Here is a 57,671-nt window from a genome sequence, read left to right as displayed (position 1 = left end):
TGCGGCCATCGCCTTGAACGATGTTGAAAATGCCCGCTGGAATGCCGGCGCGGATGGCAAGTTCAGCGAGCCGCAGCACCGAGAACGGTGTCATTTCGGAGGGTTTCAGCACCACGGCGTTGCCTGCTGCGAGTGCTGGTGCGATCTTCCACGATGCCATGACCAGCGGAAAATTCCACGGAGCGATAGCGCCGATCACGCCGTACGGTTCGGCGATCGTCATGCCGAGGTGATCGTGATCCGTGGCCGCCACATCGCCGCCAATCTTGTCGGCGAACTCCGCGTAGAAGCGAATGCCTTCGGCGGTAAACGGCACGTCCCAGTGAGTGGCATCGCGGATCGGGCGGGTTGAACCGAGCGCTTCGAGGGGGCCTAGCGTGTCGACATTGGCGGCGATCAGGTCAGCGAAACGGCGCATGATGCGGGCACGATCGCGTGGCGGCATGGTTCGCCAGCCGCTGGTGCGAAATGCCTGCCATGCGTTCTCGACAGCACGGTCAACCATCTCCGCGTCCGCGAGCGGCACCGAGGCATACACCATGCCATCCGATGGCCGTGCGACGTCGATGCGGCGTGCGCCTTCATCCACGTAGTCGCCGCCAATAAAATGGCCGCTGCGTACGATGACGGCGGCGGGATCGAAGCTATCCATATGAAGATCCTTTGAGTAGCACTTTGACTAGCGGTCTTGGTAGCGGCCGCGAATGCTGCGTGGCTTTATGAAATCGTAGGGCTAGGTGCGCAGCATTTATCGTCGACAAAAACATTGGCTCGGCAGATCACACGCGTTATGAGGGTGCGGACATGCCGTTTTGCATTGAAGTTCGTGCGGCGCGGCTCCGGGGTCCTTTCATGAAAAGATCGTCCTAGTCACGTTGTTTGTGGGATGCGAGAGTGGTGGCGTGAGACCTGAGCTTGATTTGAGCCTGGATAAGAGAAGTCTGATGAGGGGTTGCTGAGCGGCTGAAGTGAAGGCCATCGAGGGAGGTCGGCGTGTCCGAGCGATTCAATGAACGAGATAGCGAACCAGTTACCTATAGATCTTTTACCGGCGACGATATTGCCGCGGCGCATGCGTTGACTGTTGAATTGAAGTGGCCGCATCGGGCGGATGACTGGCGTTTCGTGGTGCAGGCGGGCGCGGGGTTTGTCGCGGAGGTGTCGGAGGGGGTGATTGGCACGGTGTTGTACTGGACTTACGGGGCTGAGCGCGCGTCGTTGGGGATGGTGATTGTGTCGCCGGCCTGGCAGGGCCGAGGGATCGGTAAGCGGTTGATGGAACTGGTGCTTGAGCAACTGGGTGGGCGCGTTACGTTTTTGCACGCGACGGTGGCTGGCCAGCCGTTGTATGAGAAGTTAGGTTTCCGTGCGGTGGGGTCGCTTGACCAGCATCAGGGAGCGGCGTTCCAGCCGCCTTTGGTGTCATTACCGCCGGGTGAGCGGTTGCGGCCGCTTGGGGCTAACGATGCGCCTCGGTTGATCGAACTGGCTTCGCGGGCGTGCGGGCTGGATCGGAGTGAGGTGTTGCCGGCGTTGCTTGGGACTGCGGATGGGATTGCACTGGATCACGACGGCGAGTTGCTTGGATTTGCCTTGTTCAGGCGTTTCGGGCGAGGTTTTGCGATTGGGCCGGTGGTAGCGCCGGATGCGCCTGATTCGAGCCGGGCGAAGGCATTGATCAGTCATTGGCTGGCGTTGAACGAGGGGATGTTTGTTCGTATCGATACCCCGGGGGATAGTGGGTTGACGGAGTGGTTGGACGGGTTGGGTTTGCCACGGGTTGATACGGTGGTCAAAATGGTTTTGAATGGGCCGGACGACGGTTTGGTCGGGGCGTTTCCTCCCGCGGATGCTGACTTTAAACAGTTTGGGATTATTAATCAGGCTTTAATGTAAGTGGCCGATGGGGGTTGTTCGCACTTGGGGTTAGTGGGGTGGGGTGTTGGTTCTGGGGTTAGCGGTCGGGTTCAATGCCAGGGGTGGTTCTTGCGTTAGCGGTCGGGTTCAATGCCGAGGGTGGTTCTTGCGTTAGCGGTCGGGTTCAATGCCGGGTTGCTGCTTTCCAGGTCTTCGCGGGTTTAGTGTTGGATGTTTTCTTTATCACTATTAGCCACTGCGCGTGGCAGCGCGTCATTTCTTTGTCCAAAGCGACAAAGAAACGAAGCAAAGAAAACGCTTTTAACAGCACTACCCTAAGTGTCCACAGCGTGCAGTTTTCATTCATGGGTGCCCCAAAAGCACGGTGCTCGCCAGAACTTAGGATGTGTGAACCCCTCCTTCTCGCGAATACTGACACGAACACGCTTCGCCCCGTACGCTCTCGGGCAAGCACCCGTGTTCCATGAACCAGCACAGCCCCATGCGCTTTTTAGGCTCCCATTTTGTTCATGTGTTAGCCCCCGGTTTGTGCAGCAATACTCGTGGAAATAGCCTTAATTCGTGGGTTCTGACAGGTCGATCGTGTGGTCTGCGTAGCAATTTCGTAGATCGCGCGACGGCCGGATGCAGGTTAAATTTTCCAGTTTGGCTGCTATATTTTTGTTAGGCGTTTGTTTAGCACGCGCGTTATTTCGGCCACCTGTGGCCTTACACATTTCGGTGATTCAATTTCTGAGTGGGTTGCCGGCATGTTTCGGGATCCGAATCTATTTGGTGGATGGTTTACGCGGATAGCGCGGGGTGTACCTTGGGCAGGTTCAGTCACTGGTGGCGAAGCGTGGGGTATCCGTGTTCGGAGAAAGAGGGGTTCACACATCCTCCGCTCTGGCGAGCACCGTGCTTTTGGGGCACCCATGAATAAAAACTGCACGCTGTGGACACTTAGGGTAGAGAGGTGAAAGCGCTTTCTTTGCTTCGTTTCTTTGTCGCTTTGGACAAAGAAATGACGCGCCGCCACGCGCAGTGGCTAATAGAGCGAAAAAGATCAGCCAGAACGGAACCCGCGAAAACCTGAAAAGCAGCAACCCGGCAATGACTCAGACCGTTAGCGCAAGAACCACCAACCCGGCATAGACCCGAACCCCAACCCCTAACACCCCCCCGTCCACCGGCGCGAGCAAAATGACATTTCTCTATAAGGCCAGTTCCGACCGCGGAACCCAATGGGCAAAACTCTTCGCCCAAAAAGCACCAGAAATCCCGTTCCGCATATGGCCAGACACCGGCGATCCCGCGAAGGTCCGCTACCTTGCCGCCTGGCAACCACCCGAAGACCCCGCCCGCACGCTACCGAACCTCGAAGTCATATTCTCAATCGGTGCCGGCGTCGATCAATTCGACCTCTCCGGCGTGCCCGAACACATCCCCGTAGTCCGCATGATCGAACCCGGCATCGTCGAAGGAATGGTCGAATACGTCACCCAAGCCGTGCTCACCATCCACCGCGACCTCCTCGACTACCAACTCCAGCAGCAACAAAAAACATGGGACCCGCTGCCCGTACGCGCCGCGTCAACCCGGCGCATCGGCGTACTCGGCCTCGGCGTATTAGGCACCGCCGTGCTGGAACGGCTGAAACTATTCGGCTTCCCCTGCGCCGGCTGGAGCCGCTCAGCCCGGGATATCGAAGGCGTCGAATGCCATGCCGGCGCAAATACGCTCGACACCTTCCTCGCGCGCACCGATATCCTGATCTGCCTGCTCCCCCTCACCGTCGCCACCCGCGGCATGCTCAACACCGCCCTATTCAACAAGCTGCCACGCGGTGCATCGTTGATTCAAACCGGCCGCGGCCCACATCTAAATCAGGATGACCTGCTCGCCGCACTTGCCAGCGGCCAGCTACAAAACGCCATCCTCGATGTCACCGATCCCGAGCCGCTACCGCAAACACATCCGCTATGGACGCACCCGCGCGTTCGGATCACGCCGCATATCGCCAGCGAAACGCGGCCGGACAGCGCCGTGGAAGTCGTGCTCGACAATCTGCGACGCCATCAGGAAGGCCTGCCGATGATCGGACAAATCGATCGCAGCCGCGGTTACTGAATCTGGCCGCTCGCCCGGGCAAATCATCGTTTTTACGCGCCCGTGGCAGAAAATGCTGCGGACGCGCTGCAAAACGCGGCATCCGCGTTATTTCACGAATTGTTTAGGACGTCGGACTCCTGTGCATCTTCTCTAGTATGGAACGGTCATCAGCCCCTTTCCGCGACGAGAAAAATTCCCATGTCGAACCAATCGCTCATCGAAGCCGACCGTAAGCACCTGATTCATCCGGTCATCAACTATCGCGCCCACGAAGCCCGCGGCGTCACCGTACTCGAATCCGCCAGCGGCGCATTCCTGCGCGATGCCGACGGCATCGAACTCCTCGACGCGTTTTCCGGACTCTGGTGCGTCAACGTAGGCTACGGCCAACAAAGCATCGTGAAAGTAGCGGCCGAACAAATGGCCCGCCTCCCCTACGCCACCAGCTATTTCCACTTCGGCAACGCACCCGCGATCGAACTGGCCGAGAAACTGGTCGAACTTTCACCAGCCTCGCTGCAACACGTGTATTTCACGCTAGGCGGTTCCGACGCAGTCGACTCCGCCGTGCGCTTCATCACGCATTACTTCAACGCAACCGGCCGGCCGTCGAAGAAACACATCATCGCGCTCGAACGCGGATACCACGGGTCATCGGCGGTCGGCGCGGGATTGACCGCGCTGCCGGCGTTCCATCGCAACTTCGACTTGCCGCTGCCGAACCAGCATCACATCCCGTCGCCGTACGCGTATCGCAACAATTTCGCCGATGATGCCGCGCTGATCGCCGCGTCCGTCGCGGCACTGGAAACGAAGGTCGCCGAACTCGGGACGGAGAACGTCGCCGCGTTCTTCTGCGAGCCCATCCAGGGCTCGGGCGGCGTGATCGTGCCGCCGTTCGGCTGGCTGAAGGCCATGAGCGACGCGTGCCGCAAGCTCGACATCCTGTTCGTCGCCGATGAAGTCATCACCGGCTTCGGCCGCACCGGCCCGCTGTTCGCCTGCCAGGCCGAAGACGTCCAACCGGACCTGATGACGGTCGCCAAGGGCCTGACGGCCGGTTACGCGCCGATGGGCGCCGTGCTTATGTCGGACGCTGTGTACCAGGGCATTGCAAACGGCGACGCCGCCGCGATCGTCGGCCATGGTCATACGTATTCGGCGCACCCGGTCAGCGCGGCTATCGGCATCGAAGTGCTGCGTCTTTATCACGAGGGCGGCCTGCTTGAGAACGGCGTTCGCCATGCCGAGCGTTTCGCGCGCGGCCTCAACGCGCTATTGGCGCATCCGCTGGTCGGCGATTCACGTCATCGCGGATTGCTGGGCGCGCTCGAACTCGTCTCCGATAAAGCAACCCGCCAAGGCTTCGATCCCGCGCTCAAATTGTCCGACCGGATCACGGCCGCCGCGTACCGGAACCGTCTGGTATTCCGTGCGTTCGGCGACAACATCCTGGGTTTTGCGCCCGCATTGAGCTACACGGAAGCCGAGTTCGACCTGATGTTCGAGCGCCTCGAGAAGACGCTTGACGAGGTGCTCGCCGAACCCGAAGTCCGCGCCGCGCTCAAGCTTACGGCGGCGTCAGGCAGCGCCGTACCGGGAGCCGAAAGCGGCGCCCAGGGCAAGGTGAAAACCCACGTAGCTGCGTGATAAGATCGAATCACATTTTTGAGACGATCCCCCGCAACTGGAGCGACATTCTGACGATGAGCAGCGAAGGCAAGCTTGACCGCATAGATCTGCGCATCCTTTCGCAGTTGCAGAAGAAAGGCCGCATTACGAATGTCGAGCTGGCCGACGCGGTCGGGCTCTCGCCGAGCCCGTGCCTGATCCGCGTGAAGCGGCTGGAGAAGGCGGGGTATATCGTCGGATATGGCGCGCAGATCCAGCTTGAGAAGCTCGGCGACGTGCAGATTGTCTTTACCGAAGTCACGCTGGCCGATCATCGGCGCGAGGACTTTATCAAGTTCGTCGCGGCGATCAAGGATGTGGATGAGATCGTGGAGTGCCATCTGGCGAGCGGCGGATACGACTACCTGCTCAAGTTCGTGACGCGCAGCGTGAGTCACTATCAGAGCATTATTGAAGGCTTGCTTGAACGCGATATTGGCATTGAGAAGTACTTCAGCTTCATCATCATCAAGTCGCCGTTCGTGAAGAATCACTACCCGCTTGAGAGTCTGTTTTCACAGAATCACAGTTAGGGAATTCAGGGCGCCGGCAAGTTCCATTGTGCGAACTCGTCGGCGAGAAAGTCCACGCATACCCGCACTTTCGCGGACGACGCCAGCCGCGCCGGGTAGACCGCCCAGACGTTGGCGGGCTGTGTGACATCGGGCAGCACTTGCACTAGCTTCTTGCTCTCAAGCAACGGGCGGACGTCCCATAGCGAGCGCAGCACGATCCCGCGCCCGGCCAGCGCCCATTGCACCGCGACCTCGCCGTGATTTGTCGACAACGGCCCGGTCACCTTGATCGAAGCCGGTTCGCCACGCACATGCAAGCGCCACAAACCGAACGGATGATCGCGTTCCTTGATCGCGAGGCACGCGTGGCTTGCGAGATCGGCCAGTTGCTTTGGCGCGCCATGACGTTCCACGTAAGCCGGCGAAGCGCACAACAGGCGATGATTCGACGCCAGCCGCTTCGCGATCAGATGCGCTGCGATATCGTCGCCGATGCGGATATCCAGATCGAAGCCCTCCCCTGCGACATCCACCAGCCGGTCGAACAGGTCGAGGCGCACGCTCAATTGCGGATGTTGGTCGGAGAGACGTGCGAGGGCGGGCGCCACGATATGCCGTCCGAAGCCGAAGCTGCTGGAAATGCGCAGTGTGCCGCGTGGAATGCGGCGTGTGGTGGATACGTCTTCGACGAGATGATCGACGTCGTCGAGGATTTTTTCGGCCCAGGCGTAGACCCGTTCGCCTGCCTCGGTGATGGCGACGCGGCGAGTGGAGCGATGCAGGAGGCGTGTGCCGAGTTCGTTTTCGAGGACGCTTACGCGTTTGCTGACATAAGCCGCCGAGACCGACAGGACATCGGCTGCGGCGCTGAAGCTGGATTTGCGGGCGACGGTGCAGAAAACGCGGAGATCATCGAGATTTGGGGAAGACGGGATATTCATTATTCACGCTTCGTGCACAGTGGCTTAACCAAAACGCTGATTTTAAGCCTTGCAGAGCGGAATAAAATAATGAAGACAGCCCCTGCGCTATGGGTTAGTGACGTGGTTCATCGACCTTACAAATTCGGTGTGTGGTTTACGCGGATAGCGCGGGGTGGTCCTTGGGCAGGTTCAATGACTGGTGGCGAAGCGTGTGGGTATCAGTGTTCGGAGAAGGAGGGTTTCAAACATTCTAAGCTCTTGCGAGCACCGTGCTTTTGGGGCACCCATGAATAGAAACTGCACGCTGTGGACACTTAGGGTAGAGCTGTTAAAAGCGTTTTCTTTGCTTCGTTTCTTTGTCGCTAAGGACCAAGAAATGACGCGCCGCCACGCGCAGTGGCTAATAGAGCGAAAAAGATCAGCTAGAAGGGAACCCGCGAAAACCTGAAAAGCAGCAACCCGGCAATGAACCAGACCGCTAGCCCCAAAAACCCAGAGTGCGAACGAAACTCAACAGGACCTTGAACATGACGAAAACCTACAAAATCGCAATCATCCCTGGCGATGGTATCGGCACAGAAGTGATGCCTGAAGCCATCCGCGTCCTCGACGCTGCCACGAAGCGCTTCGGCATATCCATCGAATACAAGCACATAGAATGGGCCAGCTGCGACTACTACCAGAAGCACGGCCAGATGATGCCTGACGATTGGAAAGCGCAACTACAGGATTGCGCCGCCATCCTCTTCGGCGCAGTCGGCTGGCCCGACACTGTCCCCGATCACATTTCCCTGTGGGGTTCGCTCCTTAAATTCCGCCGCGAGTTCGACCAATACATCAACCTGCGCCCGGCCCGTTTATTCGAAGGCGTGCCGTCGCCGCTCGCGAACCGCAAGGCCGGCGACATCGACTTCTGGATCGTGCGTGAAAACACCGAAGGTGAATATTCATCGGTGGGCGGCGTGATGTTCGAGGGCACCGACCGTGAGTTCGTGCTACAGGAATCCGTCTTCACGCGCCACGGCAGCGAACGCGTGTTGAAATTCGCATTCGATCTCGCCCAGCGTCGCGAGAAGAAAAAGATCACTGTCGCCACGAAGAGCAATGGCATTGCGATCAGCATGCCGTGGTGGGACCAGCGCGCCGCCGAAGTCGCAGCGCTCTATCCGGACGTAAAGTGGGACAAGCAGCACATCGACATCCTGTGCGCCCGCTTCGTCCTGAATCCGGACCGTTTCGACGTGGTCGTGGCCACCAACCTGTTCGGCGACATCCTCTCCGATCTCGGCCCGGCGTGCACCGGCACCATCGGCCTCGCGCCGTCAGGCAACCTGAATCCCGAGCGCAAATTCCCGTCGCTGTTTGAACCCGTGCATGGATCGGCGCCGGACATCGCGGGCAAGAATATCGCCAACCCGGTTGCCATGATCTGGTCGGCGGCCATGATGCTTGAGTTCCTTGGTGACTTCAAAGGCCCGGAAAAAGACGCGCACGATGCGATCCTTGCGGCGATAGAAGCGACGCTCAAGGAAGGTCCGCATACGGGCGATCTCGGTGGCAAGGCGAACACGACGGAAGTCGGTCAGGCAATTGCTGCGCGCCTGGCTTGAAGTAGTGCGTTTAAATTGATTAGCATGAGTTAGTTGGCTTAAATCAGGAGCATGGACTTATGACACGCCAGTTCGAACTGAAGGAGTTGATCCGCCCGGATAATTTCATCGATGGCCAATGGCGCGCGGCGGCTGACGGCGCGCGCTTCGCCGTCACGGATCCCGCCACCGGCACGGTCATCACGCAAGTTGCCGACAGCAGTCCTGCCGACGCGCGCGCCGCCACCGACGCCGCCGCGCGCGCAGCGCCCGCGTGGCGCGACTTGCTACCCAAGGAACGCGCGGCGATCCTGCATCAATGGCACGCGCTGATCGTGGCGAATCAGGATGCACTCGGCGCGCTGATATCGCTTGAGCAGGGCAAGCCGCTGGCCGAAGGCCGGGGTGAAGTAGGCTATGGCGCGTCTTACGTTGCATGGTTCGCCGATGAAGCCACGCGCATTTACGGCGACATCATTCCGCAGCAGCAACGCGGCAAGCGCATGACGGCAGTCAAGGAACCGATAGGCATTGTCGCGGCCATTACACCGTGGAATTTTCCGCTCGCGATGATCGCGCGCAAGATCGCGCCGGCGCTCGCGGCCGGCTGCACGGTGGTTGCAAAGCCGGCTGAAGACACGCCGCTGACGGCATCGGCATTGGTGTTCTTGGCACACGAAGCCGGTGTGCCGGCGGGCGTGCTGAACCTCATCACGGCGTCGCGGGATCATGCGGTGGCGACCGTCGCGGACTGGCTTGAAGACGCGCGCGTTCGCAAGATCACGTTCACGGGATCGACGCCGGTAGGCAAGTACCTGGCGCGTGAATCGGCGGGGACGCTCAAGAAGTTATCGCTGGAACTGGGTGGCAATGCGCCGTTCATTGTCTTCGATGACGCCGACCTCGACGCCGCCGTCACCGGCCTTCTCGCCTCCAAATTCCGCAACGGCGGACAGACTTGCGTATGCCCGAACCGCGTGTACGTACAAGCGGGCGTCTACGATAAATTCGCGGACATGCTGAGCCGCCGCGTTGCCGAGCTGAAGGTTGCACCGGCCACCGACCCCGACGCGCAGATCGGTCCAATGATCAATATCCGCGCACTGGACAAGATCGCGCGTCACGTAGACGACGCCCTCGCGCATGGTGCGCGCGTGCTTGCCGGCGGCAAACGCCTGCCCGAACTCGGCCCGAATTATTACGCCCCGACCGTGCTCGCCGATGCCACCCACGAGATGCTCCTGTGCGGCGAAGAGACCTTCGGCCCGGTCGTTCCGCTGTTCCGTTTCGACGATGAAGCCGAAGCCATCGAAGCCGCTAACAACACGCCGTTCGGTCTCGCTTCGTATTTTTATAGCCAGGACTTGCGCCGTATCGACCGTGTGTCGCGCGCGCTGGAGGCGGGAATCGTGGGTATCAACGAAGGCGCGTTGTCCAGCGAAGCGGCGCCCTTTGGCGGCGTAAAAGAATCGGGCTATGGCCGCGAAGGATCGAAGTATGGCCTCGACGACTACCTCTCCATCAAGTACCTGTGCCAAGGAAATCTAGCATGAGCACGCCCACTGAAAATTATCCGATCGAGGTCACGTTCCCCGATATCTCCGTGCATGCGAAGTCCGAGTCGGGCATTCCGTACGTGCACACGTTCGACTCTGGCGTACCGGGACCGCACGTGATGATCAACGCGCTGACGCACGGCAACGAGGTGTGCGGCGCGATTGTGGTCGATGCGCTGCTGCGCCTTAAATTGCGGCCACGGCGCGGCCGCCTGACGCTTTCGTTCGCGAACGTAGAGGCGTATGCGAGCTTCGATCCTTCGAAGCCCGATGCCGCCCGTTTCGTCGATCAGGACTTCAACCGCGTGTGGACCAGCAAGGTACTAGACGACACATCGCATACATCCAGCGAGCTCGAACGGGCGCGTGAGATGCGTCCGGTCATCGACACCGTGGACGCCCTGCTCGACCTCCATTCAATGCACGAACGCAGCAAGCCGCTGATCGTTGCGGGTCCGCTGGACAAGGGCATTGAGTTGTCGCTGCAAATTGGCACGCCGGCCACGGTGATCTGCGATGAGGGTCATCCCGAAGGCCGCCGCATGCGCGACTACGAGGGTTTCGGCGATGCCGGCAGTCCGAAGAACGCGTTGCTGATCGAATGTGGACAGCACTGGGAACGCAGCGCGGTTACCGTCGCCCGCGATACCACCGCACGGTTCCTGCTGCTCTCCGGCGTGGTCGAGAGTGAAGACTTGCCCAGCGACTGGCTGAGCCCACTACCTTCGGTCATGCATGTGGTGCGCGTCACGCAACCAGTCGTGGCGCAGAGCATGGATTTCCGCTTTGCCGCGCCCTACACGGGTCTGGAAATTTTCCCGGAGGCAGGCAGTTTGATCGGCTGGTCGAATGGTGAACCGATCCATACGCCTTACGACGACTGCATGCTGGTGATGCCTTCATTGCGGCAGTTGCGACCCGGCGTAACCGTCGTGCGCCTTGGGAAAATCGAGCGAACCGTAGAGCGCGATAGCGCGGTCTGACGTGACGATTAACGAATCAATAAGGTCCACATGAAGGTTCAGCAAATCAAGCAGAGCGTTAGCCTGCAAAATCTCGAGGATTGGGGCACCGCAGGTTTACCCGGCACGACCCCGATCAAAGTCTCCGGCGCGCAACGCGTGATCAAAGGCAGCGAAGCGATCGATACCGGTATTTTCGAGTGTTCGGCGGGGACGTATCGGCGCTCGGTGAAACAGGCTGAAGTCATGCATTTCATCGCGGGCCGTGGCCGCTTTACGGCGGACGGCGAAGACACGATTCACTTCACCAGCGGCGACACGCTGTTTTTTGAAGCGAACACCGACGGGCTGTGGGAAGTGGAAGAAACCATGCGCAAGGTATATGTGATCTTTTAGTGTCGGAAGGATCCGGGCGAGACCGCCCGGTGTGACCAACGGCCGCTCTTGAGCAGCGGCCGTATTAAATAACTTCCATGACCTGTAGCGGCGGCTTCGCGCTATGGCGATAAAGTCCGGGCACTCTGCCCCCAGTTCGCACATCTCCTTTAGCGACCCGTCTCCTTTATACGTTCATCAGAGTTTTTTACCGCTGCCTCGCTGTTCACCGAGCAAACTCCTCGCGCCCGGTCATGCGCGCTTCAGTCCAAGCCATCCGGTGTCACGAAAATTGCTGCCAACGTCGTTAAGCTCGATCGAGCTTGGCGCGGTCACGCTTTTGCGATGACCGGAACTTTCGGATCAGATAACCACTTTTACGGTGCAGACTATGGACGTCCAAATGTCGGAAGAGCAGATTCGCACGCTTGCGTTCCATCTATGGGAGCAGGACGGTAGTCCCGAGGGACGCGCAGACGAGTATTGGGAAAAAGCACGGCAGCAACTCGGTGTTGAAGGTTCGGCGCAAGACGAGAAGGCGTCGAATGGCAGTGAGGCCGAGACACAAGGATTTGGCGAAGAACCCGAGGCGACGTCGAACCGCCCACTGGCTGAATAGAAAGCACGCGCCTGAGCGATTCGGCCTTGCGATGACACAGGGCCGTTCGACGAAATGCGGGTTTCCTTTGCCCACGCGCCCCGCGCTTAGCGGGACGGAAAATCCTTTGGAATCTTTGCAAGGCAGCACACCACGTATGCATCGCGCGTGATACCGCATCGCTGTTCACGTGGTCATTTTCGAAACGTAGCCACTAGCCTAGGTCCCGAGACAATCCGGACAGAGCGCCAAGTACGGATGCTAAATAAGTTTAGCGGTCACCTTGAGCAATCTTCAAACGCCCGCCAATCGCGCTCATGGTTGCGCGACTTCAATACTGTTGCCCTAAACATACGCTTAACGCGATCTTTCTCGTGGCACAGCCCCAGCCAGCAAGGGTCTGAGCGGCTGCATTGGTAACACTACCAATGTCCTGAACCAAACAGTTGGCGCTTACTGGAAGAACACGAACTGCGGCTGTCCTGTGGTTAGTCTCGTGATTGCGCCATTGCGCATACGTCGACCGAGGCACGCCGTTGTTTTCGCCGATAACTAAACGAAGTGGTGTTCAACATGAAGACGTTCAATCATCTCAGTGCCTCGACCTCGTCGAGTGCAGGAAGCCGTAGCAAGGTATCCAAGGCAGCCGCCAAAACCGAAACGCAGTGCTCCTCATATGTATCGATGCTCCAGGCGCCTATGACCGTGCTTGCCTGCAACGTGTCCGATCGCGCCGACATTACCGCTGTTGCAATCCTTGGCTATAACTAGACGCGTTGTTGCAAGGTGGATTTACGGGCTTTACCGGCTTGATTAAAACCTGCCGGTGAAATGAAGCGCTAAGCGCACGCGAAGGCCGCGTTGATTAAAGCAACACGGCCACCGCCTCGCTTTCTCTTTCGGGTTACTTGAAGCACACACTCCAGGCGCGCATAAGTCAACACGCGACCGGCGCACGCTGGATATTGCGTGCATGAGCTCGCGTCCCACGAGCGGTCCAAGGTCAAACCATCAACGTCAGGATATTGACACCCCGAGTAAGTGCCCTACGCAAAAGGTAAAGCTTGCGGCAATACACCCAATAACGATTTGCCTTATCGCTGAGAATGCAGCTCCACGCCCATTGAATAGCGACGTGAACACGCCTATTGCAGCGAGCGCCAGTGCGCTTAGCGCAACGCACTGGATGACTGCCGCAAGTCCACTGCTCCACAGGAAAGGCATTGCCGGGAAAATTGCACCCATTGAAAACAGGCAAAAGGAAACGCCTGCGGCCGACCACGGATTCCCGCCCAACTCGGCTGGGTCCAGACCGAGTTCTTCGCGTATGAGGGTGTCGAGCGCTTTGTCCTTGTCTCGCATGATCTGGGCGGCAACACGTTTGGCCTCGTCACTGTCCAGGCCCTTGGCTTGGTAAATCAGCGCGAGTTCGTGTCGCTCAGCGTCGGGCGTATGTTCCAGCTCGTCTGCTTCTTTCGCGATCTGGGTACGTGCGAGTTCTCGCGCATTGGTCACGGATAACCACTCGCCCAGCGCCATGGAACACGCACCGGCTATCAGGCCTGCGAAAGCGGTCAGCAGGATGGTCTTGTTGTTGATGCCGGCGCCCGCCACCCCCATGATCAGGCAGAAATTCGATACCAAGCCGTCGTTCGCCCCAAGAACAGCGGCCCTTAGATCATTGCCCGATGAGACACCCTTGTGCCACGACTCCGCGTCGGCAATCTCCGCGCCTTTCGACTTCGACGGACGCTTGCGATTCGCCACGCTTTGCACCATGTCCGCGTGCCGATGCTCTTCTTCCGCCATCTGCGCAGCATCCGGCTGCCCCGCATATTTATCCCGATCCGCGTATTCGGCAGCGGCGACCGTACGCAGGACAAAATCCGGTCCGAAAACGCGTACGAGCGCCCGCATGACCCGGGTCTTGGCGCTGTATTGATGCGTCCGGGCCTTGACGCCGTTCGCCCGAAGCTTCTCGCGCCACACTTGCGCGTGCTTGAACTCGGACGCAGCGAGTTCCGCATAAATGGCCTTCTTCGAACGATCCTGCTCGACGTTCGCGAGCGTTTCGTAAAGCGCCGCGCTATCGAGTTCGTCGGCCAGGTTTGACCTGAACCTTTTTAGCTCCGTTTTGGATGCCAAAGGATTGCTCTCCCCGGTGGATGCTGAAATTGTGCTTTCAGCAAATCCTAGCGGATCAAGCGTGCTAACTGCTTAAAGACCCTGAACGTCTGCGTAATTGCGAATAGCAATGGTTTGTACAACGTTTGTGGTGCGGCTCAAGGTTTCGTTTAGCGCAGCGCGCACCTCACGCATTGCGAGCTACAGGTTCCCGGGTACCCCATATGACGGCGCCTGCTCCGGGCGTTTTGCGCGCGTTGCGTAGTCGTTCATTTGCGGCTCGTAGCGCTGCCAGAGCGCGCGTAAATCAGCGATGGGTTCATCGGACCAATCCACCCGCAACTCAGCAAGCGGCCAGACGTCTCGCCCGTATACGCAAAAACCCGCTGAGTGCACGGGTCCCGCCTCACCGCCTGCCGCCGCGCCCGCTTCCAGCGAGCAGATCAGGCGCTCGGCAAGCGAGCTCGCATTAGACGCTTCGAAAGCTTCCACCATGGCGGCCGGGATACCATCGTGCGCAAGCAGGTTGCCCGCCGCAATACAGTCGCGCCCCGCCTTCGTCGCGATAGTGCCAAGCCCTTTCGCGCCGGTCACCGCTTCGCGTGAACCATCGGCGTCGAGTACCGCAAGCTGTCGCCACTCCGCGTAGGGCCGTGCGTCCTGCAACTGCCGCAAGGTGCTTTGCGCCCCGAATCCCTGCGCCAGCAAATTCAGTCCGAGCGCGCCAAGACGAGGATCGGTCACGTTCTGGCTCAGCACCACGCCGTGCGGACTCGCCCATAAGCAACGGCTAGGCACCGCGATGCTCGAACTGCACACAATGCCGCCGACCATACCTGTGCGCTCGCATCGGCCAGCCAGTGAAAAGGTCATGAGAAGACTCCGCTCAACTGTTTGGAATGACGGCAATCACATCGATCTCAACCAGCCACTCGGGCCGTGCGAGCGCTGAAATCACGAGCCCTGTGGAGACCGGATACACACCCTTCAACCACTTGCCCACCACCGTATAGACCGCCTCGCGATAACGGATATCGACGAGATAGACCGTGATCTTGCAGATATCCTCGAGCTTGCTGCCGGCTTCGTCCAGCAGCATCGCAATGTTCGCCATGGCTTTTTCGGTCTGGACGGCGACGTCACCCACGCCCACCGATTCGCGCGTATCGAGGTCCTGGCCTATCTGGCCGCGCAAATAGACCGTGCCGTTGGCGACCACCGCCTGGCACAGATCGTTGTCCAGTTTCTGCTCGGGGTAGGTCTCGCGAGTATTGAATTTGCGGATGCGGGTATGGCTCATGGACACCTCACACTACGCGCTTGAGCCGCGGCTCTGCGCTGGATTGAACAACACGGTCCGACAAGTTCGCCGCCTTCTTCACGTGACCAAGCGTACTGTCGAAATCGAAGTTGCGGAACACGGCGCCCAGATGCGCGAACGGCGGCGACTGGGCAAACAACTGGAATGTGAGCCGATGTCCGGCGTAGTCCGAATTCAGCAAGTCGCGGGCGAAGGCGAGCAACTTGCGCCGGTCGTCGGAGACCCAGTTTTCATTGACGGTGTAGTACTTGTCGAGCCAGTCGCTGATCTCCGGATTCGCAAACGACGCCGCATCCGGCGTCACGCAGATCTGGCCGCCGCACAACTCACGGGCGAGATGCATCATCTCGTGAAGCCGCGAACACGCTTGCACGCGGCCGGTATAAAGCAGCGACTGGTTGGGCATCATCAGCCCTGCGGGACTGCGCTCGCCGCATGCAATGGAGGCTGTCAAATGCGCATTGATGGTCTCCCTGTACACCGCGAGCGTGGACAGTTTTTCCTGCACGGCCTGCTGCTTTTCCAGTCCCGTCTGACGCGCATTGAACAACGCCGCGCCAATCATCAAATCGGCCAGACGCAAGTTGCGCTGAACGAATGCGAACGCGCTATAGCGATGCAGCGTGGCGCGAATAAACGTGGCCGCCTTCGTGTGCTGATAGAACAATACGTCTTCCCACGGGATCAGGACGTTGTCGAAGATCAGCAGCGTATCTATTTCATCGCAGCGATTGGAGAGCGGATAGTCGTCCGGATTCGCCCGGCCCGCGAAGCCCGTGCGACAAATAAACTTGAGCCCCGGCGCAGACATGTTGACGATGAAACCAACCGCATAGTCCGAGAGTTTCGCATCGCCCCAGTTGGCGATAGTCGGCTTGACGAACGCCTGGTTCGCGTACGCGGCCGCCGTCTCATACTTGGCGCCACGGACCACAATGCCGGCATCGGTTTCCTTCACCACATGCAGCAACATGTCCGGGTCCTGCTCCTGCGGCGGTTTCGAGCGATCGCCCTTCGGGTCCGTATTCGCGGACACGTGGAACGGATCCTCGTGCAACGTACGATGAATGTGACGCTCGATATTCTCCGCAAAACGCGGGTCGACTTCGTTAAGCACATCCTTGCCGTCATACAGCGACCACATCTCGCCAATGGTTTCATCACCCACGCGCGTGGCAATACCGCCCACGTCATCCAGCACGGTGTCTACTGCCAGCCGCTTGTCGTGCCAGTCCTGCTGCGTGTACGGCAGCTTCAGGCCGATGGCGTTGCGCTCGCCTGTGGTTTCATCGGCGTAACTCATCACGCCTTGCGTCGCTTTCTCGTGCGCCATGTCGTAGATGCGCGCACGGATATCGACAATAGGCTTGAACATGGGATGCGTGGTCACGTCATTCACGCGTTCGCCGTTGATCCAGACTTGCCGTCCGTCACGAATTGAATCGCGGTACTGCTCGCCGGTTCTGATCATTTACTGTGCCTCGGTCCGTTGGGAATGTCGTTCGGGAATGGTGCTGATCGTCTGGAACGAGAGGGTCTAGAAGGCCAGGAACTGGCCGTAGTCGCGCTTGCAATAGAGCAAGGGCATGTGCGTCACCGGTGCGCGCGTGACGGCCACCACTTCGCCGAAAAACACCGTATGCGTGCCAATGACCTGTTGCGCGACCACGCGGCATTCAAGCGCGGCCACCGCGCCGTCGATAAGCGGTACGCCCAGCGTGCCGGCCGTATGGGTACAGCAGGAAAAGTCGAACGGCTTGGACGTTGCCGAGCGGCCGGCGAACGTATCCGCTATGCCGCGCTGCGCCACGTTCAGCAGGTTCACCGCGAATACGCCGTTTTCTGCTATTGCCCCATTCGCCGGGCTGCGCGTGTTGATGCAGACCAGCAACGTGGGCGGGTCCGCACATACCGAACTGCAGGCGCTGACCGTGACGCCGAAACGCTGGTCGTTCGTGCCGGTCGTCACTACGTGAACCGAAGTGGAATTCGACGCCATGGAATCCAGGAACGCGGAGCGCAAGGCGTCTACGTCTTTAGCTCCTGCGCTGCCACATTCCGCCGCACATTCCGATAAGCCGCTGTCTCGTTGCATGTCGTCCCTCTCGCGTTTGCCCTAGCCTTTCGCAAAATCTACGCTCGGGCGGCGCATCCGAAAAACATATTTCAAAAATGCAAATCATCGCTTTTGCCTATGCAAGCCTATTTATGTCCACGCACAATAAGCGCTAGAAAAGACCACGGGGCGGATCATGGAACCAGCGCAATTACGCTATTCGCTGCGTCAGTTGAGGTACTTCGTCGTCACGGCGGAAGTCTTGTCGTTCACTGCCGCGGCCAAGCTGCTGCATATCTCGCAGCCGTCCATCTCCACCGCGCTGGCGGACCTGGAGGTGTCGTTCGGAGTCCAGCTTTTTATCCGCCATCACGCGAGCGGGTTATCCCTGACGCAGGCCGGCCGCGACATGCTGGGACGTGCGCGCGACCTGCTCAAGAACGCGGAGGACCTGCAGACGGCCGCCAAGGAAATGGACGGCGGCATGTCCGGCGCCATCACGCTTGGCTGCCTTGTTTCGCTCGCACCGCCGCTCATGCCCGCGATGATGAGCCGCTTCCTGGCCGACCATGCGGGCATCGCGTTTCGCACGCTCGAAGCGCATCAGGAGGACTTGCTGCGGGGCCTGCACGACGGTTCGCTGGATATAGCGCTCACTTACAACCTCGACCTGACCGATGACATCGCCTTCACGCCGTTGCTCTCTTTGCCGCCTTATGTGATCCTGCCGAAGACCCATCGGCTGGCTCGCGCGCGCAGCGTGGCGTTGGCCGACCTGCGCGACGAGCCGTACGTGATGCTCGACCTGCCGCACAGCCGCGAGTACTTTGCCGGACTCTTCGATGCCGTCGGCGACCGGCCGATCGCCGCGTTCAAGTCGTCCCAGCCCGAAGTGGTACGCGGCATGGTGGCGAACGGGCTGGGCTACAGCATCCTCAACTTCCCGCTCAAATCGAGCCGAACAGTGGATGGCGAAGACTTTGTCATCAAGCAATTCAAGGACGAGGTGAACGCGACCACGCTGGGTATCGCGCAGTCCAGAAGCATGAAGCTCCGGCAGGTCGTCCAGCATTTCGCCGCGTTCTGCGAAGCCGAAATCAAGCGCCAGCACTCATGAACTGAAGACTCCCCTCTAGATAGGAAAAAGCTTGGTTCTACATGCAAAAACAATATTTTGGCTGGTAATTTGACTTGATAGATTGATGTCCATGCAGTGAGCAACCCGCAGTCAAGACTCAAGCGGGTTGCCACATTCACTGAATGGGACAGGGAGGCGCGATGGATTCTGCAACGGCATCCTCGGCGGTAACGTCATCAGCGGCGTCGACGGCATCCGGCGCTGGACTGGATATCGTCCGTCAGTTGCAGGCGAACTGCGAACGCCCGTTCAGCGATGCACGCTCCATGCCGCCCACCGTCTATACCTCGCCCGATTTCCTGGCGCTGGAACAAGAACGCATTTTTCGCCGCGAATGGCTGTGCGTTGGCCGTGCAAGTGCAGTAGCCGAAGCGGGCGACTATCTCACGGCGGATATCGACGGTCAGCCGATCGTCGTGCTGCGCGACGAGCACCTGGAGTTGAAGGCGTTTTCCAACGTGTGCCTGCACAGGATGTCCGTGTTGCTTGAGGGGCGCGGCAACACCCGCCGTATCGTGTGCCCCTATCACGCATGGAACTACACGCTCGATGGCAAGCTCCATGGCGCGCCCATGATGGAGCGTCAAAGCGGATTTTGTAAGGAAAGCTACCGATTACCCACGGTGCGATGTGAGGCTTGGCAAGGCTGGATCTACGTCACGCTCGATGCCGGTGCACGGCCGGTCGCCAAGCAACTCGCCGGCCTCACCGATCTGATCGCCGACTATGGTATGACCGATTACAAGGAAACATTCTACGAAGAGCACGTCTGGGATACGAACTGGAAAATCCTGGCCGAAAACTTCATGGAGAGTTACCACCTGCCGATGCTGCATCGGGCAACCGTTGGGCCGCATTCGCGTCTCGACGAGATGGAATGCCCACCCGGCCACGACGCATTTAATTACCACTGGATCACCAAGGAAGCATCGCTACCCATTGGTCAGGCGCATCCGGATAACACGCGTCTTCAAGGGCACTGGCGCAAGACGACCGCGCTGCTCGCGATCTACCCGACTCATCTCGTCACGCTGACTCCGGGCTATTTCTGGTACCTCGTACTGCAGCCGCTGAGCACGGGCCGCGTCCATATCCGCTTCGGCGGGGGACTCGCGCCTGAGTTCATCGCGGATCCGAGGGCCGGGCAATACATGGCGTCGCTGAAAGAGTTGCTGGATGCAGTCAACGAGGAGGACCGCCGAGGGGTGCAGGCCGTGTTCCGTGGTGTGCAGGCGCCGCTGGCGAAGCCCGGTCATCTTAGTCATCTCGAACGGCCGAACTACGACTTCGCGCGGTATCTCGCGCAGCAGCTTGCCTGACACATAAGAAAACGCATACAGCAAAACGCATAAAGCAAGACACGCAACGCCGATCTGAAACCCGGAGCCCACGACACGATGTCAACCCACTCCTTCATCTCCTTTGCGAGTGTGAGCAAGACGTATGACGGCGTTCACTATGTCGTGGAAGGGCTTGATCTCGACGTAGCGAAAGGCGAATTCGTCTCGTTGCTCGGGCCGTCCGGTTCTGGAAAAACCACCACGCTGATGATGCTCGCCGGTTTCGAGTCCGCGACTCAGGGAGAGATCCGCCTGAACGGAAAACGCCTCGACGATAAACCGCCGCATCAGCGTGACATCGGCATGGTGTTCCAGAATTACGCGCTCTTCCCGCACCTGACGATCGAGCAGAACGTCGCGTTCCCGTTGTCGGTAAGAGGCATTGGCAAAGCAGAACAAAAGGCGCGTGTGAAGCGCGCGCTGGAGATGGTCGAATTGCCGCAACTGGCTTCCCGCCGGCCGTCGCAATTGTCAGGCGGACAGCAGCAGCGCGTCGCCCTCGCCCGGGCACTCGTATTCGAGCCCAGCGTGGTGTTGATGGACGAACCACTGGGCGCACTCGACAAACGCCTGCGCGAAACCATGCAGTACGAAATCATGCGGCTGCATCGCGAGCTGGGATTGACGGTTGTGTACGTGACGCATGACCAGGCGGAAGCGTTGACCATGTCGGACCGCGTAGCCGTGTTCTCCGATGGCCGCATCCAGCAGGCAGCGACACCTACAGAACTTTATGAAAACGCGCACAACGCGTTCGTGGCGAATTTTGTTGGTGAGAACAACGGCTTGACGGGGCGAGTGCTCGAACAGGATGCGAGCTGGGCGACGCTGGAACTGCCGGATGGCGCGGTCATTCGCGGCCGTTGCGGACGGGGCTTGCGCAACGGCGAGGAAGCGATGCTCGCGTTGCGCCCCGAGCGCGCGCACATAGCGTCGGCTGACGCCGAACATGACGCCGCGGACACCAATGCGGTGACCGCGCGCGTGGAAGAACTCGTGTATTGCGGCGATCACCACCGCGTCCACTTGAAACTCGGGGAGCTTGGTCATGGCGACAACCTCATCGTCAAAGTCCCGAATACGCAGCACCACGATCTTCCGTCACTCGGCCAAGCAACCGTCGTGGCATGGCGCCACGACGACTGCAAGATCCTCGCAACAGCCGCTACTGTCGCTCGCGGCTCTGCTCCGTCCTTCACCGCAGGAGTCCACTAACATGAAAGCAACACTCGTTCGAACCGGTCTGACGGGCATCGCCGGACTCACCGTCGCAGCGGCCAGCTTGTTCGCCGCCACCGCACATGCAGCCGATACCATCTCCGTCGTGACCTTCGGCGGCGCTTACGAGGCCGCGGCGAAGAAAGCGTTCTTCGAACCGTTCACGGCAGCGACCGGCATCGGCTTCTCGACGGAATCGTACGATGGCGGGCTCGCCAAACTGTCCGCGATGGAACAGGCCAAGAACCCCACATGGGACTTGATCGACCTTGAATCCAACGACGCCATCACCGGTTGCGATGAAGGCTTGTTGCGCAAGATCGACCGCAAGTCGCTTGGCAACACCAGCGCCTTCATCCCCGGTTCGATCATGGATTGCGCGGTCGCCGCCATGGTCTGGTCGACGGTATACGCCTACGACACGACCAAGCTCAAGAGCCCGCCGACGACCATCAACGACTTCTTCGATTTGAAGAAATACCCTGGAAAACGAGGCCTGCGCAAGTCGCCGAAAGTGACGCTCGAATGGGCGCTGCTCGCCGACGGCGTGAAAGCAACCGATGTGTACAAGGTGCTCGGCACACCTGCCGGTGTCGACCGCGCGTTCAAGAAGCTCGACACGATCAAGCCAAGCATCGTCTGGTGGGAAGCGGGCGCGCAACCGCCGCAATTGCTCTCCGACGGCGCGGTGATCATGACGCAGGTCTACAACGGGCGTATTGACGACGCAGTGCACAAGGACCACAAGCCGTTCGTATCGGTGTGGGATGGCCAGGTCTATGACTTCGAATGGTGGGGCATTCCGATGGGTGCGAAGAACGGCGACGCCGCAGCCAAGTTCATTGCTTCCGCCTCCACCGCGCAAAGCTACGCAGACCTGACGAAGTACATTGCTTACGCGCCGCCGCGCAAGGATGCCATTCCGTTGATTGCGAAGGACCGCCTCAACGACTTGCCGACGGCTCCGGCCAACTTCAAGCATGCGCTGCAGATCAACGCGAGCTTCTGGGCGGATAACGCCGACCAGATCAACAAGCGCTTCCAGGTCTGGCTGACACAGTAAGGCGACTCGTGACCGTGACAGTGACCAGCAATCTGCAGGAGCCGGCTGACGCATCCGCCAGCTCAGGGGCCGACGGACGGACGGCGTATGCGAGGACCCGTCGCCGGGCGTCGGCCCAGGCGCTCCTGCTTGCGCTGCCGCTGCTGTTGTTCCTGCTCGCTACCTTCATTGCGCCCATCGCAATCCTGTTGTCGCGCAGTGTCGAGAATCGCGAGGTGCCGGTGAACCTGCCGGCGTTATCGCAGGTGCTCAAGGCGTGGAACGGCGAAGGTCTGCCCGACGAACACACCTTCGCGATCCTCGCGGCCGATATGCGCCGTGCGTCCGCGGAAGGGCAATTGGGAACCGTTGCGCGGCGGCTGAATTTCTACTTGCCGGAGTTTCGCAGCTTGCTGATGCGCACCGCGCGCCAGTTGCCGGAGACCGCGCCGCCCGCGTGGAAACCGGCGCTGATCGAACTCGACCCGCGCTGGGGCACGCACGAGATCTGGCGCATCCTGAAGCGCTCCGCTGTGTCGCCTACGCCCGACTATCTGTTAGGCGCAGTGGACGCCACTGTCACACCTGACGGTTCCATCGCCGCCCTGCCCGCCGATAGCTCGGTGTTCGTCAACGCGTTCGCGCGCACGGTATGGATCAGTGCGTCGGTTACGCTGCTGTGCCTCGTCATGGGTTATCCGGTCGCGTATCTGCTCGCCACTTTGCCGGCAGCCAAGAGCAATCGACTGATGCTGCTGGTGATCGTGCCGTTCTGGACGTCGTTGCTCGTGCGCACGACCGCGTGGTATGTGCTCTTGCAACCGGGCGGCGTCATCAATAGCTTGCTCATGGGGTTGGGTCTCGTCAGCCATCCCTTACCGCTGTTGTTTAATCGAACCGGCGTGCTGATCGGCATGACGCATATCCTCCTGCCCTACATGATCCTCGCGATCTATTCGGTCATGAAGGGCGTGTCGCCGGTCTATATGCGCGCGGCGCAATCGCTTGGCGCGCATCCCGTCACGGCGTTCATTCGCATCTATGTGCCGCAGACCTTGCCGGGTGTCGGCGCGGGTTGTTTCCTCGTGTTCGTGCTTGCGCTGGGTTACTACATCACGCCTGCGTTGCTGGGCGGAGCCGGTGACGAAATGATCAGTCAGTTGATTGCAACGCAGACGAACGAACAGCTCAACTGGGGACTGGCCGGCGCCTTGTCGGCGTATCTCGTGATCTTCACGGCCGTGTTCTATTTCGTGTTCAACCGGCTTGTCGGCATTGACCGGCTGCGCTTCGGCTAAGGGGAAGGACTCATGCAAAGCCAGCGCCATCTCGTTCTCTCCGAACGCATTGCGTCGAAGTGGTTGCGCGTGCATTCCGCGCTCATCCTGTTCTTCCTGATCGCGCCCATCCTGGCAATCGTGCCGTTGTCGTTCAACACCGGTTCGTACTTTTCGTATCCGATGCAGGGCTTCTCGCTGCACTGGTATGCAAAAGCGCTCGGCAGCAGCGACTGGCAACGTGCGTTCGTGAATAGTATTGGCATTGGCGCGGCATCCACGGTGCTTGCCACTTGCCTCGGCACACTCGCGGCGCTGGGCCTGAGCCGAGCGAATTTTCCGTTTCGCGCGATCATCATGCCGCTGCTCATCTCGCCGATGATCATCCCTATCGTGGTCGTGGCCGCCGGGTTCTATCTGGTCTTCGCGCCGCTCGGACTGGTCAATTCCTACGTGGGTGTCGTGCTCGCCCATGCGGCGCTCGGCACGCCGTTCGTGGTGATCACCGTGACGGCCTCCCTCCTCTCGTTCGACCAAAGCCTGATTCGCGCGGCGTCGGGGTTGGGCGCCACGCCGTGGATCGCATTCCGTCGCGTCACGTTGCCGTTGATCGCGCCGGCGGTGGCAACCGGCAGCGTGTTTGCGTTCGCCACCTCGTTCGATGAAGTCATCGTGATTCTTTTTATCGGCGGCCCGGATCAGCGGACCGTACCGCGGCAGATGTGGAGCGGCATTCGCGATTCCATCGATCCATCCATTCTGGCCGTGGCCACCATGCTGATCCTGTTCGCCGTGGCGCTGTTCACCAGCATCAACTGGCTTCGCGGACGCAGTGCGGCAGCGGCGTTACCGGCAAGCTAAAGACTTCAGGAGAGCCGAAGATTGTTTTTATCGGTTCGCTTTTATTGCTAGTGGCGATCGCGTTGGCAGGAGACTGTCGTTTGATTGCACGTTTAAAGGAGAGCAGCATGCTGGCAGAAGAACGGGAAGCGTTTGAGCTGGACGGCGCCGCCGTCTTGCGCGGAGTGTTTAAAGACTGGGTCGAGCCCTTGCGTGAAGGCGTGGAATATAACGCGACTCATCCAGGTCCTTCGTTCAGGAACTACACACCCGAGAAAACGACCGGACGGTTCTTCGGCGACTACTGCAATTGGCAGCGCATTGAACCGTTCAGGGATTTTGTCGAGCATAGTCCGGCTGCGTCGGTGGCTCAGGCCCTGATGGGCTCGCAGCGTGCTCGCATCTTTCACGAGCATGTGCTGGTGAAGGAAGCCGGCGCCGCGAAGCTCACGCCATGGCATCACGATGAGCCCTACTACTGCGTCAGCGCAGAGCAAGCTGTCAGCTTGTGGATTCCCCTCGATCACGTGCCCCGCGAGACATGCGTCGAATTCGTGGCCGGCTCGCACAAGTGGGGAAAGCTGTTCCGCCCGCGCAAGTTCAGCGGCGTGGCGTACGACCACAAGTCGGATCGGCTGGAAGAGTTGCCGGATATCGATGCAAACAGGGACGCGTATCGGATCCTCGGCTGGGATCTGGAGCCGGGCGATGCGATCGCGTTTAACTTTCATACGGTGCATGGGGCGCCGGGGAACGTAGGCGGTCAGCAATCGCGCCGAGTGGTTTCGTTCCGATGGCTCGGCGACGGCGCGCACTACGTGGACCGGGGCGGCGAGACGTCGCCGCCCTATCCTGAGCTGGCAGGCCGGCTTGCTTCCGGCGATCCGCTGCCTGAAATGGAGTTTCCGTTTATCGTCTAAATGACGGTCTTGGGTCTGTTGTCCGCAATATCTCTTTAGCAATAGAGGCTTTACGAACGGCTTCCACCGGCGACCTGGATTACGAAATTCCAGGCTCAAACTGCGGCAGATATCCGTTTGAAAGCCTCAGTAGAAGCCCGTTGTTGTCTGACATCATTTAACATTAAAGCAGTGTTCGCCCACCCCAAACCCACGTCACACCACTCTCCGTCTGTGCAAAAGCCCTAAAAATCCAAGAAATTAAAAGCTTGCAGAAAATATTACTAGTGTAAACGCCGATACTCCGCGTATTGCGCGAGATAAGTCATCTGACATACGATGCGTTCACATTACTAACATAACTTACCGCGGCGATTGTTGCGCGTTGTCATCGCGACCCGAGTCGGTCGAATGAAGAACATCGAACGCGCACGCAGCGGTGTCAGCCAACCGAGCGGCCGACGAAAAAAGAACGCAAAGAAACGGAGACGAACCGACATGGCAATCAAGTTAAAAGGGCTGCGCTGGTGGATGATCGCCCTGCTGACCCTTGGCACCGTCATGAACTATCTGGCGCGCAGCTCGCTCAGCGTTGCCGCCCCCACGGTCATGCAGGACCTGCATATCAGCACGGCGCAGTACGGCTGGATCACCGGCGCCTTCTTCGTGATGTACCCGCTCGGCGGCCCGGTAACGGGCTACCTGATGGACCGCATCGGCTTGCGTTTCGGCTTCCTGATCTGCGGCGTCGCGTGGTCAGTCGTGTGTATCGCGCACGGCTTTGCAAACGGCTGGGTCGGCCTCTTCGTGCTGCGCGGTTTGCTCGGACTGGCCGAAGCTTCGTTCATCCCTGCCGGCATGCGCATGGCCGCGTTCTGGTTCCCGGCGCGGGAACGCGGGCTGGCTGCGGGTATCTTCAACATTGGCACATCGATAGGCGCCATTGCCGCGCCGCCGCTCATCGCCTGGTCGATCCTCAAGTACAACTGGGAAATGGCCTTCGTGATTGCCGGCTGTCTCGGCCTCGTATGGGCGGTGCTGTGGATCGTCTTCTACCGGCATCCGAGCGAACACAAGGCACTCACCGCGACGGAAGCGGCTTATATCGTCGAAGGTGAACACGCTGAACTCTCCGATAACGGCGCCAAACCCAACCTGCGCGCGATCTTCAAGCAACGCAACTTCTGGGGCATCGCCCTGCCGCGCTTTTTCGCCGACCCGGTGTGGACCACGCTCGTGTTCTGGATGCCGCTCTATTTGCATCAGGCACGCGGCTTCGACCTCAAGGCGATTGCCATGACGGCATGGCTGCCGTTCGTCGCGGCGGACGTGGGCTGCCTGATGGGCGGATCGATTTCGCTGTTCCTTAACAAGCGCTTCAACATTGCCGTGATCAACGGCAAGCGCATCGTCTTCACGATCGGCGCAGTGATCATGACGGCCATGGCCGGCGTGGGTTATGTGAAAGACCCGGGCATGGCGATCTTCCTGCTGTGCCTTGGCGGCTTTGCGCACCAGACGCTTTCCGTCGCCGTCATTTCGATGTCCGCCGACTTGTTCCCGCGCCGCGAAGTGGCAACCGTGACGGGCTTTGCGGGATTGTCGGCGGGGCTCGGCAACCTGATTTTTACGCTCGTGATCGGCGGGCTGGTTGCGACCATCGGCTATGCACCGTTCTTCGTTGCGCTCGGCTTCGGCGACCTGATCGGCGTGGTCCTGCTCTGGACGCTGGTGCGCCCTGCGCTGGTCAACAGACGCGCCGACGCCAACCTGCCCAGTCCTGCCGGTGCCTAGCGCGCGGTCGCGGTACGTTGCCGGGCGTGGACCAAAACGTGCCTCGCACCCGCTGTCCTCCACCACTGCGCGACGCCGGTTTTGAACGCCGCGCGTGCGCCACATTCGCGCCGTATTCGTGCGACACCGCTCGCAGCAACGAGCGGGCTGTACTGGCTGCTGAGACCCTCGCCATGAACAACATGCAACCTGAAACACTGGCGTTCGAACGCCTCGAGGCCGCGGACCAGGCACCTTGCGAAGTGGGCGAAAGCCCGGTCTGGCGAGAACAGGAACAAGCGTTGTATTGGGTCGATATCCCTGCTCGAACGATCGCTCGCCTGATCGTGGGCGAAGCGAGGCGCACCGAGTGGCGCCTGCCTGAAAAGGTGGCCTGCATCACCTTCGACCGTCACGGCACCGTGCTCGCCGGATGCGAAACGGGACTCTTCGCCATTACGCTTTCTGACGCGCGCGAGGCAAGTGGCCGCAAGCTAGCCGCGCCCGTTTTTCCGCTGCCGGGCATGCGCTTTAACGACGGCCGCTGCGATCGTCAAGGCCGCTTCTGGGCCGGCACGATGGCGCAGGACATGGCTGCCGCCAACCCGTCGGGGTCGCTGTATCGATACGACGCTGAGGGCACACTTTCCGCACCTGTCGTCGACGGGCTGATCGTGCAGAACGGACTTGCGTGGTCGCCGCAAGGCACGACGATGTATCTCTCCGATTCGCATCCGGCGCGCAGGCTTGTCTGGGCTTTCGACTACGACATCGATACCGGCGAACCCCATAACCGCTGCGTCTTTGCCGACCTGAATCAGTTTGCGGGGCGCCCGGACGGCGCGGCGGTGGACGCCGACGGCTGCTACTGGACCTGCGCCAACGACGCGGGTCTGCTGCTGCGTTTTGCACCTGACGGCCGCCTGGACCGAAGCATCGCGTTGCCCGTCTCGAAGCCATCGATGTGCACGTTTGGCGGCCGCGAACTGGATACGCTCTTCATCACATCGATTCGTCCGTCAAGCGGCGCGAACGAACACGACGGTCATGTGCTTACGGTGCGTCCGGGTGTAAGCGGCGTGGCGGAATCCAGCTACGCAGGAGTTCTATAAGGATTACAGATGATTTTTCGGGCGGTTCGGGAGACATCGCCTGAAGGTTTTTGACGTTAAGAGATTTCGTTAAATGAGCAAGCAGGAAAACCCGCGACGTTGCTGGGCACGTCGCAATCAGTGATACAACAAGAGGAGATAAATCATGCAGTCACTTGATGTCAAGAAAGCGGTCAAAAAAACTGTACTACTTAGCCTCGCCACTCTCGCCTCGCCGGTCTTCGCTCAAAACAGCGTGACGTTGTACGGGATTATCGACGACTCCATTTCGTACCAGAGCAGCCAGACGTCGCTGGGTTCAAACAAGGGCGGACGCTCGAACATCAAGATGCTCTCCGGAGTCTGGGCGGGCAGCCGCTTCGGCCTCAAGGGGTCGGAGGACCTGGGTGGCGGAACCAAGACCATCTTCCAGTTGGAGTCGGGTTTTAACGCGGCGTCGGGTGGTCAGCAATACACGAACGCAATGTTCGGCCGGCAGGCATGGGTAGGCTTGACTAACCCGATCTACGGTACGCTTACCGCGGGCCGCCAATACACGTCCTACTACAATCTGCTTTCGCCCTATAGCCCGACGACCTGGCTTACGGGCGCCTTCGGCGCGCATCCGGGCGACCTCGACGAAATGGACACCATTTATCGCGCGAATAATTCGCTCGTGTACACGTCACCGAAGTTCTTCGGCTTCACGGCCAGCGGTTCGTATTCGTTTGCCGGCGTTCCGGGCAGCGTGAACCAGGGCTCGACATGGAGCGGCGCGCTTCAATACATCAATGGTCCATTCGGGCTCGCAGCGGGCATTACGCGGATCAACAACTCGACCCCGGGCGGCGGCGCGTTTGGCGCAGATTCCACCACCAACTCTGCGGGCCAGTCCGGCGTATCGGCGATCACGAACGGTTATCAGACCGCTCAGGCACAGCAGCGCATTGCTGTCGCGGGCGGTTATACGTTCACGCAGACGCTGGATGTCTCGTTCACTTACTCGAACGTGCAATACATCCCGGGTATCAACTCGAACTTCAGGACCACGGAAATCTTCAATACGGGTGGCGCAGTGCTGCACTGGAAAGCACTGCCGCTGGTCGATCTCGCCGCCGGCTACAGCTACACGCGTGCGACGAAAGCCAACGGCATTACGAGTTCAGCGCAATACCAGCAATTCAACCTGTCCGAGTACTATTCGCTCTCTAAGCGCACCGGCCTTTATGCATTGCAGGCCTATCAGCGCGCGAACGGCAAAACGCTCGGCACGAGCGCGGGCAGCATCATCAATGCGACCGCATCGGTTGGCGACGGGTTCCAGTCTGCACCGTCGTCGTCCCCCAGCCAGTTTGCTGCGGGCGTAGGTATCATCCATCGCTTCTGATCGGTTGAAGTGACGCGGCGGGCTGCTCAGGCAGTGCGCCGCGTCTCCGTGGCGTATGACTTTGTTAAGCGTTCATCGACATGCTTAGGGCAACATCGACTCAACCGCCATTCGTCCGGCGACAGGCTAGCGCCACTTGTTGCGCAGCGTAGTCGTTCTCTATTCCTTGCAGGTTCTGAACCAGGCAGACGCGATAATTCTTTTCGTTGTTATTCAGGAAAGCGCTTTCCTTATAGAGCTTCCGGCACGACGATGTAATCAGATCGGTCGCTTGCCTGCTCCTTACTCCCTTGAGCGATTGCAGCACGCACTGGTTGTACGACGCGTCTCCGTCAAAGGCCATCGCGAGCCCCGGAGCTGCGATGGTGAACGCAATCAATGAGCAAATGCCACGCTTCATTTTTGTTCTCCAAGTCAAAATCCGTACGACAGGATGCGCCATTCGGGATCGCTAAAGCGCTAGCGTTCACGCAAGACCAAGCCGCCGCTTCATTCCTTGCATGTTACCTTCGGTCGCACGGAGCCTGTCATCAAGCCAATTCCGTCGTCATGCTGCGGCGCAAGACAAACGTCGATCCGTATTATTTCCCGGGGAGCTGATTTGCCTCTTGCAGACAAGGCCGCGCTAGAAATATCCCAGCTCACCCGCTTCCCTCCTAGGCTTGCCAAGCATTTTTGTCATAGCGCCGAATTGTTCCGCCCTCTGATACGCTTGCAACCCGCCTAAGTCATACAAGTGCAATATCATATTTATTCGGGCACCGGACACATTTACCGGGATAATCAAGCTCAGAAAAAAGCCAGTCGCGCCGATAACCAAGTACCTACCTATATTGCGCATGCTATGGCGTTTAGTGAACCGAGGTTGCCGTTTTTTAAATGGCTAGTAGGATCCGCTCAGGACCTGAGCGCAGAAAATCGACAGATATTGCTGTCGAACCTGTTCACCCGGACGGCGTCGATTGCGATGGCGTCAGTTTGCGAGATCAGCGTTTGCATCACCGCCTATTATCTTCATCCAAGCGTCCTCTACGCGGCATGGACGCTTGCAGTAATCGCGCTCCTGATCGTGCGCCTGTCCTTGATTGCCATCTGCTGCAGGCGCAGCGCACGTAACGAACCTACGCCAACATCGGCGTTCTTGCTTGCCAGTATCCTGTGGAGCGTGCTTCTCGGATTCGGCGCCCTCTTGTGCAATATCAGTGGAGACCAGACGCTTTTCCTGCTTGGCAACGTTTGCGCGGTTGGCGTGGTGGGCGGATTGGCCGGCCGTAACGCAGGCATACCCCGGCTTGTCCTGATCCAGATTTCTATCATCTTCACGCTGCTCGGCATCGGCGCCGCCATGTCCCCCGGCTCTGGGAAAATAGTCTTGCTATTCCAGGCACCGTTTTGCGCGGCTGGGTTTTTTACCGTTGCTGTCCGCAGCAACAAGGACACCGTTGCGCTGCTGCTCGCGCGGGAAACCAGTAATCGCCTTGCACGCCACGACAGTCTCACGGGCCTGCCAAACCGCGCCCGCATCAGCGAACTCCTGCTGAACCGTACCGATGCCGAACCCGCGGTCAGGCCCGGATCGTTCGCGGTGCTCCTGATCGATCTTGACGGTTTCAAGGCCATCAACGACAGCCTCGGGCACGCGGCCGGCGACCTCGTGCTTCAGGAATCCGCCAAGCGTTTGCGGGCGGTCTTGCGTCAGGGCGATGTAGTCGGCCGTCTCGCAGGCGATGAATTCGTCGCCATTTCCAGCGACTCTTCCATGAGCGAAGAGGTCCGGCTGCTGGCGGACCAGATTGTGAAAACCCTTGCGCGCCCGTTCGTACTGAACGAGGCGCTGGTGCGCATTGGCGCGAGTGTCGGGATTTCGCAGTATCCCGAGCACGGAGAAACGGGACCGCAACTCCTGATCTGCGCCGACCGTGCGTTGTATGCGGTTAAGCGTAGCGGCAAGAGCGCCTTTGCCGTATTCGATGCCAAGGCCCACGCCTCCGACGACAGCCTGAGCCTCCTGCGAAGCGACCTGGAAGGGGCGCTTCAATCATTTGGCAGCGGCTTGAGGATGGAATATCAACCCATCGTCAACCTGGCTAGCGGTGTAGTCACCGGACGCGAAGCGCTGGTTCGCTGGACCCATCCCACGAGGGGCGAATTGCCGCCCACGACCTTCGTTCCCATTGCAGAGCGGACGGGCCTGATCCTGCCGCTGGGGGAATGGGTGCTCCGGCGTTCATGCGCGCAAGCGGCCTGCTGGCGCGAACCGGTTATCGTGGCGGTGAACGTATCGCCTGTGCAACTGCGTGAGGATTCGTTCGCGGACCTGGTTGCAACGGTCCTGCAGGAATCGGGGTTATCGCCTTCGCGGCTGAATATTGAGGTCACGGAAACCGTACTCATGAGCGACGATGTCCCGACACGGCGCAACGTGCAAAAACTTCGCGCGATGGGTATCGGGCTCGCGCTCGACGACTTCGGAACGGGCTTTTCGACGCTATCGAATCTATGCCGTTTTTCATTCGACACGCTGAAGATCGACAGTTCGTTTGTGCGTGAATCCGTGCATCGCCGAGAGTCGGCCGCAGTGATTCGCGGCATCGTCGCGCTGGCTCATGAGCTGGGCATTCCCACGACGGCCGAAGGTATCGAGACGCACGAGCAACTGAGCTTTGTCCGTGCCTCTGGATGTACCAGCGCACAAGGCTATTTCCTCGGCCGTTCCGAACGAGCGGAAAGCATCTCGCAAATTTGACGGGTTGGCGGGTACGCCGGACATCCGTTCTCAAACCAGATCCGCACGTGAAACGGTGAGCTTAGCGGCGTGAAGGGAATAAGCATGACGGCGTCCACGCGGGGCGCCGTCATGCTTCATGCTTTCAACGAACGTGCTTAGGCATACTGTGCTTCGTTAAGGTCAGCGATGAGAGTCGGACCGGTTGGGTGCCAGTCCAGCTTGTTCTGGGTCTGGGCACTGGAAGCCGGCATATCCAGACTGACGAACATTCCCATCCATCCAAAATGCGATGCTGCTTCATCCGGGGTGATCGACACTGCGGGCAAGTTCAGGCTCCGGCCAAGTGCCTCGGCAATTTCGCGGCTACTGATTCCCTCTTCGCCGACTGCGTGATAGCGCGCGCCCCGTTCGGCCTTCTCAATAGCGAGGCGGTACAGAAGCGCCACGTCGGAGAGATGGCCGGCGGGCCAGCGGTTGCGGCCCTCGCCCACATAAGCGGAAACGCCTTTCTCGCGAGCGACGGCCACGAGCGGCGTGATAAGACCTTGCTTCAATGGGTTGTGAACTTGAGGGAGTCGCATCACCGACACGTTGACACCCGCTTCGAGGAGCACCTTGCCGGCTAATTCGGATGCGACACGCGGATTCGGATGATCGAAATTGCAGACATCCTCGGTCGCCAATTGACCCGGTCCAGGGCTGCCCATGCCCGTCCCGGAGGTGATGATCAGAGGCCGGTCAGAACCCGCGAGCGCAGCGCCGAGCGCCTCGATTGCCCGCTTGTCCTTCTGGCAATTCTCCACGAATTTCGAAAAATCGTGATCGAATGCCGTGTGGATGACACCGTCTGCTTTCGCAGCGCCGCTGCGCAGGCTCTCCGGATCCTCCAGGGTTCCGTGATGCACTTCCGCCCTTGCGTTGATCAGCGCCTGAGCGCCCGCTTCCGAGCGCGTCATGCCGATCACCTGATGACCGGCCTTGATAAGTTCGGGAACAATGGCCGCGCCAATGAAACCTGTCGCACCGGTAAGAAAAATACGCATGTTGAAATCTCCTGGGTTGTCGCCGCCACTATCCGGGCAATTCTGGTTCCATTGAAGTAGTGACATCATCCTATTAAAGGGATTAACAGGATCCCGGTGTCCTGCCGCGTGGTCGGATGCACCTTCTTGAGACCACGCTCGAAGCGTGATGCCTCCAGGGCATCACGCTCGCCATCAATCGGCATTGGCATAAATCACATCGATTTCCGATAGTACGGGCATCGCTGCGTCGTTTGCATTCGCCGCAGGCACTCAGCCCATATTCAGGAGACGAACCATGGCCACCGACCGATCCCGCATTTCGACGGATATCGATTTCGAACAAGAAGGCTTCCGGACCGGCACATTGCGCGTGCCGCATTCCGTCGACCGCTCGGCTTATGGGCACATTCCGATCCCGATCGCCGTCCTTAAACGCGGCGACGGCCCGACGGCGCTTCTCACCGGCGGCAATCACGGCGACGAATACGAAGGTCCGATTGCCCTGATGAAATTGCTGCAACGCATGCCGTCGATGCAAATCAGCGGTCGCCTGATCGTCGTGCCGGGTCTTAACTTTCCCGCGTTTCTCGCGGGGCGGCGAACCTCACCTATTGATGGCGCGAACATGAACCGCATTTTCCCGGGCCGTCGCGATGGCTCCATCACGGAGATGATCGCGCATTATGTGGACACCGAACTATTCCCCCGCGCCGATTTCGTCTTCGATATCCACGCGGGCGGTGCGTCGTTCGATCATCTGCCGACGCTGCTGGTGGCGCCACCCGTCGACGTTGAGCAACGGCGTGAATATAAGCGGATCGTCGATGCGTTCGCCGCGCCCAACGCGATGGTCATGGACCTGCTAGGCGAGGATCGTACCTATGGCGCCGCGATCGAAAGTCAAGGGAAGCTGTTTCTGTGCGGCGAATTCGGCGGCTATGCAACCTGCAATCCGCAAGGCCTGGCGATCGTGGAGGAAGGTCTGCAGCGGGTACTTGCGGCACTCGGCATCTGCGCCAGCGAACCGCTGCCGGCACCGCGTTACGACACACGATGGCTGCACGTTGACGGCGAGCGGCATTACGTCTTCGCGGCCACACGCGGGATCTTCGAGCCGGTATTCAAACTCGGCGACCGCGTGAGCGCCGGCGATCTGGCCGGACGCATCTTCGATGCGCATGCGCCGTGGGCCAAGCCCGTCGAATTGAAGTTTCGCACCGAAGGCGTGGTCGTCATCGTGCGTTCATTTGCAAGCGTCGAGCCGGGCGATTGTGTTGCGCTCGTGGCAGCCGACACAGGCAAGCAATGAACCCGGAGATACCCATGTCCGCCATCCCCCTGACCGAAGGCATCGACGCGCGCGATGCGCTGTACAGAAAGATCACGTGGCGCTTGCTGCCGTTCCTGACGCTCTGCTACATGCTCGCGTATCTCGACCGCATCAACATCGGCTTCGCGAAGCTGCAGATGCAAAGCCAGCTCTCGTTCTCCGACGCAGCCTACGGGATCGCGGCGGGCATCTTTTTTATCGGCTACGTACTGTTCGAGATTCCCAGCAACCTGCTGTTGCCGAGGATTGGTGCGCGAAAAACACTATCGCGCATCATGGTGCTGTGGGGCATCACGTCCGCATCCATGCTGTTCGTCCGCGACATCCACACGTTCTATGCGCTGCGTTTCCTGCTGGGTGTGTTCGAAGCAGGCTTCGCACCGGGAATGGTGCTCTACCTGACGTACTGGTACGCGCCATCGCGCGCCGCTCGCGCGATGGCCGTCGTGATGTGGGCTGGACCGATAGGCGGCGTTATCGGCGGACCGTTGTCAAGCTGGGCAATGACCACGCTGGCGGGCACGCATGGACTTGAAGGATGGCAGTGGATGTTTATCATCGAAGGCCTGCCGTGCTGCGTGCTGGGCGTGGTTGCATTCTTCTTCCTCGATGATCGTCCGCAACACGCAAGCTGGCTCTCCGATGAAGAGAAGGCCCTGCTTGGCCGCGATCTCGATGCACAACACCTGAACCGCGCGGCGAGCGAAGCGCGGCATCAATCATTGAGAACCGTTGTCTCCGACCCGCGCGTACTGACGCTCGCCTTCAGCAACTTTTGCGTCATCGCAGGAATTTATACGGTGAGTTTCTGGCTGCCTGCGTTCCTCAAGACCGCAGGCGTTGCCGGCACCATGGCGATAGGTCTGTGGTCATCCTTACCTTATGTTGCAGCCATTGTCGCGATGGGTTGGCTGTGCCGCAGCTCGGACCGTCGTAACGAACGCCGCCGCCATAGTGCGCTCGCCAGCATCGTGGGGGCTATCGCGCTTGCCATCGCCGGGTTGTACCCGGGCAAGCTCGGCATCGCACTGCCGGCCATTGCGCTGTCCACCGCCATGCTCTGGGCGTCATACACTGTCCTGTGGGCGCTGCCTGCGGGGTATCTGGGCACCGCGGGGGCTGCGGGCGGGATTGCCTTCATCAACATTTGCGGCGCGCTTGGCGGCTTCGCGAGTCCAATCATCATCGGGGTCGTGAAGACGCTCACCGGCGATATGCAGGCCGGCATGTTGACGATCGTCGCCATCGCGCTCGCCGGCGCGGTCGCGATGCTCCTTAATCCTATCGAGTCACGAACGGAGACCCCTCATGGATGAACCATCGACGACTTATCGCGTTGGCGACGCGTTGATCACGCGCGTGATTGAACAGCAGTTTCAGTTCAAGACGGACAAGCTGTTCGCCGATTTCGATCCCGCCGTGATTCAGGAACATCACGCTTGGCTCGCTGACGGACAAGTCGATGCAGCCGCCGAACACTTCGCTCTGAGCGTCAACACGTGGGTATTGCGAATAGGCGGCAAGGTCATTCTGGTGGACACCGCTAGCGGCAATCATAAGGACCGTCCATTCAGCGCCCTTTTCCACCAGTTGAATACGCCATATATCGAGCGGCTTGCGCGCTCCGGAGTGAAGCCCGAAGAAATCGATTTCGTGCTGCTTACGCATCTGCATGTGGACCACGTAGGCTGGAATACTCGGCTCGATAACGGCCGTTGGGTGCCCACTTTTCCCAACGCGCGTTACGTTTTCCCACGCGCCGAGCGGGAGTTCTTCGACACGCCGGCTGGCGAGAGCCGGCGTATGGTTTTCGACGACAGCGTGCTGCCGGTGATCGACGCGGACCTCGCGGAAGAAGTCGGTCCGGAGGGCGGCGAATATCTGCCGGGCATCCGCTTTCATCCGACACCCGGTCACAGCGCCGGACACATGTCGATAGAAATTGAGTCCGCGGGTGCGCACGCGCTTTTTAGCGGCGACGTATGGCATCACCCGATCCAGGTCTATCGCCCGGCGTGGAGTTCGGTGTTTTGTGCCGACAAGGATCGCGCAACTATCTCGCGTCGATGGGTGCTCGACCGCGCGGTCGAAACGGACGCGACGGTGTTCACGCCGCACTTTGCCGGGACATCGGCGGGTGTTGTGGATGTTTCAGCGCAGAGCAAGGGCGGCTTTGCGTGGCGCTTCGTGTGACGAACTACTGCTGCTGTTTAACGGCCAAGTTATGACTCTCGTCGCTCAAATCGGGCTGCAGCATCGTGCCGAGAACGCGAAGCAATCGCTGCAATGCTGCATTTGGATTGGTCTCCAGATACGCGAACGCCAGCGGCATCTGCACCGATAGATCGGTGAAGCGCACGAACTGCGCACGCGCCGGCGGCCGCCCGAGATTCGCAGCATTGACGATAGCGGCGCCCATGCCCGCGGAGACAAGCGACAGAATTGCCGCCTCGGTCGGCACTTCCTGCACCACGTCTAATGTCAATCCTGCTTCGCTGCAGGCGCTGACCAGCATGTCGTAATACGCCGGGTACGTTGCCCGCGGAAAACAGACCACTGGTCGGCCATTCAGGTCACGCGCGGAGATGGGCTGGCCCTCCTGAAAATTCCAGCTTCGCGGTACGGCAGCCACCACATCGTCGATAGCCAGAGGCAACACATGCAGCGCGCGCGGAAGCTCGCCGTAGGTGTAGATGAACCCGCCATCGAGCGTCCCGGCCAGGATCTCGGCAACCTGCTCCGGCGTGTTCATGGGCGCCAGATGGATGCTCACCTCGGGCGCTTCGCGCTGAAAATTGTTGAATGCATCGGGGACCAAGCCATCCCAACTTGCATTCTCGACTACCCCAAGCCGCAACGTTCCCTGAAGCCCTGATGCAACCAGTCGCACGGCGTGCGTCGCCGACTCGAGAATGCCGAGCGACTTGCGAACTTCGCGCAGGAATAGTTCGCCGGCGACAGTCAGCTTGACACCCTGCGGCGTGCGATCGAAAAGCCGGGCGCCCAGCATCTGTTCAAGATCCTGTATCTGGCGGGTAATCGCCGGCTGCGTGACATTGATGCGCTCGGCGGCCAGCCGGAAGCTCTGATTGTCGGCGACCGCCGCGAAATACCTCAGGTGTCGTAGTTCCACGTTTCTTCCCTTATCTGTCGCGCCCGTCCGTGCAAATGGCCGGATTAAGCTCGTCACATGATGATCGCATCCTAATCTCGCAGTTCCGCAGTCCGTTAGGTCGCGGTCAATGCGAACGCGTCGGCGAGGAAATACGGGCATCAAAATTCTTGCCGGCTCCTGCTCGTTCATGATAATTTATGCTCGTTTATGAGCGATATACGATGAATGAGCAATCCAAATAGAGACCAACAACATGCAAAGAACCCGGCGTGATGCCGTAGACGGGTTGCTTCCCGACGAACGCGCAAAGCTGATACTCGACCGTCTACGGTCGCATGGCCGCGTGCTGGCGGCCGGACTCGCGCTCGAATTCAACACCTCCGAGCACACGATTCGCCGCCATCTGCGTGATCTGGCCGACGCCGGTCATTGCAAGCGCGTGTATGGCGGCGCATTGCTGATCTCGCCCGCTGCGCCGGCCGGGTCCACTCGTCTGCGCGAAGCGGCTGATCGAAAGGCCCAGCTGGCCGTTGCGGCGGCGTCCATTGTGCGGCCGGGGCAGCTCATCCTGCTCGATGCCGGGTCGACCAACGTCGCTATTGCGGCGGCGCTTCCGGAAAACGCCGGCTTGACTGTAGTGACCAATTCCCCCGATGCCTGCTCGCGTTTGCTCGATCGTCCTGGCTTCGATGTCATTCTGATTGGCGGCCGAATGAGCGCGCGCGGAGCGGGTTCTCTCGGGTCCACTGCCCTTCTGCAGGTCCAGCAAATCAAGGCTGACCTCTGTTTTCTCGGTGCGTGTGCGATGGACCCCGACGAGGGCGTGGCTGCGTTCGAGGCGGAGGAAGCCGAGCTTAAACGCGCGATGGTCAAATCGAGCGGTCAGATCGCCATTGCTATGACGTCGGAGAAACTGATGACCGCAGCGCCTTTTTTTGTGGTGGCAAGCTCCGGCGTCGAGCATCTGATCGTGGAGGCGGACATCTCCGCGCAGCGGCTAAGCGAGTTCGAAAAGATCTGCGGCAATGTGATCGTGGCTCATTCAGGAGCTCAATCATGAGACCCGTTGCTGAACGTATTGCCACCGCTGCTGTATTTCTCGCAAACGGGCTGGGCATTGGTGCGTGGGCCGTTGAAGTCCCGCGGATCAAGGAAGCTTTATTGCTAAGCGATACCTCGCTTGGAATCGCATTGTTCTGTTTTGCGTTGGGCGCAATTGTCGCCATGCCGCTTGCGGGCAGGCTGGCGCCGCGATTTGGAAGCGGCCGCGTCACCGCATTCCTGGGCGTTGCATTCGTGGTTGCACTGCCCTTGCCTGCGCTGGTCCCGGACTTCGCTTTGTTATGCGTGGTGCTCTTTGCCTTAGGCGCTGCGAATGGGGCACTCGATGTATCGATGAACGGACACGCCAGCGCAATTGAAGGCGAATGGCGGGCACCGATCATGTCGTCGTTTCATGCAGCCTGGAGCATGGGCGGTTTGATAGGTGCAGCAGGAGGCGCGGCGCTTCAGGCCAACGGTATCGGCTCGATAGGCGGATTATTGCTGCCCGATGTTGTTATTGGTGCGCTTGTTTTGACCGGCGCTGTATTTGCGCTGAGGGATATTGGACCGAGGGTGTTGGCGTCGGCTAGCGGTTTTGTCTTGCCTAGCGCGGGCGTCATGAAACTCGCTGCCCTCGCCTTTCTCTGCATGTTGGTCGAAGGCGCGGTGGCGGACTGGAGCGCGGTGTTCTTACGCTCGGCACTCGATACGCAGGCAAGTGCAGCAGCGCTCGGCTATTCGTCGTTTGCGTTCGCGATGGCGGCATGCCGGATAGTCGGAGATGTATCGGTTCGGCGCTTAGGCGCAAGTGTCGTGGTCGCGAGTGGCGGGTTTATTGCAGTCGTCGGGTTGGCGCTAGTGCTTGGCTATCCAAACGTGGTTACCGCTTGTGTGGGATTTGCCTTGGTTGGAATCGGGTTGGCTAATATTGTGCCGGTCATTTTTAGTGCCGCGGGGCGCTCAACGGCAACGCCGGCGGTCGGTGTTTCCATGGCCGCCACGGCGGGTTATGCCGGCTTTCTGGTGGGACCGCCGCTGATTGGACTGGGCGCTGGTTTTGTGGGGCTGCGGTTAGCGTTGTGTGCGCTTTTGCTAGCCGTGGTCATTGTCTGTCTGGTGGGCGGCAAGGCCGTGAGCCGGGTTAGCGTCAAGGAAGCTTATTGATCATGCTGTTTTTTTCGTTCGCACTCGGGGTGGGTGCGGGGTGGTTCTGAGGTTAGCGGGCAGGCGTCGGGGTGGGTGCCAAGTTCTTGCGTTAGCGGTCTGGTTCATTGCCGGGTTGCTGCTTTTCAGGTCTTCGCGAGTTATGTGCTAGCTGATCTCTTTATCACTATTAGCCACTGCGCGTGGCGGCGCGTCATTTCTTTGTCCAAAGCGACAAAGAAACGAAGCAAAGAAAGCGCTTTCACCTCTCTAAAAATTAAGTGTCCACAGCGTGCAGTTCCATTTCATGGGTACCCCAAAAGCACGGTGCTCGCCAGAGCCACGGATGTTTGAAACCCTCTTTCTCGCGAATCCTGACATTAACACGCTTCGCCCCGTACGCTCTCGGGCAAGCACCAGTGCCCCACGTTCCCGCAGGGCCTCACGCGTATTTGCCGCTGTGGGCTTCGCGGGTTAGCTATGAGTTTGCGGGTTAGGCCTCACGCATTCTGCCGAACCATTTCTCGGTGGTTTAAAAAATGGTTCGGCATGCATCCAAATTTGGAGGTTGGTTTTCCGCGGATAGCGCGGGGGCTCCTTGAGCAGGTTCAGTCGCTAGTGCTTGCCCGAGAGCGTACGGGGCGAAGCGTTTTACTGTCAGGATTCGCGAGAAGGAGGGTTTCACACATCCGTGGCTCTTGCGAGCACCGTGCTTTTCGGGTACCAATGATATAAAACTGCACGCTGTGGACACTTAATTTTTAGAGAGGTGAAAGCGTTTTCTTTGCTTCGTTTCTTTGTCGCTTTGGACAAAGAAATGACGCGCCGCCACGCGCAGTGGCTAACAGTGATAAAGAAATCAGCTAACACTAAACGCGCGAAGACCTGGAAAGCAGCAACCCGGCAATGAACCAGACCGCTAACGCAGAACCCGTGCAACCCGGCATTGACCCCGACCGCTACCCCGGAACCTGCGGAACCGAGAACCGCCCCCAACCACTAAACCCAACACCCCGGAAACCAACCAAAACAAGTCACCTAGCCAACGGCATTAAATCCCCATCCGTCTGACGCTGAAGATCCTGCACCTTGCTCTGCAATGCCCGCAATTCAGCTTGGGCCGCATCCTGCTGCGCCCGCAACGTGACAATAGCTGCCTGCTGTTCCGCCTGCCGATCCACCACCTGGCTTTGCTGCGCGCGCGCCACATCGACATCAGCCTGCAAGCGGTTCGCCCGGTTCTGCTGCAAGGCAATCAACCGATCCGCGTACGCGTTTTCAGCCTCCAGCTTCTCGCGACTGATTTCCGAAGCAGCAAGCTGGGCCGTGGACTTAGCGAAGTCCGCATAAACCGCTTCGGCACGCGTATCGGTCTGCGTCTTGATCACCCGCCAAAACTTCTTTTGCTGAAACAGCGCGACGTAGTAAGTCATCTGATCCGGATAGAACAACATGCTCGCGCCATAACTGCCGTTATAGGTCGTGCGCATTTCCATGACCTTCCCATCGCGGATCATCTGCTGCAATTCGGTAATGCTGCCGTTAACGCCATTCCCCGACGCCTGCGGTTCGTCTGCCGCACCGTTGGCCAGCAAGCCGCGCCGCGCACTTGCGTCGCCAAGCGCATTCCCCGACCCCGACGACGAATCCTGTCCCGCAGGCATCGCCGCCAGTGCAGAAGTTGTAGCGGTGAGAGCGGCGAGCGCCACCGTGCAGACCACCGCGCCAACCCACAGAACGCCCCCGCGCCGCCATTTATTTTTGTATTTCATGGATTTTCCGAGTTCTTTGAACAAAGCGAAACCGACCGGATTATGGCAGATAGAATGCCCCGATATTCATTGACCACATTCAAAAATCGCGCTCTTTGAATGGAAATCGAAGCACTGGAAAATCGCCGGGTTCAGTGAACCGCTTGTGGCACGTGTGTGGAAACCCGCGCGCCTTAACGCAAGCCTTGTCGTCGCAGCCTAAGTCACCTAAAAATATCGGCGACCAGATTCGACACCGCCCGTATGCGCTCGCTGCCGCGCAGCGCCGGATGCAAGACCATCCATACATCCTGGTCCAGCTCCCTGATATGCGGTTCGATGCACACCAGATCACTGGTCGTGTCGCCCGCCAGTTGCGCGAGCACGCCCAGGCCCGAGCCGCCCAGCACGCCATCGAATACGCCCAGCACGTAACTGCTGCGAAGGCTCGGCGCGGGCGCGCCCGGCAATGTCTTGAGCCAGCGAGCTGCAGGATGATCGCCCCGGCGCTCGTCGTAACCGACGAATGACAGCTTGCTCCATTCCTTCTTCTTGATCGCCACCTTGTGACGAAGGTAATAGTCCCGCGATGCATATAAACCAAAGCGGACCTTGCCGATCCGGCGTACATACAAGTCTCCCTCGTCCGGACACTCCGACCAGATGGCAATGTCCGCTTCGCGACGGGCAAGGTTATACGGCTGCTGCGAAGTCAGCACTTCAATGGCCAGTCCGGGAAACCTTTCCTGGAACGATCCCAGTAACTTCATCAGGATGTAGGACATCCACTCGACCGCATTGATCCTGACCGTCCCCTCAAGACCATGAGAACCGGTGACATCCCCGGCCCGTTCGATCTGATGCGCGAGCGTCTCCATCTGCTCGGCCCATGCAAGCACCCGCTGCCCGAACGCAGTCACAGCACACCCGGAAGGCACGCGGTCAATCAGGGGTTCACCTAGTCTTCTTTCCAGCTCCGTCAAGCGGCGCGACAACGTCGCCGCGCTAAGATCGCATGCCGCGGCCGCCGATCTCATGGTTCCTTCACGGGCGATGGCGAGCAAAAGCCGCAGGTCGTCCCAGTCAACGTGTTCCATTTTTGAAACGCTCGCTTTCGATTTTAGACGTAGCATATCGCGAATCGCGAGGATAGCATTAGACCCGGATGGGCTGGATTGCCGCTTGATTCACGCTACGGCTCATGCATCGGGTTTTCACGTATTGGCGTTAAAGCGATGCGGCAACGAGCATGGCCTTTCAACCTGATTTACTGACTCACCGACTTAGCGATTAATTGACTAACTGACTAAGCGACTCGACGGCTATTCCCTAAGTAGACCGAAGAGCGAACTAATTAACGGAGACTTTATGACCCGCAAGGCCAACCCAGCACGGCGCCGCGTACTCGCTGCAACCGCAGCAACTGCAGTCGCAGCCGCATTCTCGCTCTTGCCTGTCTCGTCGGCATTCGCTCAAACGGCGAAAAAACCCGTCGTCGCCCTCGTGATGAAGTCACTCGCCAATGAGTTCTTCCTCACCATGGAAACCGGCGCCAAAGACTATCAGGCTCATAACTCGAGCAAGTTCACGCTCATCTCGAACGGCATCAAGGACGAAACCGATACCGCGAACCAGATTCGCATTGTCGAGCAGATGATCGTCTCGAAGGTCGATGCGCTCGTGATCGCCCCGGCTGATTCGAAGGCCCTCGTTCCGGTCATCAAGAAAGCCGTGGATGCAGGCATCATTGTGGTGAATATCGACAACCAGCTTGATCCGGAGGTGCTCAAGTCGAAAGACCTGAACGTGCCGTTCGTTGGACCGGACAACGCAAAGGGCGCGCGGCTGGTCGGTGATTACCTGGTCAAGAAACTGAAGGCTGGCGACGAAGTCGGCATTATCGAAGGTGTGTCGACCACGACGAACGCACAGCAACGCACGGCCGGCTTCAAGCAAGCGATGCAAGCAGGCGGCATGAAAGTAGTTGCGCTGCAATCGGGCGACTGGGAAATCGACAAGGGCAATGCGGTGGCATCGCAGATCCTGAACGCGAACCCGAACATCAAGGCGCTGCTCTGCGGCAACGACAACATGGCGCTCGGCGCGGTGGCTGCGGTCCGGGCGGCCGGTAAAGCGGGCAAGGTGCAGGTCGTGGGTTACGACAACATCAACGCCATCAAGCCAATGCTCGCCGACGGCCGGGTGCTCGCGACCGCCGATCAATACGCCGCAAAACAAGCGGTATTTGGTATCGACACCGCTTTGAAGGCGCTCTCCGCGCATCAGAAACAATCGGAATTGTCGAGCGTGGTGGAAACGCCGGTCAATCTCGTCACCAAGTAAGCGCGTCAAATTATGCGTCGTCGCGGTGAGCCGTGACGACGCATTCATGTATGCCTGAATGCTGCAAGCAGCGTAGAGTATTCCGACGCGCCCGGCTTTAGCTTCTGAGCTTCAAATGTTCAAACGCGTAGTGCGCCCCGGCCATCAACAGGCGGGGCGGAACTCGCATTTCAGTACCCGCCCTAGCCTCTCATAAGCGATGCCCAGTCCAAACGTTCCTCCCGCCGACATAGCGCCGGTGCTGACCATTCACGGGATCGGCAAGACCTACGTCGAGCCGGTGCTCGCGGACGTCTCGCTCCATTTGCGTCCCGGCGAAGTGCTCGCGCTGACAGGCGAAAACGGCGCCGGCAAGAGCACGCTCTCGAAGATCGTAGGCGGCCTTGTCACGCCCACCACCGGCTCCATGCAGCTCGGTGGCATCTCGTACGCGCCGGCAAGCCGCGGCGACGCCGAAGCGCTCGGCGTGCGCATGGTGATGCAGGAACTGAACCTGCTGCCCACGCTGTCGGTTGCTGAAAACCTCTTTCTGAATCGTCTGCCAAAACGCGGACTCGGCTGGATCGATCGCACGACGCTGCGCGAAGACGCGCGTCAGGCGATGGCCCAGGTCGGACTCGATGCTATCGACCCGGATACGCTCGTGGGCGAACTCGGTATCGGCCATCAGCAGATGGTCGAGATCGCGCGCAACCTGATTGGCGATTGCCGTGTGCTGATCCTCGATGAACCCACCGCCATGCTCACGGCGCGCGAAGTCGACCTGCTGTTCGAGCAAGTCGAGCGCCTGAAATCGCGCGGCGTTGCGCTGGTGTATATCTCGCATCGGCTGGAGGAATTGACGCGCATCGCCGAACGCGCGGCTGTGTTGCGCGACGGGCGCCTCGTGCACGTCGACGCCATGCGCAACCTCACCAGCGACAAGCTCGTCACGCTCATGGTCGGACGCGATATTGGCGAGCGCATCGACCTCGGCGAACGCCGGATTGGCGCGACCGCACTCAAGGTCCAAGGCATGACGCACGGCCACGCCGTGCGCGACGTATCGTTTGAAGTAAAAGCCGGCGAGATCTTCGGCATCAGCGGTCTGATCGGCGCAGGCCGGACCGAACTCATGCGGCTGATCTACGGCGCGGACCGGGCGGATAGCGGCAGCATCTCGATCGCGCATCGCGGTGCGGCGCTCAAGACGGTCAGCATCAAGTCGCCTTCCGATGCTGTGAACCAAGGCATCGCACTGATCACCGAAGACCGCAAGGGCGAAGGTTTGTTGCTGCCTCAACCCATTGCCGCGAACATTTCGCTTGGCAATATCGGGGCAGTATCGAAGCATGGTTTTATCGATGCCCGCCGCGAGACCGCACTCGCGCAGAAGCAGATCGACGCCATGCGAATCCGCACATCGAGCGCCGCGCAACCCGTGTCCGAACTCTCGGGCGGCAACCAGCAGAAGGTCGTGATCGGCCGCTGGCTCGCTCGCGATTGCACCGTCCTGCTCTTCGATGAACCCACGCGCGGCATCGACGTCGGCGCCAAGTTCGACATCTACGCGCTGATGGGCGCCCAGGCTCGCGAAGGCCGCGCGCTGGTGGTCGTCTCAAGCGACCTGCGCGAGTTGATGCTGATCTGCGACCGGATCGGCGTGATGTCGGCGGGACGCATGACCGGCGTCTTCGAACGCGATAACTGGTCGCAAGACGCGTTGCTCGCTGCAGCGTTCGCCGGTTATGCGGCCCGGGATAAAATCCTCAACGAATCTATTGAACCGGGCGCCGAGACGCCGGACACCCCTATCACGGAGCACCAGTCATGACTGCACAAACAACGACGCCAAAAACGCAAACGGAGCCGCCCAAGAGCGCGAAGCCGATCGGCACGCGGCTGGGTTTCTCGAACTACCTGGGCCTGATGGGTGCGTTGATCGCGATGATCGCGCTGTTCTCCGTGCTGAGCTCGCACTTCCTGAGCTACGACACCTTCAGCACCATCGCGAATCAGATTCCCGATCTGGTGGTGATGTCGGTCGGCATGACGTTCGTGCTGATCATTGCGGGTATCGATCTGTCAGTGGGATCGGTCCTGGCACTGGGCGCGGCAGTGACCAGCGTCGCCGCGTTGCAATGGCACTGGGGAGCGCTGCCGTCCGCGTTGCTCGGCATGGCCGGCGCGGCGCTTACCGGCTGCGTGACCGGCGCCGTGACGGTGGGGTGGCGCATCCCTTCGTTCATCGTCTCGCTGGGCGTGCTGGAAGCGGCACGCGGTCTTGCTTACCAGATGACGAACTCGCGCACGGCGTATATAGGCGATGCCCTCGACTTTCTCTCGAACCCCATCGCGTTCGGCATTTCTCCTTCGTTCCTGATTGCTATCGCCGTGATGATCGTGGCGCAGCTCGTGCTGACCCGGACGGTTTTTGGCCGCTACCTGGTCGGCATTGGCACCAACGAGGAAGCCGTGCGCCTGGCCGGTGTCAACCCGCGGCCGTACAAGGTCATCGTATTTGCGCTGATGGGCTTGCTCTCGGGACTTGCCGCACTGTTCCAGATTTCCCGGCTTGAAGCGGCCGATCCTAATGCCGGATCAGGAATCGAACTACAGGTGATTGCCGCAGTCGTGATCGGCGGGACGAGTTTGATGGGTGGACGCGGCTCTGTTATCAGCACATTCTTTGGTGTCCTGATCATCTCGGTACTCGCAGCCGGCCTCGCGCAGATAGGCGCGAACGAGCCGACCAAGCGGATCATCACTGGCGCGGTGATTGTGGTGGCAGTCGTGCTGGATACGTACCGCAGCAAACGGCGCATCATGTAAGCGTGCGCAGCGCCCTCATTCGAAGCATTCGTGCGGTTGAGCTTTGGATCGTTGATTTGCGCTTGGCACGCACACCATGGATGCCTGAAGAAATGCGTCCCTATTATTCGCGATATCGGTAGCGTCCCGGCTTGATCTTAGTGTGCTTGTTGCGTGTACTGATTGCGCATCCTCAGCAAACGCCCAAGCCCGGTGACCCGCCGGTTCGCCAGCAGGAGAAATTGAAATGTCCAAAGAAACCAAGCAGGGTTCCGTCCTCATCATGGGGAGTATCAATACCGATCTGGTCGCGCGATCGCCGCATTTGCCGCGTCCGGGCGAAACGATCAGCGGCCACGAGTTCTCGCAAATCTCCGGGGGCAAGGGAGCTAACCAGGCGGTGGCTGCAGCCCGAATCGGGGGTCGCGTGGCGATGGCCGGATGCGTGGGCGGCGACGCCAACGGCGCATTGCGGCTGGCAGACCTCGAGGCCGAAGGAATCGATTGCAGCGCGGTCGAAACCGACCCGTCAGTGCCGAGTGGCGTTGCGATCGTCACCGTAGCGGACGACGGCCAGAACACGATCGTGGTGGTGCCCGGCAGCAACGGCCAGGTTACCCCCGAGATGGTCAAGCGCCACGAGGCGGTGATCAAGGCTGCCGATGTGGTGGTATGTCAGCTCGAGACGCCATGGGACTCGGTCTATGCCACGCTGGTCACTGCCCGGCGATTTGGTAAGCTAACCGTATTAAATCCGGCGCCGGCTACTGGTCCGCTTCCGCCCGAGTGGCTGCCGTTGGTCGACTATCTGGTCCCGAACGAAGTCGAGGCGGCCATCCTCGCCGGATTGCCGGTCGAATCGCAAAGCGGTGCACGCAGGGCGGCCAAAGAACTTCAGCGAGCGGGCGCGCGTAACGTCATCGTGACGCTGGGTTCGCAAGGCGCGTATCTGTTGCCTGAAGCAGGCGAAGGGACGCACTACTCCGCGCCCAAGGTGAACGCGGTGGACACCACTGCTGCCGGCGATACTTTCATCGGCGTCTTCGCCGCCCAGTTGGCCGCGCGTCAACCCATAGAAGCGGCGATCAGTCTTGCCCAGCGGGCGGCCGCTATTTCCGTTACACGCGCCGGCGCACAGCCCTCCATTCCGACTCGCCAGGAAGTCGACAGCGCTCCCTGACCTTCGCTGTCCGGGACGCATCAAGTGTCCCGGACAATAGATTTGGATATCCGATCTAGTTACGCGATTCAGTTACGACATTGAGTTTGAAGCGTCGAAACCGTGCTGCCCCGTTGCAGGGGCTGGTCACGCCATCGCCCAAGCTGCTGCATGGTTCTCCGCGGCAGTTGTTTTTCGTCATCCAACTAACCTTTAATGGGAAAAGCAATGAACTCAAAACCCGCGTTTGTCCTGGTGGCTTCCGTGTTTTTGACAGCTTGCGGTGGAAGCGGAAATTCGAACTCCGGGCCTTTGGCGACTGCGCCAAAGGTCATCATGGATTCAGACTTCAATACGATGGGCGATGACGGCCAGCTCTTTGCCATGACCACGCAATTGATGGCGCAGGGGAAAGTGAATTTACTCGGCTTGACTGTAGTCACGGGCAATGACTGGCTATTGCAGGAACAATCGGACGCACTCAAAGCCGTGGAGCGGATGGGTGTACAGAACACCGTGGGCGTCTACGCCGGTGCGGATTATCCGCTGCAATACGATGTCGCGAGTATTCGCGCGCAGCAAGCCGCCAATCCCAACGGTTATTTCGGCGCCTGGAGCCGCCCCGAACCCACGCAAGCTTCGCAACTTATCGCCCCGCCGGACGGCTTTGCCACGAGTACGAAACTGCAGGCGGAAAACGCGTCTGATTTCATGATCGATACGATCAAGCGTTATCCGAATCAGGTCTCTATTCTGGAAGTCGGGCCGCCGACCAATCTTGCGCTTGCACTGAAAAAGGCGCCGGAAATCGCACCGCTGATCAAGCAGATTATTTATATGGGCGGTGCGATGGCCGTGCCGGGCAATGCGAATGCCGTGGGCGAACTGAACTGGTGGTTTGATCCGCTAGCCGTGCGCACGGTGCTTCAAACGACGATTCCTCAAGTCGTGATTCCGCTGGATGTAACGAATACCGTGCCGCTGACGCAGAGCGTCTATGACCAGATCTCCAACAATCCGAGCAAGCAGACCGCCGTTACGAAGATTTATGCGACGACCAATGCGAACGCGCTTAGCACTAACACGGACATCTACGACACGCTGACTATCGCTTATTTTACGGATCCGACTTACGCGACGCAGACGAAGAGCGCGTACCTGGATATCGATACGAGCAGCGGCGAGAATCAGGGTCATGTGATGGTCTATCCGGATCAACCGGCGGCCGGTGCTTCACCGCAGAAAATTGCCTATGTCACTCAGTTCGATAACAACCGGTTCTTTAGCCTGTATGTGGATTTGTTGACGCGGCCGGTGCCGGTTACCCTTCCATGAGGGGGGGGCGTTCGCACTCGGGGTTTGGTGGTGGCTGGTGTGGGGATCGGGGGGCGGCTTGGGCGGTGAGTCAGGGGGGTGGGCAGAGAAGTGGATTGCTAGGTTTTGGGGTTGGTGGTCTGGTTGAATGCAGCGTTGCTAGGCTCTGATGTTAGCGGTCTGGTTCATTGCCGGGTTGCTAGGTTCTTGCGTTAGCGGTCTGGTTCATTGCCGGGTTGCTGCTTTTCAGGTCTTCGCGCGTTTAGTGTTAGCTGATCTCTTTATCACTATTAGCCACTGCGCGTGGCGGCGCGTCATTTCTTTGTCCAAAGCGACAAAGAAACGAAGCAAAGAAAACGCTTTCACCTCTCTAAAAATTAAGTGTCCACAGCGTGCAGTTTTATTTCATTGGTACCCGAAAAGCACGGTGCTCGCCAGAGCCACGGATGTGTGAAACCCTCCTTCTCGCGAATCCTGACATTAACACGCTTCGCCCCGTACGCTCTCGGGCAAGCGCCCTTGCCATAGAAACCCGCACGGCCTCACGCGTATTTGCCGCTGTGGTGCTTCGCAGGTTAGCTATCAGTTTGCAATGTTATTTGCCGGGTTATGCCTTAAGCATTCTGCAGATCCATTTCTGGGTGGTTTAAAAAATGGTTCGACATGCGTACAAATTCGAGGTTGGTTTTCCGCGGATAGCGCGGGGCGCTCTTTGGGCGGGTTCAGTCGCTAGTGCTTGCCCGAGAGCGTACGGGGCGAAGCGTTTTACTGTCAGGATTCGCGAGAAGGAGGGTTTCACACATCCTAAGCTCTGGCGAGCACCGTGCTTTTGGGGCACCCATGAAATGGAACTGCACGCTGTGGACACTTAGGGTAGAGCGGTGAAAGCGTTTTCTTTGCTTCGTTTCTTTGTCGCTTTGGACAAAGAAATGACGCGCCGCCACGCGCAGTGGCTAACAGTGATAAAGAAATCAGCTAACACTAAACGCGCGAAGACCTGGAAAGCAGCAACCCGGCAATGAACCAGACCGCTGACGCCAGAACCTAGCAACCCTGCAATGCCCCTGACCACTAACCCCAGAGCCCGTGCAACCCGCCCCGCCCCGCCCCCGCCCGACAACTCTAAACCCAACCCCTAATGCGCGTGCTCAGGTTGCCGAATTGAACGCGGTGAGCGCGAGCTCTTGTAAACCTTACGAAGATACCCACACAAGGGCTTTTCAATAAACAGAAAGCTAGCAATCGACATTGCCGTCAACACGAGCAAAAATCCCAGAAATGGCACAAGACCCGTTGCGACGCTCGGAAACAGCATCTTTGCATACCTGAAAAACGGCACATGCAAAATATAGAATGCGAAACTCGCCTCCCCAAGCAGGACCATCGTTTTGCTCCCAAGCCAGCCACTAAACAACCCTTTCGCGCGCGCCAGACTGTAGAGAAGCAGGACAAAAGCGGGAAACAGCAACGCCTTCGCCAACACATGATTGGCAAACACAATAACCGCAACTGCTGCAACCAGAGCTGCAAAAGCAGCGACATCGAAGACACCCGTTTTACTCAGCCCCTGGCTTAGATAAAGCCGCGCCATGCATATCCCGGCAATAAACTCGCCTATCCGAAGCACCGGCATGAAATTCACCAGCTCTCGCAGCCAATACGCCTGACCCAATGCCGGCGGCAGGAACAATAACGTCAACGTCGGAATAACGGAAAATAACCAGCACGCCCCGATCAAACTCAACAGCACCGCAACGCTGCAATTTTTAAGGAAAGCAAACAGGAAGGGAAACGACGCGTAAAAGACCGCTTCCGCAGAGAGCGACCATCCGGGCGTATTCCAGGCGTTCGCAGTGGCAGGCGTCCAGGCTTGCAACAACGCCAGGGAAATCACGCCGTAAAACACGAGCCGCGCATATAACCCAGCCGAGTGTCCGTGCAAGGCCGCAAGGTTCGAATAGACCAACGGCGCGAATACGATCCAACCCAATAAATAGATTGGGTAGATTTTTGCGAACCGGGAAAAATAGAACTGTCGTACGGCAGGCGCCTCTGCCCCACCCATTTCCGGATGCGTATAAGTAAGGATGAACCCCGAAAGAATGAAGAACAATTCGACAGGGTCGCCCGAATTCTCATAGAAATAAAATGGCGATATTCCTAACGATGCGGCGACATCAGGCGAAAGGTGATACAGCGCTACGCTCAACGCTGCCAGGAAGCGAACGCCGGTTAACGCAGGAATAACGGGCCTTCTTGCAACTGTTGTCATCGTTCATTGAATTCGCCGCGTGCCCCAGCGCGCCTGGCGGCCTCATGGTGCACGTTAAAAAATTGGAAAATTAATGCGGAATGGCGAATTTTCCGGAAAATAAAGCGCTATCGTGAGTTAAGTCGAAGCCATGAAATCGGTGCTCACTATCGCTCAACCCATATAAAAGTCATTCGCTCAGCCCGTCTTGTGCTCGTTCTGGACCCGCCCTACTCTGACTTCGACGCATCACTCTCAACTTTCGCACGCCAGCCTATCTCCCCAACTACTAGCAGGCGGCGCCTCTCTACAGTACCGGGTTCCTATTGGAGACGATATGGACGACAGCATGACCGCAGCCTTTGTGACAGGAAAGTGGCAGCTTGCGCAGGGATATTTCGCCGTTGAAGTTGAGGTTGAATCGGCATCGCAATTGCAACCGTTTGATGACGGCGCATTGATCGATGCTGTCCCGAGAGGCCATGACGGTGTCGTCAAAACCTACCCCTTGTTTCGCTCGTCATCCAGGCGTGATGCCTATGTTCTCGGAATCCGCCATGATGTGAGCGGGGAACCAGCGCAGCGAGATTTCGACATCCCCTGGAATCACGGGGACGAGATCCTTGTGGGGAAGCCACAGACCACACCTGTCACTGTCGACACCAAAGCTCGATATATCCTGCTTGGTGGCGGCCTTGGCATCGCAGTCATCGCCGGCGTCGCCAGAAAACTTGCATCGAGTGGCAAGAGTTTTGAACTGCACAACTTCGCGAGAACACCCGCACGAGCTGTTTTCCTGGAGGAACTGTGCGAACTTGAACGATGTGGAAAGATCGCTCACCACTTCGAGAGGTCTGCCGAGCAACTTGCCCGGAACATCTGCCACGCCATCAGTCCAACCCACGCCAACTCACAGATTTATTGCAGCGGACCGCCGGCATTTATGGACTTGATACAGCAGCGTGCCCGTGAGTGGGTCTATGACGCTAACATCCACAAGATTTTCCTGGGTGATATTAGCCGGGCAAAGGCTGATCCGCGCATGGAAGCTTGATCCAGCCATGGCAGGGATTGATCAGGTCGGCGTCGTGGTCGTTTCCAACCGCGGCCGCGACCTGTGTGCTGGTGTGATCTGAAGCACCAATCGGACTGGGATCTCTACAGACCACTAATCTAAGCAATTGCATCCATCACGCGGGCTAAATAGACCATCGTAGCGCCAGCATCAAGCGCGATTGCTACGCCAAGCGCCTCTGCGATCTCTTCTCGTGTGGCGCCCAACTTCACGGCCTCGGCGCTGTGCACGGCGATACAACCGTCGCATCGAAGCGAAACCGCGACTGCAACCACGATGAGTTCGCGCATTTTCGCGTCCAGACTGACTTCGTAGGCCATCGAAGTTTTTTCGTCACCCAGCGTTGATTCCGTGCCGAATGACAGCTTGACGCGCAACCGATGCGTTAATAATATTGCGTGCGATGAGCAATTTCGTCCCATGTTGAGGGACGCGACGCAAAAATTTATCTACTTGAGGTTGGACGCAATTCCATGGCCACTGCCCTCGATGACTTCGATCGCAAGCTGCTGGCCGAAGTCCAGCGCGACGCTCATATCCCCCAGAACGAACTCGGTGCCCGGGTGAATCTGTCGACTGCGGCGGTTAATCGCCGTCTGCGACGGATGGCCGACGACGGCGTGATAGACCGATACACGGCCGTCGTTTCGCCGGAGAAAGTCGGCTTCCCCCTTACTATCGTGACAACGGTAGAAGTTGAAAGCGAACAGATCGACCTGCTGGACACGATGAAGCGGACCTTCGAACTATGTCCGCAGATCCAGCAGTGCTACTACGTCGCGGGCGAATGGGACTTCGTGCTTATCCTGACAGTGCAGAACATGGAACAGTACAACGACCTCACCCGGCAGCTCTTTTTCGCCAATAACAACGTGAAGCGCTTTAAAACACTGGTGAGCATGAGCCGCGTGAAGGTCGGGCTGAGTGTGCCCGTGGACCTGGATGAATAAGCCGACGTTTAATGGCGGGAAGACGAGCGCGCTTATTATCGGACGACGCTCCGGTCATGCCAGTCGCCCTGCCCGAACTGCCGAACCGTAATCGCCCCGTTGCGAATGTCACCCTTCTCATCGAACTGGATCGGGCCAGTCACGCCGTCCAGCTTCAGGGTTTGCAGTTTTGACAGATAGACCTTCGGGTCCGTTGAATCCGCAGCCTGCATGGCGCTTGCCATCGCCATCACTGCGTCATAGGCGTACGGTGCATAGAGTTGCACTTGCACGCCGAATCGCTGCTGATAGCGTTTAAAGAAAGCGTCGCCCTGAGGCATCTTTGAGGGAGGCACGCCGGCAAGTGTGCAGTACGTATCGCTAGTCACGGACGCGCCTGCGAGCTTGATGAATTGAGGGGTGCATGCCTCGTCGCCGGCGATCAGTTTGGCTTTCAGACCAAGTCGCTGAGCTTGCTGCGCGAACGCTGCGGCTTGCGTGTCTCCGCCCGTGAATACGATGCCGTCGGGAACACGACTCTTGATAGTCGTGAGAACCGCCATCCAGTTAGTCGTTTTGTCAGTTCCATATTCACGGTCTACCACCGTACCGCCCGCAGCCTTGACTGCCTTCTCGACTTCATCGGCCAGGCCCTGTCCGTAGGCAGTGCGATCATCGACAATTGCAATCTTCCTGGCCTTCAGGTCCTTCACGAGATACGTTCCAATGACAGTCCCTTGCCGGACGTCGTTAGCGACCATGCGAAAAACGCTCCTGTATCCTTGAGCGGTCAGTTTCGGGTTGGTCGCAGACTCGGTAATCATCGGGATGCCTGCATCCGAATAGATTTTGGAAGCAGGGATCGACGTACCGGAATTGGCGTGTCCAACAATGCCCGATACACGGTCATCAACGAGTTTCTGGGCCACGGTCACAGCGGTCTTCGGGTCGGCTGCGTCATCCTGCGAATCGAGCACGAATGTAATTGGCTGTCCGCCAATGTGGATTTTCTCGGCGTTAAGGTCCTCGATCGCGAGTTGGACACCGTTTTCATCGTCCTTGCCGATGTGGGACAGTTCACCCGTCAGTGGCGAAACTTGTCCAATCTTTACGGTTACGTCGGCTTGCGCCACAAGCGGTTGTGCCGCAGCTAACAGGGTCAGCAAAACAGGGGTGAATTTTAGGTATTGCATGGTCGGGCGCTCGCTCAGTTGCGTTGGCGGCTTCAGGCAGTGATGCCGCTAACGATGTTGGCCCCGGACAATTGCGAAGGGCTGTGATAATGGTAGAAAAGCGCCGCAATCGCCAAAATCGGGTGCTAGCCCGTTTGTGCAATTTTCAATCGATTAAATGTGGTTCAAAGAGTTTTTTTCTCGACATCAAGGATCTGCCGTCCCTTCACCTCCAAAGAAGGCTTCGTCTGATCGATATCGGGGAAGGGTTCCATCATGCTTCATGCCACCGGTTGGTGCGGGCTACGCGATGCCCTGCAGCTTGATAAAATTTCTACGCAGTCTCGCCAACAACGGCGGCACTAACATCTTCGGGAGTGACGAATCATCATGGATCAGATCCTCGCCATTCGACCTTTCGTGCCTGCGAAAGACTTCGATGCTTCCAAGCGTTTCTACCAGGCGCTAGGTTTCACGCTCACCCATGAAGATGAAGGCATTGCGATATTAAAGCTAGGCAGTTTCAGCTTCATTCTCCAGAATTACTACGCCAAGGAATTTGCCGAGAACTGCATGATTCAACTGCTGGTCCGGGATGTGGATTCGTGGTGGCGGAAAACGAAACCTGAAGAGCTTGTCGAGCAGTTTTCTGTCAATGCCCCACGTGAGCCAGTGCCGCAAAGCTGGGGCATGAAAGTCGGGTTCATCTTCGATCCTCCGGCGTGCTGTGGCACGTAGCTGAAGTACCGTTCTGAACCTCCGGGTTTTGCCGCCGAATCTTTAGCCCTTGATCCGGTCAGGCGTCATCCAGCCCTCGCTCACGCCAATCTGCGCAACCTGCTTCGCAACGGAATCGGCCAGGCGCTTCGCGTCTTCCGATACCCCGGCGTGTTTGGTCTCGGACACCGCATGCAGACCTACCGCGGCCGACGTCGCAACGTGCCCGGCAGCGGCGCCAATACCTGCTGTTTCCACGACGCCGGGCGCCTTGCCGCTGTCCGCCTTTGCATCGAAACTCTGAACCAGCCTCGGCATTTCGCCAGCCGGCTGATACACGAGCTGCACGGATGTGCCGACCTGGCTTTTCCCCGCGCCCAGACCAACCAGCATCCGGCGGCGGCGATTCCCGGCATCGATCGTATCGAAGCTGCCTTGCACGATCAGGGAGTTCCGGTCGGTGGGCGCAGGCGAATCTGCCCGTACTGCATGCAGGCCCATTGACTGTAGTTGCTTGACGATTTCATCGGCAACTTGCTCGCGCACGTCCACTGCATCGTCGGCTTGCTTCTTCATGGTCGACCCGCCGTCGAATTGCGTCTTCACTTTCTGAAGCAAACCACCGTCGAGTTTCACTTGATCCGGCGAGCTTTCAAACGCATAGACGTAAATGGTTTCCGGCCGCACTTGCGCCGCTGCGGGAAAAGCACTTACGTTGGTGACACCACTAGCGCAGCCGGTCAGCAGAACGGCACAAAAAGCCAAGGCGGACAGTGCACGAAATACGCTGCGTCCGGCTAACATCTTAAGAAGGTTCAGCATGTTCATCCTTTCATCGACACCATCGTGTCTCGATTATTCAAACACGTCGTCCGATGAGATAAACAAGTATGGATAGCTGATCATCGGCGCTCGAATGTGTGCGGAAAGCGCCTGGTTGAATCTGCGTTAGATCGGCTCGTTCTGGCGTTCCTGCAACGAAGTGAAGTATGAATGAACGGGCGCCCAATCTCTATTCAACAATTATGTCGCGGCATGTCACGCGCGACATGTTGTACGTCTCATCAGATGATTGGAAAGGCTCGCCCAGCTTGGCGGGCATCCGTTCAACCGTCGAATCGATAGAGCACGCTATCTACACGAAAGCGCACGTCCCCTGCCAGCGCGTTGCTGACGAGAAGATAGCGCTCTTTACCGAGCACTTCAAAGCAGATCCGGAGGCACGCTCCACGATCGTGCGAAGCGCGGCCGATGGTGACCTCGTGTTTCTTCATGTTCATTCGACCAGTAACCCGCAGGATCGCGGCAGCGCCATCGTGGATATCTCCCGCGTCGACCACGGCAAGATTGCCGAGCATTGGGATGTGATCCAGCCAGTGCCCGAGCATGCCGCTAACGACAACACAATGTTCTAACTCGACGTCCGTCCGGAGAACGTCCCGCTAAAAATTGGTAAGCGGCGGCAACAGCTCGTAAGCACTGCGGGAAACCGCGCACTCCTTCTCACATCGCACGCCTAAACGCGGTGCGATGATTCGACACGTAATACGCTTTGCCGCGCATCGATCACCCGGAAACGGGGGTTTCCATGCGCGGTGTCGAATAGAAGCTAGGAATCAGCGCTACGCGAGGCTTGTCATGACTCTTCACCGCAATCCAAAACTTGCTGGTTTTTCAAACCAGCTTCATGTGTCCGCGATGGCCCAATGCAGTCAAAGACCTTTAGCGACACCGCCAAGAGTCAGGTTCGCGGAACGAACCACATGCATTGAATTCGACATGCGTGCGCTGGCGATCAACTGAGTCATGAGACCTGCTCTGTTTGTCTGCGCTCTTGCGCTCGCTAGCGGCGTGCTGTCGCTCACTCCGTTTGTCACTGCCCACGCGGACCCCGCTGCCAACGATGTGGTCGGCCCCAGGGGCAAGGGCGCCGATCAGAAGAGGCGCCCTCAAGATACGCCCTTCGAGTTTCGCGGCATCCCGCTAGGCATAACACTCGATGAATTCCAGGCAGGCGCGACCGTCAGGGCGACGCCGATCGACAGCGTACCCGTGTGCGAGACCGATGTCATCGCCGGCTCTCTCGGCATGAGCCTGAAGACGCGTGAAAGCCTGACGGTG

51 protein-coding genes (2 of these 51 only partly in view) are annotated in these 57,671 nt (G+C 59.0%); 35 read left to right on the top strand and 16 right to left on the bottom strand.

All coding sequences use genetic code 11. The features are described 5' to 3' along the window. Positions 1-652, bottom strand: partial view of an aldehyde dehydrogenase family protein gene (locus ACSQ83_RS09955; protein WP_436228006.1) — the beginning only. The gene continues 827 nt to the left of window position 1, outside the view; the window shows 652 of its 1,479 coding nt (coding positions 1-652); it begins with the start codon at positions 650-652; its stop codon lies beyond the left edge, outside the window. Between the two features lie 341 nt (positions 653-993). Between ACSQ83_RS09955 and ACSQ83_RS09950 the strand changes: the two genes are divergently transcribed. From ACSQ83_RS09950 to ACSQ83_RS09935, 4 genes are all read left to right on the top strand, one after another. Next, positions 994-1,896 (top strand): GNAT family N-acetyltransferase, encoded by a 903-nt coding sequence (locus ACSQ83_RS09950; RefSeq protein WP_436228005.1) that lies wholly within the window; start codon positions 994-996, stop codon positions 1,894-1,896. A 1,164-nt stretch (positions 1,897-3,060) separates the two neighbouring features. Then, on the top strand, positions 3,061-3,987 hold the full coding sequence (locus ACSQ83_RS09945) for a 2-hydroxyacid dehydrogenase (protein WP_436228004.1): 927 nt from the start codon (positions 3,061-3,063) through the stop codon (positions 3,985-3,987). Between the two features lie 180 nt (positions 3,988-4,167). After that, the gene (locus ACSQ83_RS09940) at positions 4,168-5,619 is read left to right on the top strand and encodes an aspartate aminotransferase family protein (protein WP_414951698.1); all 1,452 of its coding nucleotides are present in this window, start codon (positions 4,168-4,170) and stop codon (positions 5,617-5,619) included. Positions 5,620-5,675: 56 nt separating this feature from the next. After that, positions 5,676-6,173 carry an Lrp/AsnC family transcriptional regulator gene (locus tag ACSQ83_RS09935; RefSeq protein WP_062089182.1) on the top strand — a complete coding sequence of 166 codons (498 nt, stop codon included), beginning with the start codon at positions 5,676-5,678 and terminating at the stop codon, positions 6,171-6,173. A gap of 5 nt (positions 6,174-6,178) precedes the next feature. On the opposite strand, the gene ACSQ83_RS09930 is transcribed toward ACSQ83_RS09935, so the two are convergent. Next, positions 6,179-7,090 carry a LysR substrate-binding domain-containing protein gene (locus ACSQ83_RS09930; RefSeq protein ID WP_436228078.1) on the bottom strand — a complete coding sequence of 304 codons (912 nt, stop codon included), beginning with the start codon at positions 7,088-7,090 and terminating at the stop codon, positions 6,179-6,181. 515 nt (positions 7,091-7,605) lie between these two features. Between ACSQ83_RS09930 and ACSQ83_RS09925 the strand changes: the two genes are divergently transcribed. From ACSQ83_RS09925 to ACSQ83_RS09905, 5 genes are all read left to right on the top strand, one after another. Beyond that, positions 7,606-8,688, top strand: a complete 1,083-nt coding sequence (locus ACSQ83_RS09925) for a tartrate dehydrogenase (protein WP_414951697.1) — start codon at positions 7,606-7,608, stop codon at positions 8,686-8,688. A gap of 59 nt (positions 8,689-8,747) precedes the next feature. Continuing rightward, positions 8,748-10,220, top strand: coding sequence for an NAD-dependent succinate-semialdehyde dehydrogenase (locus tag ACSQ83_RS09920; RefSeq protein WP_414951696.1), 1,473 nt, complete (start codon positions 8,748-8,750; stop codon positions 10,218-10,220). Then, positions 10,217-11,206 carry a M14 family metallopeptidase gene (locus tag ACSQ83_RS09915; RefSeq protein ID WP_414968672.1) on the top strand — a complete coding sequence of 330 codons (990 nt, stop codon included), beginning with the start codon at positions 10,217-10,219 and terminating at the stop codon, positions 11,204-11,206. The genes ACSQ83_RS09920 and ACSQ83_RS09915 overlap by 4 nt, the downstream gene beginning before the upstream one ends. 30 nt (positions 11,207-11,236) lie before the next feature. Beyond that, positions 11,237-11,581 carry a cupin domain-containing protein gene (locus ACSQ83_RS09910; protein WP_436228003.1) on the top strand — a complete coding sequence of 115 codons (345 nt, stop codon included), beginning with the start codon at positions 11,237-11,239 and terminating at the stop codon, positions 11,579-11,581. Between the two features lie 370 nt (positions 11,582-11,951). Continuing rightward, on the top strand, positions 11,952-12,179 hold the full coding sequence (locus ACSQ83_RS09905; protein ID WP_436228002.1) for a DUF2934 domain-containing protein: 228 nt from the start codon (positions 11,952-11,954) through the stop codon (positions 12,177-12,179). 996 nt (positions 12,180-13,175) lie between these two features. On the opposite strand, the gene ACSQ83_RS09900 is transcribed toward ACSQ83_RS09905, so the two are convergent. The 5 genes from ACSQ83_RS09900 to ACSQ83_RS09880 form a co-directional block, all read right to left on the bottom strand. Continuing rightward, a complete protein-coding gene (locus tag ACSQ83_RS09900) occupies positions 13,176-14,303 on the bottom strand; it encodes a VIT1/CCC1 transporter family protein (protein ID WP_414951691.1) in 1,128 nt (375 codons plus the stop codon). A 180-nt stretch (positions 14,304-14,483) separates the two neighbouring features. Continuing rightward, a complete protein-coding gene (locus ACSQ83_RS09895; RefSeq protein ID WP_414951690.1) occupies positions 14,484-15,155 on the bottom strand; it encodes a DUF1028 domain-containing protein in 672 nt (223 codons plus the stop codon). A gap of 13 nt (positions 15,156-15,168) precedes the next feature. Continuing rightward, a complete protein-coding gene (locus ACSQ83_RS09890; protein WP_414951689.1) occupies positions 15,169-15,582 on the bottom strand; it encodes a RidA family protein in 414 nt (137 codons plus the stop codon). Between the two features lie 7 nt (positions 15,583-15,589). After that, complete coding sequence (locus ACSQ83_RS09885; RefSeq protein WP_414951688.1) at positions 15,590-17,074, bottom strand: 4-hydroxyphenylacetate 3-hydroxylase family protein; 1,485 nt, start codon at positions 17,072-17,074, stop codon at positions 15,590-15,592. 66 nt (positions 17,075-17,140) lie between these two features. Beyond that, positions 17,141-17,698: a flavin reductase family protein gene (locus tag ACSQ83_RS09880; protein WP_436228001.1), complete on the bottom strand. Its 558-nt coding sequence runs from the start codon at positions 17,696-17,698 to the stop codon at positions 17,141-17,143. Positions 17,699-17,855: 157 nt separating this feature from the next. On the opposite strand from ACSQ83_RS09880, the gene ACSQ83_RS09875 reads away from it, so the two are divergent. From ACSQ83_RS09875 to ACSQ83_RS09830, 10 genes are all read left to right on the top strand, one after another. Further along, the gene (locus ACSQ83_RS09875) at positions 17,856-18,776 is read left to right on the top strand and encodes a LysR family transcriptional regulator (RefSeq protein WP_414951686.1); all 921 of its coding nucleotides are present in this window, start codon (positions 17,856-17,858) and stop codon (positions 18,774-18,776) included. 161 nt (positions 18,777-18,937) lie between these two features. Further along, a complete protein-coding gene (locus tag ACSQ83_RS09870) occupies positions 18,938-20,116 on the top strand; it encodes an SRPBCC family protein (RefSeq protein WP_436228000.1) in 1,179 nt (392 codons plus the stop codon). A 78-nt stretch (positions 20,117-20,194) separates the two neighbouring features. Next, entirely contained in the window at positions 20,195-21,352 is a 1,158-nt protein-coding gene (locus tag ACSQ83_RS09865; protein ID WP_414951684.1) for an ABC transporter ATP-binding protein, read from the top strand. A gap of 1 nt (position 21,353) precedes the next feature. Continuing rightward, a complete protein-coding gene (locus tag ACSQ83_RS09860) occupies positions 21,354-22,418 on the top strand; it encodes an ABC transporter substrate-binding protein (protein ID WP_436227999.1) in 1,065 nt (354 codons plus the stop codon). Positions 22,419-22,432: 14 nt separating this feature from the next. Further along, complete coding sequence (locus ACSQ83_RS09855; RefSeq protein WP_436228077.1) at positions 22,433-23,695, top strand: ABC transporter permease; 1,263 nt, start codon at positions 22,433-22,435, stop codon at positions 23,693-23,695. Positions 23,696-23,707: 12 nt separating this feature from the next. Beyond that, positions 23,708-24,535 (top strand): ABC transporter permease, encoded by an 828-nt coding sequence (locus ACSQ83_RS09850; RefSeq protein WP_414951682.1) that lies wholly within the window; start codon positions 23,708-23,710, stop codon positions 24,533-24,535. A gap of 107 nt (positions 24,536-24,642) precedes the next feature. Next, positions 24,643-25,434 carry a phytanoyl-CoA dioxygenase family protein gene (locus tag ACSQ83_RS09845; RefSeq protein WP_436227998.1) on the top strand — a complete coding sequence of 264 codons (792 nt, stop codon included), beginning with the start codon at positions 24,643-24,645 and terminating at the stop codon, positions 25,432-25,434. Positions 25,435-25,911: 477 nt separating this feature from the next. Next, the gene (locus tag ACSQ83_RS09840; RefSeq protein WP_414953437.1) at positions 25,912-27,207 is read left to right on the top strand and encodes an MFS transporter; all 1,296 of its coding nucleotides are present in this window, start codon (positions 25,912-25,914) and stop codon (positions 27,205-27,207) included. A 182-nt stretch (positions 27,208-27,389) separates the two neighbouring features. Then, positions 27,390-28,298, top strand: a complete 909-nt coding sequence (locus ACSQ83_RS09835; RefSeq protein WP_414953440.1) for an SMP-30/gluconolactonase/LRE family protein — start codon at positions 27,390-27,392, stop codon at positions 28,296-28,298. A 145-nt stretch (positions 28,299-28,443) separates the two neighbouring features. Then, the gene (locus tag ACSQ83_RS09830; protein WP_436227997.1) at positions 28,444-29,664 is read left to right on the top strand and encodes a porin; all 1,221 of its coding nucleotides are present in this window, start codon (positions 28,444-28,446) and stop codon (positions 29,662-29,664) included. Between the two features lie 100 nt (positions 29,665-29,764). Here the strand turns inward: ACSQ83_RS09830 and ACSQ83_RS09825 are convergent, their stop codons facing one another. Next, entirely contained in the window at positions 29,765-30,064 is a 300-nt protein-coding gene (locus ACSQ83_RS09825; RefSeq protein ID WP_414953435.1) for a VF_A0006 family four-cysteine protein, read from the bottom strand. Between the two features lie 444 nt (positions 30,065-30,508). Between ACSQ83_RS09825 and ACSQ83_RS09820 the strand changes: the two genes are divergently transcribed. Next, the gene (locus ACSQ83_RS09820; RefSeq protein WP_414953434.1) at positions 30,509-32,410 is read left to right on the top strand and encodes a putative bifunctional diguanylate cyclase/phosphodiesterase; all 1,902 of its coding nucleotides are present in this window, start codon (positions 30,509-30,511) and stop codon (positions 32,408-32,410) included. A gap of 137 nt (positions 32,411-32,547) precedes the next feature. Here ACSQ83_RS09820 and ACSQ83_RS09815 read toward each other — a convergent pair whose 3' ends face one another. Further along, on the bottom strand, positions 32,548-33,435 hold the full coding sequence (locus tag ACSQ83_RS09815; protein WP_436227996.1) for an SDR family oxidoreductase: 888 nt from the start codon (positions 33,433-33,435) through the stop codon (positions 32,548-32,550). Positions 33,436-33,712: 277 nt separating this feature from the next. On the opposite strand from ACSQ83_RS09815, the gene ACSQ83_RS09810 reads away from it, so the two are divergent. From ACSQ83_RS09810 to ACSQ83_RS09800, 3 genes are read left to right on the top strand one after another with little or no spacing between them, the layout of a single operon-like run. Further along, entirely contained in the window at positions 33,713-34,726 is a 1,014-nt protein-coding gene (locus tag ACSQ83_RS09810; RefSeq protein ID WP_414968678.1) for a succinylglutamate desuccinylase/aspartoacylase domain-containing protein, read from the top strand. Between the two features lie 14 nt (positions 34,727-34,740). Continuing rightward, positions 34,741-36,063, top strand: a complete 1,323-nt coding sequence (locus tag ACSQ83_RS09805) for an MFS transporter (RefSeq protein WP_436227995.1) — start codon at positions 34,741-34,743, stop codon at positions 36,061-36,063. Further along, entirely contained in the window at positions 36,056-36,940 is an 885-nt protein-coding gene (locus ACSQ83_RS09800; RefSeq protein WP_436227994.1) for an MBL fold metallo-hydrolase, read from the top strand. Before ACSQ83_RS09805 ends, ACSQ83_RS09800 begins: the two co-directional genes overlap by 8 nt. A gap of 4 nt (positions 36,941-36,944) precedes the next feature. On the opposite strand, the gene ACSQ83_RS09795 is transcribed toward ACSQ83_RS09800, so the two are convergent. Next, positions 36,945-37,880, bottom strand: a complete 936-nt coding sequence (locus ACSQ83_RS09795; RefSeq protein WP_436227993.1) for a LysR family transcriptional regulator — start codon at positions 37,878-37,880, stop codon at positions 36,945-36,947. 235 nt (positions 37,881-38,115) lie between these two features. Here ACSQ83_RS09795 and ACSQ83_RS09790 point away from each other — a divergent pair, with 235 nt between their 5' ends. Beyond that, positions 38,116-38,922 carry a DeoR/GlpR family DNA-binding transcription regulator gene (locus ACSQ83_RS09790; RefSeq protein ID WP_414968681.1) on the top strand — a complete coding sequence of 269 codons (807 nt, stop codon included), beginning with the start codon at positions 38,116-38,118 and terminating at the stop codon, positions 38,920-38,922. After that, positions 38,919-40,070 carry an MFS transporter gene (locus ACSQ83_RS09785; protein WP_436227992.1) on the top strand — a complete coding sequence of 384 codons (1,152 nt, stop codon included), beginning with the start codon at positions 38,919-38,921 and terminating at the stop codon, positions 40,068-40,070. The genes ACSQ83_RS09790 and ACSQ83_RS09785 overlap by 4 nt, the downstream gene beginning before the upstream one ends. A gap of 1,013 nt (positions 40,071-41,083) precedes the next feature. Here the strand turns inward: ACSQ83_RS09785 and ACSQ83_RS09780 are convergent. Both ACSQ83_RS09780 and ACSQ83_RS09775 read right to left on the bottom strand, forming a co-directional pair. Beyond that, positions 41,084-41,821: a DUF2968 domain-containing protein gene (locus ACSQ83_RS09780; protein WP_436227991.1), complete on the bottom strand. Its 738-nt coding sequence runs from the start codon at positions 41,819-41,821 to the stop codon at positions 41,084-41,086. Positions 41,822-42,024: 203 nt separating this feature from the next. Next, on the bottom strand, positions 42,025-42,897 hold the full coding sequence (locus ACSQ83_RS09775) for a LysR family transcriptional regulator (RefSeq protein ID WP_158938927.1): 873 nt from the start codon (positions 42,895-42,897) through the stop codon (positions 42,025-42,027). Positions 42,898-43,168: 271 nt separating this feature from the next. Between ACSQ83_RS09775 and ACSQ83_RS09770 the strand changes: the two genes are divergently transcribed. The 5 genes from ACSQ83_RS09770 to ACSQ83_RS09750 all read left to right on the top strand — a co-directional run bounded on the left by ACSQ83_RS09770 (position 43,169) and on the right by ACSQ83_RS09750 (position 49,427). Further along, on the top strand, positions 43,169-44,143 hold the full coding sequence (locus ACSQ83_RS09770; protein WP_414953425.1) for a sugar ABC transporter substrate-binding protein: 975 nt from the start codon (positions 43,169-43,171) through the stop codon (positions 44,141-44,143). A 199-nt stretch (positions 44,144-44,342) separates the two neighbouring features. After that, positions 44,343-45,956: a sugar ABC transporter ATP-binding protein gene (locus ACSQ83_RS09765; protein ID WP_414953424.1), complete on the top strand. Its 1,614-nt coding sequence runs from the start codon at positions 44,343-44,345 to the stop codon at positions 45,954-45,956. Then, entirely contained in the window at positions 45,953-46,954 is a 1,002-nt protein-coding gene (locus tag ACSQ83_RS09760) for an ABC transporter permease (RefSeq protein WP_436227990.1), read from the top strand. Before ACSQ83_RS09765 ends, ACSQ83_RS09760 begins: the two co-directional genes overlap by 4 nt. 226 nt (positions 46,955-47,180) lie before the next feature. Further along, on the top strand, positions 47,181-48,113 hold the full coding sequence (gene rbsK / locus ACSQ83_RS09755; protein WP_414953422.1) for a ribokinase: 933 nt from the start codon (positions 47,181-47,183) through the stop codon (positions 48,111-48,113). 207 nt (positions 48,114-48,320) lie between these two features. Continuing rightward, positions 48,321-49,427 (top strand): nucleoside hydrolase, encoded by a 1,107-nt coding sequence (locus ACSQ83_RS09750; protein WP_436227989.1) that lies wholly within the window; start codon positions 48,321-48,323, stop codon positions 49,425-49,427. Positions 49,428-50,541: 1,114 nt separating this feature from the next. On the opposite strand, the gene ACSQ83_RS09745 is transcribed toward ACSQ83_RS09750, so the two are convergent. Beyond that, complete coding sequence (locus ACSQ83_RS09745; RefSeq protein WP_436227988.1) at positions 50,542-51,678, bottom strand: acyltransferase family protein; 1,137 nt, start codon at positions 51,676-51,678, stop codon at positions 50,542-50,544. A gap of 316 nt (positions 51,679-51,994) precedes the next feature. Here ACSQ83_RS09745 and ACSQ83_RS09740 point away from each other — a divergent pair, with 316 nt between their 5' ends. Further along, positions 51,995-52,711 carry an oxidoreductase gene (locus ACSQ83_RS09740; RefSeq protein WP_436227987.1) on the top strand — a complete coding sequence of 239 codons (717 nt, stop codon included), beginning with the start codon at positions 51,995-51,997 and terminating at the stop codon, positions 52,709-52,711. Between the two features lie 119 nt (positions 52,712-52,830). Here the strand turns inward: ACSQ83_RS09740 and ACSQ83_RS09735 are convergent, their stop codons facing one another. After that, on the bottom strand, positions 52,831-53,154 hold the full coding sequence (locus ACSQ83_RS09735; protein WP_414953418.1) for a carboxymuconolactone decarboxylase family protein: 324 nt from the start codon (positions 53,152-53,154) through the stop codon (positions 52,831-52,833). 51 nt (positions 53,155-53,205) lie between these two features. Between ACSQ83_RS09735 and ACSQ83_RS09730 the strand changes: the two genes are divergently transcribed. Next, positions 53,206-53,682, top strand: coding sequence for an Lrp/AsnC family transcriptional regulator (locus ACSQ83_RS09730; protein ID WP_414968683.1), 477 nt, complete (start codon positions 53,206-53,208; stop codon positions 53,680-53,682). Positions 53,683-53,717: 35 nt separating this feature from the next. Here the strand turns inward: ACSQ83_RS09730 and ACSQ83_RS09725 are convergent, their stop codons facing one another. After that, on the bottom strand, positions 53,718-54,854 hold the full coding sequence (locus ACSQ83_RS09725) for a branched-chain amino acid ABC transporter substrate-binding protein (RefSeq protein WP_436227986.1): 1,137 nt from the start codon (positions 54,852-54,854) through the stop codon (positions 53,718-53,720). Between the two features lie 369 nt (positions 54,855-55,223). Between ACSQ83_RS09725 and ACSQ83_RS09720 the strand changes: the two genes are divergently transcribed. Further along, positions 55,224-55,571 carry a glyoxalase gene (locus ACSQ83_RS09720; RefSeq protein WP_436227985.1) on the top strand — a complete coding sequence of 116 codons (348 nt, stop codon included), beginning with the start codon at positions 55,224-55,226 and terminating at the stop codon, positions 55,569-55,571. Between the two features lie 42 nt (positions 55,572-55,613). Here the strand turns inward: ACSQ83_RS09720 and ACSQ83_RS09715 are convergent, their stop codons facing one another. Further along, positions 55,614-56,372: a DUF4410 domain-containing protein gene (locus ACSQ83_RS09715; RefSeq protein ID WP_436227984.1), complete on the bottom strand. Its 759-nt coding sequence runs from the start codon at positions 56,370-56,372 to the stop codon at positions 55,614-55,616. A gap of 167 nt (positions 56,373-56,539) precedes the next feature. On the opposite strand from ACSQ83_RS09715, the gene ACSQ83_RS09710 reads away from it, so the two are divergent. Together ACSQ83_RS09710 and ACSQ83_RS09705 are read left to right on the top strand one after the other, a co-directional pair. After that, a complete protein-coding gene (locus tag ACSQ83_RS09710; RefSeq protein WP_414953413.1) occupies positions 56,540-56,965 on the top strand; it encodes a nuclear transport factor 2 family protein in 426 nt (141 codons plus the stop codon). A 391-nt stretch (positions 56,966-57,356) separates the two neighbouring features. Beyond that, positions 57,357-57,671, top strand: the 5' end (the start) of a protein-coding gene (locus tag ACSQ83_RS09705; RefSeq protein WP_436227983.1) for a hypothetical protein. 414 nt of this gene lie beyond the right edge of the window; only the first 315 of its 729 coding nucleotides appear in the window; its start codon is at positions 57,357-57,359; its stop codon lies beyond the right edge, outside the window.

Origin of the sequence: Caballeronia sp. LjRoot29 (genome assembly GCF_964252755.1) — a bacterium.
GTDB lineage: Bacteria > Pseudomonadota > Gammaproteobacteria > Burkholderiales > Burkholderiaceae > Caballeronia.
This window is presented reverse-complemented; position numbering and strand designations above follow the sequence as displayed.

Excerpts from the sequence above, each read along its gene's own strand:
- ACSQ83_RS09945 (WP_436228004.1), top strand. The coding sequence starts at position 3,061 with ATGACATTTCTCTATAAGGCCAGTTCCGACCGCGGAACCCAATGGGCA.
- ACSQ83_RS09840 (WP_414953437.1), top strand. The coding sequence starts at position 25,912 with ATGGCAATCAAGTTAAAAGGGCTGCGCTGGTGGATGATCGCCCTGCTG.
- ACSQ83_RS09730 (WP_414968683.1), top strand. The coding sequence starts at position 53,206 with ATGGCCACTGCCCTCGATGACTTCGATCGCAAGCTGCTGGCCGAAGTC.
- ACSQ83_RS09710 (WP_414953413.1), top strand. The coding sequence starts at position 56,540 with ATGAATGAACGGGCGCCCAATCTCTATTCAACAATTATGTCGCGGCAT.
- ACSQ83_RS09765 (WP_414953424.1), top strand. The coding sequence starts at position 44,343 with ATGCCCAGTCCAAACGTTCCTCCCGCCGACATAGCGCCGGTGCTGACC.
- ACSQ83_RS09815 (WP_436227996.1), bottom strand. The coding sequence starts at position 33,435 with ATGCGTATTTTTCTTACCGGTGCGACAGGTTTCATTGGCGCGGCCATT.
- ACSQ83_RS09875 (WP_414951686.1), top strand. The coding sequence starts at position 17,856 with ATGGAACCAGCGCAATTACGCTATTCGCTGCGTCAGTTGAGGTACTTC.
- ACSQ83_RS09940 (WP_414951698.1), top strand. The coding sequence starts at position 4,168 with ATGTCGAACCAATCGCTCATCGAAGCCGACCGTAAGCACCTGATTCAT.
- ACSQ83_RS09935 (WP_062089182.1), top strand. The coding sequence starts at position 5,676 with ATGAGCAGCGAAGGCAAGCTTGACCGCATAGATCTGCGCATCCTTTCG.
- ACSQ83_RS09850 (WP_414951682.1), top strand. The coding sequence starts at position 23,708 with ATGCAAAGCCAGCGCCATCTCGTTCTCTCCGAACGCATTGCGTCGAAG.
- ACSQ83_RS09740 (WP_436227987.1), top strand. The coding sequence starts at position 51,995 with ATGGACGACAGCATGACCGCAGCCTTTGTGACAGGAAAGTGGCAGCTT.
- ACSQ83_RS09860 (WP_436227999.1), top strand. The coding sequence starts at position 21,354 with ATGAAAGCAACACTCGTTCGAACCGGTCTGACGGGCATCGCCGGACTC.
- ACSQ83_RS09885 (WP_414951688.1), bottom strand. The coding sequence starts at position 17,074 with ATGATCAGAACCGGCGAGCAGTACCGCGATTCAATTCGTGACGGACGG.
- ACSQ83_RS09870 (WP_436228000.1), top strand. The coding sequence starts at position 18,938 with ATGGATTCTGCAACGGCATCCTCGGCGGTAACGTCATCAGCGGCGTCG.
- ACSQ83_RS09810 (WP_414968678.1), top strand. The coding sequence starts at position 33,713 with ATGGCCACCGACCGATCCCGCATTTCGACGGATATCGATTTCGAACAA.
- ACSQ83_RS09825 (WP_414953435.1), bottom strand. The coding sequence starts at position 30,064 with ATGAAGCGTGGCATTTGCTCATTGATTGCGTTCACCATCGCAGCTCCG.
- ACSQ83_RS09890 (WP_414951689.1), bottom strand. The coding sequence starts at position 15,582 with ATGAGCCATACCCGCATCCGCAAATTCAATACTCGCGAGACCTACCCC.
- ACSQ83_RS09845 (WP_436227998.1), top strand. The coding sequence starts at position 24,643 with ATGCTGGCAGAAGAACGGGAAGCGTTTGAGCTGGACGGCGCCGCCGTC.
- ACSQ83_RS09800 (WP_436227994.1), top strand. The coding sequence starts at position 36,056 with ATGGATGAACCATCGACGACTTATCGCGTTGGCGACGCGTTGATCACG.
- ACSQ83_RS09715 (WP_436227984.1), bottom strand. The coding sequence starts at position 56,372 with ATGCTGAACCTTCTTAAGATGTTAGCCGGACGCAGCGTATTTCGTGCA.
- ACSQ83_RS09830 (WP_436227997.1), top strand. The coding sequence starts at position 28,444 with ATGCAGTCACTTGATGTCAAGAAAGCGGTCAAAAAAACTGTACTACTT.
- ACSQ83_RS09785 (WP_436227992.1), top strand. The coding sequence starts at position 38,919 with ATGAGACCCGTTGCTGAACGTATTGCCACCGCTGCTGTATTTCTCGCA.
- ACSQ83_RS09915 (WP_414968672.1), top strand. The coding sequence starts at position 10,217 with ATGAGCACGCCCACTGAAAATTATCCGATCGAGGTCACGTTCCCCGAT.
- ACSQ83_RS09835 (WP_414953440.1), top strand. The coding sequence starts at position 27,390 with ATGCAACCTGAAACACTGGCGTTCGAACGCCTCGAGGCCGCGGACCAG.
- ACSQ83_RS09770 (WP_414953425.1), top strand. The coding sequence starts at position 43,169 with ATGACCCGCAAGGCCAACCCAGCACGGCGCCGCGTACTCGCTGCAACC.
- ACSQ83_RS09775 (WP_158938927.1), bottom strand. The coding sequence starts at position 42,897 with ATGGAACACGTTGACTGGGACGACCTGCGGCTTTTGCTCGCCATCGCC.
- ACSQ83_RS09780 (WP_436227991.1), bottom strand. The coding sequence starts at position 41,821 with ATGAAATACAAAAATAAATGGCGGCGCGGGGGCGTTCTGTGGGTTGGC.
- ACSQ83_RS09895 (WP_414951690.1), bottom strand. The coding sequence starts at position 15,155 with ATGACCTTTTCACTGGCTGGCCGATGCGAGCGCACAGGTATGGTCGGC.
- ACSQ83_RS09805 (WP_436227995.1), top strand. The coding sequence starts at position 34,741 with ATGTCCGCCATCCCCCTGACCGAAGGCATCGACGCGCGCGATGCGCTG.
- ACSQ83_RS09820 (WP_414953434.1), top strand. The coding sequence starts at position 30,509 with ATGGCGTTTAGTGAACCGAGGTTGCCGTTTTTTAAATGGCTAGTAGGA.
- ACSQ83_RS09905 (WP_436228002.1), top strand. The coding sequence starts at position 11,952 with ATGGACGTCCAAATGTCGGAAGAGCAGATTCGCACGCTTGCGTTCCAT.
- ACSQ83_RS09790 (WP_414968681.1), top strand. The coding sequence starts at position 38,116 with ATGCAAAGAACCCGGCGTGATGCCGTAGACGGGTTGCTTCCCGACGAA.
- ACSQ83_RS09725 (WP_436227986.1), bottom strand. The coding sequence starts at position 54,854 with ATGCAATACCTAAAATTCACCCCTGTTTTGCTGACCCTGTTAGCTGCG.
- ACSQ83_RS09920 (WP_414951696.1), top strand. The coding sequence starts at position 8,748 with ATGACACGCCAGTTCGAACTGAAGGAGTTGATCCGCCCGGATAATTTC.
- ACSQ83_RS09910 (WP_436228003.1), top strand. The coding sequence starts at position 11,237 with ATGAAGGTTCAGCAAATCAAGCAGAGCGTTAGCCTGCAAAATCTCGAG.
- ACSQ83_RS09880 (WP_436228001.1), bottom strand. The coding sequence starts at position 17,698 with ATGCAACGAGACAGCGGCTTATCGGAATGTGCGGCGGAATGTGGCAGC.
- ACSQ83_RS09735 (WP_414953418.1), bottom strand. The coding sequence starts at position 53,154 with ATGGGACGAAATTGCTCATCGCACGCAATATTATTAACGCATCGGTTG.
- rbsK (WP_414953422.1), top strand. The coding sequence starts at position 47,181 with ATGTCCAAAGAAACCAAGCAGGGTTCCGTCCTCATCATGGGGAGTATC.
- ACSQ83_RS09760 (WP_436227990.1), top strand. The coding sequence starts at position 45,953 with ATGACTGCACAAACAACGACGCCAAAAACGCAAACGGAGCCGCCCAAG.
- ACSQ83_RS09925 (WP_414951697.1), top strand. The coding sequence starts at position 7,606 with ATGACGAAAACCTACAAAATCGCAATCATCCCTGGCGATGGTATCGGC.
- ACSQ83_RS09720 (WP_436227985.1), top strand. The coding sequence starts at position 55,224 with ATGGATCAGATCCTCGCCATTCGACCTTTCGTGCCTGCGAAAGACTTC.
- ACSQ83_RS09865 (WP_414951684.1), top strand. The coding sequence starts at position 20,195 with ATGTCAACCCACTCCTTCATCTCCTTTGCGAGTGTGAGCAAGACGTAT.
- ACSQ83_RS09750 (WP_436227989.1), top strand. The coding sequence starts at position 48,321 with ATGAACTCAAAACCCGCGTTTGTCCTGGTGGCTTCCGTGTTTTTGACA.
- ACSQ83_RS09745 (WP_436227988.1), bottom strand. The coding sequence starts at position 51,678 with ATGACAACAGTTGCAAGAAGGCCCGTTATTCCTGCGTTAACCGGCGTT.